Annotated in this window: 49 protein-coding genes and 1 pseudogene; 30 read left to right on the top strand and 20 right to left on the bottom strand. The window is 61.9% G+C overall.

Translation table 11 applies throughout. The annotated features are described in order from the left end of the window. Positions 1-212 precede the first annotated feature (212 nt). Positions 213-650: a YkgJ family cysteine cluster protein gene (locus EIY71_RS24500; RefSeq protein ID WP_007961740.1), complete on the bottom strand. Its 438-nt coding sequence runs from the start codon at positions 648-650 to the stop codon at positions 213-215. 258 nt (positions 651-908) lie between these two features. Between EIY71_RS24500 and EIY71_RS24505 the strand changes: the two genes are divergently transcribed. From EIY71_RS24505 to EIY71_RS24525, 5 genes are all read left to right on the top strand, one after another. Continuing rightward, entirely contained in the window at positions 909-3,359 is a 2,451-nt protein-coding gene (locus EIY71_RS24505; RefSeq protein ID WP_085746386.1) for a glycogen/starch/alpha-glucan phosphorylase, read from the top strand. Positions 3,360-3,461: 102 nt separating this feature from the next. Then, positions 3,462-7,052, top strand: coding sequence for a DUF2339 domain-containing protein (locus tag EIY71_RS24510; protein WP_134023460.1), 3,591 nt, complete (start codon positions 3,462-3,464; stop codon positions 7,050-7,052). Continuing rightward, a complete protein-coding gene (locus EIY71_RS24515; protein WP_134023462.1) occupies positions 7,049-8,413 on the top strand; it encodes a DUF3999 domain-containing protein in 1,365 nt (454 codons plus the stop codon). Before EIY71_RS24510 ends, EIY71_RS24515 begins: the two co-directional genes overlap by 4 nt. 194 nt (positions 8,414-8,607) lie before the next feature. Then, a complete protein-coding gene (locus EIY71_RS24520) occupies positions 8,608-9,618 on the top strand; it encodes a class 1 fructose-bisphosphatase (protein ID WP_064585553.1) in 1,011 nt (336 codons plus the stop codon). A 3-nt stretch (positions 9,619-9,621) separates the two neighbouring features. Further along, positions 9,622-10,224, top strand: coding sequence for a DUF924 family protein (locus tag EIY71_RS24525; RefSeq protein ID WP_085746389.1), 603 nt, complete (start codon positions 9,622-9,624; stop codon positions 10,222-10,224). A gap of 216 nt (positions 10,225-10,440) precedes the next feature. Here the strand turns inward: EIY71_RS24525 and EIY71_RS24530 are convergent, their stop codons facing one another. Beyond that, the gene (locus tag EIY71_RS24530) at positions 10,441-12,333 is read right to left on the bottom strand and encodes a methyl-accepting chemotaxis protein (protein ID WP_203546252.1); all 1,893 of its coding nucleotides are present in this window, start codon (positions 12,331-12,333) and stop codon (positions 10,441-10,443) included. A 282-nt stretch (positions 12,334-12,615) separates the two neighbouring features. Between EIY71_RS24530 and EIY71_RS24535 the strand changes: the two genes are divergently transcribed. Then, entirely contained in the window at positions 12,616-12,870 is a 255-nt protein-coding gene (locus EIY71_RS24535) for a hypothetical protein (protein WP_007952486.1), read from the top strand. A gap of 31 nt (positions 12,871-12,901) precedes the next feature. Continuing rightward, complete coding sequence (locus EIY71_RS24540; protein ID WP_085746391.1) at positions 12,902-13,471, top strand: lipocalin family protein; 570 nt, start codon at positions 12,902-12,904, stop codon at positions 13,469-13,471. Between the two features lie 174 nt (positions 13,472-13,645). On the opposite strand, the gene EIY71_RS24545 is transcribed toward EIY71_RS24540, so the two are convergent. Further along, on the bottom strand, positions 13,646-15,010 hold the full coding sequence (locus tag EIY71_RS24545) for a formimidoylglutamate deiminase (protein WP_085746392.1): 1,365 nt from the start codon (positions 15,008-15,010) through the stop codon (positions 13,646-13,648). A gap of 146 nt (positions 15,011-15,156) precedes the next feature. On the opposite strand from EIY71_RS24545, the gene hutC reads away from it, so the two are divergent. From hutC to EIY71_RS24645, 20 genes are all read left to right on the top strand, one after another. Further along, the gene (hutC, locus tag EIY71_RS24550) at positions 15,157-15,867 is read left to right on the top strand and encodes a histidine utilization repressor (protein ID WP_170844914.1); all 711 of its coding nucleotides are present in this window, start codon (positions 15,157-15,159) and stop codon (positions 15,865-15,867) included. Next, positions 15,864-16,433: a HutD family protein gene (locus EIY71_RS24555; protein ID WP_085746393.1), complete on the top strand. Its 570-nt coding sequence runs from the start codon at positions 15,864-15,866 to the stop codon at positions 16,431-16,433. The genes hutC and EIY71_RS24555 overlap by 4 nt, the downstream gene beginning before the upstream one ends. A 420-nt stretch (positions 16,434-16,853) precedes the next feature. After that, the gene (gene hutU / locus EIY71_RS24560) at positions 16,854-18,536 is read left to right on the top strand and encodes a urocanate hydratase (RefSeq protein ID WP_039764719.1); all 1,683 of its coding nucleotides are present in this window, start codon (positions 16,854-16,856) and stop codon (positions 18,534-18,536) included. A 77-nt stretch (positions 18,537-18,613) separates the two neighbouring features. Beyond that, positions 18,614-20,086: a cytosine permease gene (locus EIY71_RS24565; RefSeq protein WP_134023464.1), complete on the top strand. Its 1,473-nt coding sequence runs from the start codon at positions 18,614-18,616 to the stop codon at positions 20,084-20,086. A 70-nt stretch (positions 20,087-20,156) separates the two neighbouring features. Beyond that, the gene (locus EIY71_RS24570; protein ID WP_085746394.1) at positions 20,157-21,125 is read left to right on the top strand and encodes an ABC transporter substrate-binding protein; all 969 of its coding nucleotides are present in this window, start codon (positions 20,157-20,159) and stop codon (positions 21,123-21,125) included. Positions 21,126-21,209: 84 nt separating this feature from the next. Next, on the top strand, positions 21,210-22,061 hold the full coding sequence (locus EIY71_RS24575; RefSeq protein ID WP_007952475.1) for a proline/glycine betaine ABC transporter permease: 852 nt from the start codon (positions 21,210-21,212) through the stop codon (positions 22,059-22,061). Next, positions 22,058-22,888, top strand: a complete 831-nt coding sequence (locus EIY71_RS24580) for a glycine betaine/L-proline ABC transporter ATP-binding protein (RefSeq protein ID WP_052266509.1) — start codon at positions 22,058-22,060, stop codon at positions 22,886-22,888. Before EIY71_RS24575 ends, EIY71_RS24580 begins: the two co-directional genes overlap by 4 nt. Positions 22,889-23,033: 145 nt before the next feature. Continuing rightward, the gene (hutH, locus tag EIY71_RS24585; RefSeq protein WP_085746395.1) at positions 23,034-24,557 is read left to right on the top strand and encodes a histidine ammonia-lyase; all 1,524 of its coding nucleotides are present in this window, start codon (positions 23,034-23,036) and stop codon (positions 24,555-24,557) included. Between the two features lie 117 nt (positions 24,558-24,674). Further along, positions 24,675-26,207 (top strand): histidine ammonia-lyase, encoded by a 1,533-nt coding sequence (hutH, locus tag EIY71_RS24590; RefSeq protein WP_085746396.1) that lies wholly within the window; start codon positions 24,675-24,677, stop codon positions 26,205-26,207. A 248-nt stretch (positions 26,208-26,455) separates the two neighbouring features. Further along, a complete protein-coding gene (gene hutI, locus EIY71_RS24595) occupies positions 26,456-27,661 on the top strand; it encodes an imidazolonepropionase (RefSeq protein ID WP_134023466.1) in 1,206 nt (401 codons plus the stop codon). 10 nt (positions 27,662-27,671) lie between these two features. Continuing rightward, positions 27,672-28,472 carry an N-formylglutamate deformylase gene (gene hutG / locus EIY71_RS24600; RefSeq protein ID WP_134023468.1) on the top strand — a complete coding sequence of 267 codons (801 nt, stop codon included), beginning with the start codon at positions 27,672-27,674 and terminating at the stop codon, positions 28,470-28,472. Between the two features lie 292 nt (positions 28,473-28,764). Continuing rightward, positions 28,765-29,712 carry a choline ABC transporter substrate-binding protein gene (locus EIY71_RS24605; RefSeq protein WP_085746399.1) on the top strand — a complete coding sequence of 316 codons (948 nt, stop codon included), beginning with the start codon at positions 28,765-28,767 and terminating at the stop codon, positions 29,710-29,712. Further along, positions 29,712-30,629, top strand: a complete 918-nt coding sequence (locus EIY71_RS24610) for an alpha/beta hydrolase (protein WP_134023470.1) — start codon at positions 29,712-29,714, stop codon at positions 30,627-30,629. The genes EIY71_RS24605 and EIY71_RS24610 overlap by 1 nt, the downstream gene beginning before the upstream one ends. 104 nt (positions 30,630-30,733) lie before the next feature. Beyond that, entirely contained in the window at positions 30,734-31,705 is a 972-nt protein-coding gene (gene pip / locus EIY71_RS24615; RefSeq protein WP_007952436.1) for a prolyl aminopeptidase, read from the top strand. After that, positions 31,702-32,139, top strand: a complete 438-nt coding sequence (gene dtd, locus EIY71_RS24620; RefSeq protein WP_085746401.1) for a D-aminoacyl-tRNA deacylase — start codon at positions 31,702-31,704, stop codon at positions 32,137-32,139. Before pip ends, dtd begins: the two co-directional genes overlap by 4 nt. Positions 32,140-32,460: 321 nt before the next feature. After that, positions 32,461-34,275 (top strand): glucan biosynthesis protein G, encoded by a 1,815-nt coding sequence (locus tag EIY71_RS24625; protein ID WP_129972281.1) that lies wholly within the window; start codon positions 32,461-32,463, stop codon positions 34,273-34,275. Next, entirely contained in the window at positions 34,268-36,838 is a 2,571-nt protein-coding gene (gene mdoH, locus EIY71_RS24630; RefSeq protein WP_102687887.1) for a glucans biosynthesis glucosyltransferase MdoH, read from the top strand. The genes EIY71_RS24625 and mdoH overlap by 8 nt, the downstream gene beginning before the upstream one ends. A gap of 364 nt (positions 36,839-37,202) precedes the next feature. Next, a complete protein-coding gene (locus tag EIY71_RS24635; RefSeq protein WP_039772466.1) occupies positions 37,203-38,000 on the top strand; it encodes a transporter substrate-binding domain-containing protein in 798 nt (265 codons plus the stop codon). Between the two features lie 141 nt (positions 38,001-38,141). Further along, the gene (locus EIY71_RS24640; RefSeq protein ID WP_007952431.1) at positions 38,142-39,101 is read left to right on the top strand and encodes an amino acid ABC transporter permease; all 960 of its coding nucleotides are present in this window, start codon (positions 38,142-38,144) and stop codon (positions 39,099-39,101) included. Then, positions 39,094-39,828 carry an amino acid ABC transporter ATP-binding protein gene (locus EIY71_RS24645; protein ID WP_085608399.1) on the top strand — a complete coding sequence of 245 codons (735 nt, stop codon included), beginning with the start codon at positions 39,094-39,096 and terminating at the stop codon, positions 39,826-39,828. Before EIY71_RS24640 ends, EIY71_RS24645 begins: the two co-directional genes overlap by 8 nt. A gap of 183 nt (positions 39,829-40,011) precedes the next feature. Here the strand turns inward: EIY71_RS24645 and EIY71_RS28980 are convergent, their stop codons facing one another. The 11 genes and pseudogenes from EIY71_RS28980 to ubiE form a co-directional block, all read right to left on the bottom strand. Beyond that, positions 40,012-40,884: a methyl-accepting chemotaxis protein gene (locus EIY71_RS28980; protein WP_371850981.1), complete on the bottom strand. Its 873-nt coding sequence runs from the start codon at positions 40,882-40,884 to the stop codon at positions 40,012-40,014. Further along, positions 40,867-41,928, bottom strand: a pseudogene (locus EIY71_RS28985) (methyl-accepting chemotaxis protein); the annotation flags it as partial. The pseudogene EIY71_RS28985 and the gene EIY71_RS28980, both read right to left, overlap by 18 nt. Before the next feature lie 106 nt (positions 41,929-42,034). Then, the gene (locus EIY71_RS24655; protein WP_134023474.1) at positions 42,035-42,742 is read right to left on the bottom strand and encodes a 16S rRNA (uracil(1498)-N(3))-methyltransferase; all 708 of its coding nucleotides are present in this window, start codon (positions 42,740-42,742) and stop codon (positions 42,035-42,037) included. Next, positions 42,739-43,527, bottom strand: coding sequence for a twin-arginine translocase subunit TatC (gene tatC, locus EIY71_RS24660; protein ID WP_007952425.1), 789 nt, complete (start codon positions 43,525-43,527; stop codon positions 42,739-42,741). The genes EIY71_RS24655 and tatC overlap by 4 nt, the downstream gene beginning before the upstream one ends. Then, a complete protein-coding gene (gene tatB / locus EIY71_RS24665; protein WP_102687890.1) occupies positions 43,524-43,970 on the bottom strand; it encodes a Sec-independent protein translocase protein TatB in 447 nt (148 codons plus the stop codon). The genes tatC and tatB overlap by 4 nt, the downstream gene beginning before the upstream one ends. A gap of 10 nt (positions 43,971-43,980) precedes the next feature. Further along, positions 43,981-44,259 carry a twin-arginine translocase TatA/TatE family subunit gene (locus EIY71_RS24670; RefSeq protein WP_007952423.1) on the bottom strand — a complete coding sequence of 93 codons (279 nt, stop codon included), beginning with the start codon at positions 44,257-44,259 and terminating at the stop codon, positions 43,981-43,983. Positions 44,260-44,284: 25 nt separating this feature from the next. After that, positions 44,285-44,617 (bottom strand): phosphoribosyl-ATP diphosphatase, encoded by a 333-nt coding sequence (locus EIY71_RS24675; RefSeq protein WP_007952422.1) that lies wholly within the window; start codon positions 44,615-44,617, stop codon positions 44,285-44,287. Further along, on the bottom strand, positions 44,610-45,011 hold the full coding sequence (hisI, locus tag EIY71_RS24680) for a phosphoribosyl-AMP cyclohydrolase (RefSeq protein ID WP_007909357.1): 402 nt from the start codon (positions 45,009-45,011) through the stop codon (positions 44,610-44,612). The genes EIY71_RS24675 and hisI overlap by 8 nt, the downstream gene beginning before the upstream one ends. A gap of 80 nt (positions 45,012-45,091) precedes the next feature. After that, positions 45,092-46,696, bottom strand: a complete 1,605-nt coding sequence (gene ubiB, locus EIY71_RS24685) for a ubiquinone biosynthesis regulatory protein kinase UbiB (protein ID WP_134023476.1) — start codon at positions 46,694-46,696, stop codon at positions 45,092-45,094. Further along, a complete protein-coding gene (locus tag EIY71_RS24690; protein WP_007952419.1) occupies positions 46,693-47,316 on the bottom strand; it encodes an SCP2 domain-containing protein in 624 nt (207 codons plus the stop codon). Before EIY71_RS24690 ends, ubiB begins: the two co-directional genes overlap by 4 nt. After that, positions 47,316-48,086, bottom strand: coding sequence for a bifunctional demethylmenaquinone methyltransferase/2-methoxy-6-polyprenyl-1,4-benzoquinol methylase UbiE (gene ubiE / locus EIY71_RS24695; RefSeq protein WP_007952418.1), 771 nt, complete (start codon positions 48,084-48,086; stop codon positions 47,316-47,318). Before ubiE ends, EIY71_RS24690 begins: the two co-directional genes overlap by 1 nt. A gap of 165 nt (positions 48,087-48,251) precedes the next feature. Between ubiE and EIY71_RS24700 the strand changes: the two genes are divergently transcribed. The 3 genes from EIY71_RS24700 to EIY71_RS24710 all read left to right on the top strand — a co-directional run bounded on the left by EIY71_RS24700 (position 48,252) and on the right by EIY71_RS24710 (position 50,000). Then, positions 48,252-48,527, top strand: a complete 276-nt coding sequence (locus tag EIY71_RS24700) for a polyhydroxyalkanoic acid system family protein (RefSeq protein WP_007952417.1) — start codon at positions 48,252-48,254, stop codon at positions 48,525-48,527. 161 nt (positions 48,528-48,688) lie between these two features. Further along, the gene (locus EIY71_RS24705; RefSeq protein ID WP_039772451.1) at positions 48,689-49,111 is read left to right on the top strand and encodes a phasin family protein; all 423 of its coding nucleotides are present in this window, start codon (positions 48,689-48,691) and stop codon (positions 49,109-49,111) included. 10 nt (positions 49,112-49,121) lie between these two features. After that, positions 49,122-50,000: a phasin family protein gene (locus EIY71_RS24710; RefSeq protein WP_102718296.1), complete on the top strand. Its 879-nt coding sequence runs from the start codon at positions 49,122-49,124 to the stop codon at positions 49,998-50,000. 274 nt (positions 50,001-50,274) lie between these two features. On the opposite strand, the gene EIY71_RS24715 is transcribed toward EIY71_RS24710, so the two are convergent. The 6 genes from EIY71_RS24715 to hslU form a co-directional block, all read right to left on the bottom strand. Further along, positions 50,275-50,895, bottom strand: coding sequence for a TetR/AcrR family transcriptional regulator (locus EIY71_RS24715; RefSeq protein ID WP_007952414.1), 621 nt, complete (start codon positions 50,893-50,895; stop codon positions 50,275-50,277). A gap of 28 nt (positions 50,896-50,923) precedes the next feature. Then, positions 50,924-52,606 carry a class II poly(R)-hydroxyalkanoic acid synthase gene (gene phaC / locus EIY71_RS24720; RefSeq protein WP_085746408.1) on the bottom strand — a complete coding sequence of 561 codons (1,683 nt, stop codon included), beginning with the start codon at positions 52,604-52,606 and terminating at the stop codon, positions 50,924-50,926. A 151-nt stretch (positions 52,607-52,757) separates the two neighbouring features. Then, positions 52,758-53,612 (bottom strand): poly(3-hydroxyalkanoate) depolymerase, encoded by an 855-nt coding sequence (gene phaZ, locus EIY71_RS24725; RefSeq protein WP_007952412.1) that lies wholly within the window; start codon positions 53,610-53,612, stop codon positions 52,758-52,760. A gap of 155 nt (positions 53,613-53,767) precedes the next feature. After that, the gene (gene phaC, locus EIY71_RS24730; protein ID WP_039772445.1) at positions 53,768-55,447 is read right to left on the bottom strand and encodes a class II poly(R)-hydroxyalkanoic acid synthase; all 1,680 of its coding nucleotides are present in this window, start codon (positions 55,445-55,447) and stop codon (positions 53,768-53,770) included. 258 nt (positions 55,448-55,705) lie between these two features. Further along, entirely contained in the window at positions 55,706-56,077 is a 372-nt protein-coding gene (locus EIY71_RS24735; protein ID WP_102718297.1) for a gamma-butyrobetaine hydroxylase-like domain-containing protein, read from the bottom strand. A gap of 77 nt (positions 56,078-56,154) precedes the next feature. Further along, the gene (gene hslU / locus EIY71_RS24740) at positions 56,155-57,492 is read right to left on the bottom strand and encodes an ATP-dependent protease ATPase subunit HslU (protein ID WP_007952406.1); all 1,338 of its coding nucleotides are present in this window, start codon (positions 57,490-57,492) and stop codon (positions 56,155-56,157) included. Between the last annotated feature and the right edge of the window lie 41 nt (positions 57,493-57,533).

The following is a 57,533-nucleotide window of genomic DNA, read 5'->3' on the forward strand; positions in this document are numbered from 1 at the left end:
AGCCCAGGCTTGAGAAAACGCCCCCGGTCGAGAGACCGGGGGCGTTTTTGTTTGTCCGGGATTTATGCGGTGTTTGTGCGGGCCCCATCGCTGGCAAGCCAGCTCCCACAGGGTTTTGGGGGGAACACAAGTTACTTGATCACCAGTAACCTTTGTGGGAGCTGGCTTGCCAGCGAAGGCGGCCGATCAGCCGCCGAACATCTCAGGGCAGATCAGAACTTCTCGATCGACCGCGAATTCTGCACCCGTTCCACTTCCTTCGGCTTGTACGCGCAATAGCCAGGGCGCGGGCCGATCTTCGGGTGGTTGCGGCAGGTGTCCGGGCGCTTGTCATAAATGGTGCACAGGCGGCTCTTACGATCCAGGTAGTAGCAATCGTTGTTGCTCATGCGCTGCAGGGTGAAGATCCCCGACTTCTGATTGAAGCGCTCGACCAGACCTTCCTTTTGCAGACGCTTGGCGATGTTCTTCGGCGGGTCGCCCAGTTCGAACTCGTCGACCACACCGATGCGCACCAGATCCTTGATCTTGACCTCGACCGGCAGCGTGCAGCAGCTGGAAACGCACGAGCCGCACATCGGGGCCGAATATTTGGCCCAGGTATCGAGACGGTCGATCTCGGCTGCGGCGATCAGGTTGGGCTTCATCATCGGTCTTTACCAGGCGTGTGCGTCAGGGCGCGCGATCATACCGGGACTGGTGGATTTTTGAACAACCTTTCGCCAGATTTTTTCTTCATGCGCGCACATCGTCCGACAATTCGGCACGGCCCCTGCATTCATTGAGGCATTCGCCAGAGTATTGCCGGTCGATCTCACACTCTCGGTAAAAACTGCCGAACCAGAGCCCTTACCGTCGGTCAGACCGTCTAGGCTCTGACAACTCCCCGCTCGCTCGAGGTCCTATCGATGACTCAAGAACCACTAGTTCGCGAAGCAGAGGTGGCCGCATTCCGCGACGCCGTCCTGACCAAACTCACCTACGCGGTGGGCAAAGACCCGGATCACGCCTTCGACCATGACTGGTTCGAAGCCATCGCCCTGGCGGCGCGCGATCACATGGTCGAGCACTGGATGGACCATACCCGGCAGATCTACCGCAAAGGCCAGAAGCGGGTGTATTACCTCTCGCTGGAATTCCTCATCGGCCGTTTGCTCTACGACAGCCTGAGCAACCTCGGTTTGCTGGACGTCGCCCGTGAAGCCTTGACCGAGCTGGGCGTCGATCTGGAGCGCATCCGCATCCTGGAGCCGGATGCGGCGCTGGGCAACGGTGGCCTCGGACGATTGGCGGCGTGCTTCATGGAAAGCATGTCGACCCTCGGTATCGCTGGCCACGGCTACGGCATTCGTTATGAGCACGGGTTGTTCCGTCAGGCGATTGTCGACGGTTGGCAACAGGAACAGACCGAGCACTGGCTGGATTTCGGCAACCCCTGGGAGTTCGAGCGGCCAGAGGTGGTCTATCCGATCGGCTTTGGCGGCAGCGTCGAGACCGTCACCGACGCCAGCGGCAAGTCCCGGCAAGTCTGGCACCCGGCGGAAACCGTCCGGGCGATTGCCTACGACACCCCGGTGGTCGGCTGGCGCGGGGCGAGCGTCAACACCTTGCGCCTGTGGCGGGCGCGGGCGATGGAGGACCTGCATCTGGAGCGCTTCAACGCCGGTGACCACCTGGGCGCCGTCGCCGAAGTGGCCCGGGCCGAGAGTATCTCCCGCGTGCTCTACCCGGCGGACAGCACCGAAGCCGGGCAGGAACTGCGCCTGCGTCAGGAATACTTCTTCGTCGCCGCGTCGCTTCAGGATTTGCTGCGCCGTCATCGCAACATGCACACCTCGGTGCTGACCCTCGGCGATCACGCGGCAATCCAGCTCAACGACACCCACCCCTCGATCGCTGTCGCCGAACTGATGCGCCAACTGGTCGATGTCTACGACGTGGCCTGGGACGCGGCGTGGCAAGTCACCGTCGATACGCTGTCGTACACCAACCACACGCTGCTGCCCGAAGCGCTGGAAACCTGGCCGGTGGGGCTGATGGAACGCATGCTGCCGCGGCACATGCAGATCATTTATCTGATCAACGCCCAGCACATCGATTCGCTGCGGGCCAAGGGCATCCACGATTTCGACGTGCTGCGCGCGGTGTCGCTGATCGAGGAAGACAACGGCCGCCGGGTGCGCATGGGCAATCTCGCGTTTCTCGGTTCCCACAGCGTCAACGGCGTGTCCGGGCTGCACACGCAGCTGATGCGCAAAACCGTGTTCGCCGAACTGCACAAGCTGTATCCGGAGCGAATCAACAACAAAACCAACGGCATCACCTTCCGCCGCTGGCTGTACCAAGCCAACCCGGAATTGACGTCGATGCTGGTCGATTCCCTCGGCGCGGATGTTCTGGATAACCCCGAACAGCGACTGCTCGATCTTGAACCGTTCGCCGAGAAACCCGCCTTCCGTAAAGCCTTCGCCGAGCAACGGTTGCACAGCAAAAAAGCCCTCGCCTATCTGATCCATGAACGGCTGGGGATCGCGGTCAACCCGGCGGCGATGTTCGACGTGCAGGTCAAACGGATCCACGAATACAAACGCCAACTGCTCAACCTGATGCACACCGTCGCGCTGTATCAGGCGATCCGCGCCGAGCCGGAAATCGACTGGGTGCCGAGGGTGAAAATCTTCGCCGGCAAAGCCGCGGCGAGTTATCACCAGGCCAAGCTGATCATCAAGCTGACCAACGACATCGCCCGGGTGGTGAACAACGATCCGACCGTGCGCGGTCTGCTCAAAGTGGTGTTCCTGCCCAACTACAACGTCAGCCTGGCGGAGAGCATCATTCCAGCAGCGGACCTGTCGGAGCAGATCTCCACCGCCGGTTTCGAGGCCTCGGGCACCAGCAACATGAAGTTCGGCCTGAACGGTGCGCTGACCATCGGCACCCTCGACGGTGCCAACGTGGAAATGTGCGAAAACATCGGCGCCGAGCACATGTTCATCTTCGGTCTCAGCGCCCAGCAGGTCGAGGCGCGCAAGCAGAACCACGAGTTCAGCGCGGTGCCGGACATTGCCGCGTCCCATCGCCTCAACGATGTGTTGCAGGCGATCCGCAGCGGGGTGTTCTCGCCGGACGACACGTCGCGCTACACCGGGCTGATCGATTCGCTGGTGGATTACGACCGGTTCTTCGTTTGCGCCGATTTCGACTCCTACTGGGAGGCGCAGATGCGTGTCGATGCGCATTGGCACGACGCCAACAACTGGTGGCGTTCGGCGGTGCTGAACACCTCGCGTATGGGCTGGTTCTCGTCCGACCGGACAATCCGCGAGTACGCCACGGATATCTGGAAGGCACTCGAGTAACTTTTAGCGACAAATGTGCGCCCGGCCCCACGATTGTTGGGCCGGGCCGATATACTGAGCCTTGGTTCCGCCCCGCCACGGGGCTGCTCAGGGATATCGACCATGCAATGGATGTTCATGTTGATCGGGCTGCTGCTCGGCTGGCTGCTCGACGAGTCGTTCAGCGATGCGCTGTTGGGCGCGTTGCTGGGGCTCGCCATCGGGCAGGCGATGCGCATTGCCCGGCTCGGTTCGCAGGCTGCCGAGCAACAGCGTCAGCTGGATCACGCGAAGATTGCGTTGCAGGGCGTCGAACAGCGACTGTTTCTGCTGGAGGGCGCTCCGGCGCATTCGCCAGCGCCGCCGAGTGTCGCGCCGGCCAGCGAAACGATCGTTGAACCCGTCACGGTATTTGAACAACCCGCTGCCGCAGAACCCGAGCTGGTCTGGGAACTGCCACCCGAACTCGAACCTGTCGCCGTCGCCGCCAGCGAACCCGGTCAGCCGTTGCCGGTCGATGTCTGGCGCCCGGAGCCCGTCACCCGCGAACCGCAACCGCCCGCCGAACCTCGTGGCCCGAACCTTATCGAACGCGGCATCAGCGCTGCGCGCAACTGGCTGTTCGGTGGCAACACCGTGCTGCGGGTCGGTGTGGTGCTGTTGTTCTTCGGTCTGGCGTTCCTGCTGCGCTACGCCACCGAAGGCATGGTGGTGCCGATCGAATTGCGTTACGCCGGGGTCGCAGCGGCAGCGCTGGGCTTGCTGGCGCTGGGCTGGTGGTTGCGCCATCGCAACAACAGCTACGCTTTGATGCTGCAAGGCACCGGGATCGCGGTGTTGTACCTGACGGTGTTTGCGGCGATGCGTCTGCACCCGCTGCTCGATCCGTCTGCTGCGCTGGGCTTGCTGGTGGCGGTGACGGTGTTTTCGGCCATTCTGGCCATCACCCAGGATTCCCTGGCCCTGGCCTGCGTCGCCGCACTGGGCGGTTTCGCCGCGCCGATCCTGACCTCCACCGGCGCCGGCAACCACGTCGCGCTATTCAGTTATTTCGCGCTGCTCAACGCCGGCATCCTGGCCATCGCCTGGTTCAAGGCCTGGCGCCTGCTCAACCTGATCGGCTTCGTTGGCACCTTCGGCATCGGTTTCGCCTGGGGCCTGCGTTCGTACATGCCGGAACTGCTGTGGAGCACCGAACCGTTCCTGATTCTGTTCTTCCTGATGTACCTGGCCATCGGCCTGCTGTTCGCCCGGCGCAAGTTGCTGGACATGCCGGACGCCCCGGCGGATGACGATCGCCAGGCGCTGCTGCATTGGTCGGCGCGCAAGGGCGATTACGTCGACGGCACGATGCTGTTCGGTCCGCCGCTGGTGGGTTTCGGCTTGCAATTCGCGCTGGTTCAGCATCTTGAGTTTGCGGCGGCGTTCAGCGCACTGGCGCTGGGCATGATCTACATGGCCCTGGCCAAAGTGCTGATGGGCGGCCGGGCGATGTTGCTGGGTGAGACTTGCCTGGCGCTCGGGGTGATTTTCGCCAGCCTGGCGATTCCGCTGGGGCTGGATGCGCGCTGGACCTCCGCCGCCTGGGCGGTGGAGGGGGCGGGGATTTTCTGGCTGGGCTTGCGTCAGCAACGGCCGTTGGCCCGGGCTTTCGCATTGCTGCTGCAACTGGGTTCGGCGCTGGCGTTTCTCAGTCAGTTGCGGGTTGGCGAAAGCAGCCTGCTCGACGCTGCGCCGTTGGGCGCATTGATGCTCGGCGCGGCGTTGCTGTTCAGCTTCTATCAATTGCGCAAGGCGTCGCCGGAGCAAACCTCGCTGTGGGAGCGTCAGGGCTTGCCGGTGCTGGCGTGCCTGGGGCTGACCTTCCTGTATCTGCTGGCGCCGCTGTTCTTCTTCATTCAGGGCACGGCGATCAGTTGGGCATTGGCCGGGCTGGCGACCTTGTTCGTCGGCTTGCGCCTGCAATCGCGCACGTTCTTGTTCACCGCGTTTGCCGTGCAGTTGCTTGGCGGGGCGTTATTCCTGTTGCGCCTGCAAGGGGCGGGCGAGGATTCGGCGGCCGTGTTCAGCGCCGGCTGGAGCGGTTTGCTCAGCGCCTCGTTGATCGGTCTGGCGTTGATCGCCGGCATGCTGCTGGCGGCGCGCGACGAGATGGTGCGCAGCGATGTTCGTCTGCTGCGCGGGTTGTCGGTGGTGCTGCTGGCAGGTCTGGTGCTGATCAATCTGGCGGTGTTATTCGTGCTGCCGTGGCAGACCGCGAGCGCGGTGTGGGCGGCCAGTGGCTTGCTGATCATCTGGCTCAGTCTGTACCTCAAGCAGCGCGTGAGTTTTGTCTTCGGTCTGCTGTTGCAACTGATCGGTGGCGCAGCGTTTTTGCTGGCCGGCCCCGAGTTGCTCGGGCCGCTGTCCAGCGAGGGGCTGCGACCGCTGGCCCATGGCGGATTCTGGACGCCACTGGTGCTGGGCCTGGCGGCGATGATCGGAGCGTGGCGCCTGCAACTGGGCAATCACGCCTCGGCGTTCGATGTGCTGAGCCTGCATCGCCTGTCTGAAGTGTTGCTGGTGTGGGGCGCCGGTTGGTGGGCGCTGGCGTGGTTCAGCGAAGTGATGCGGTTTGCGCCGCTGAATCTGCAAGCGACGCTGTTGCTGGTGGTCGCCGCGCTGAGCGTCGCGTTGTGGACGTTGTTGGTCTTGCGTCTGAAATGGCCGTCGCTCGGGTTGCTCTGCACCGTGCTGATTCCGGCAGCCGGGCTGGTGTTGCTCGGCGCGTGGCACTCGCGTTATCACCCGGCGGCGGATTTCGGCTGGCTGGCCTGGGCGGCGGTGTTCGTCGTGCATTTCATCAGCCTGCGACGCCTGGCGCCGATGCTGCCAGCGCGGGCATTGAGCACGGCGCATGTGCTCGGTTGCTGGCTGCTGATCGGCGTGCTGGCGCTGGAGTTGCGCTACGGCCTGCTGCTGTTGTCCGAGCAGTACAACGCCTGGCGCTGGCTGGGCTGGGCGATTCTGCCGAGTGTGTATCTGTTGCTGATGGCTGCGCCGCGTCAGTGGCCGTGGCCGGTGGCAGCGTTCCCTCGCGAATATCGCCTGTACGCGGCGGCGCCGTTGGCGGTGCTGATGCTGGTCTGGTTCTGGCTGGCCAATGGCGTCAGCGATGGCAATGCCGAGCCGCTGCCTTATGTGCCGCTGCTTAACCCGCTGGAGTTGGGTCTGCTGTTTGCACTGTTCGGTGTCTACGTCTGGTCGCGCAGCGCCGTTGCCGAGCTGTCGATCCGCCAGGATTACGCGGCATACGCGACGCAACTGATTGCCGGCGTTTCGCTGTTCGCGTTCTGCACTGCGCTGGTCACCCGCGCCGCGCACCATTGGGCGGGGATTCCGTTCGAGCTCGATCTGCTGCTCGAATCGATGCTGGTGCAGGCCGGTCTGTCCATCGTCTGGACGCTGATGGCGCTCGGGCTGATGATCGGCGGGCACCTGCGTCATCGCCGCGAAGTGTGGCTGATCGGCGCGGCGCTGATTGCGCTGGTGGTGGCCAAACTGATTTTTGTCGAATTGAGCAACCGTGGCGGACTGGCCCGGATCGTCTCGTTCATCGGCGTCGGCGTGTTGCTGCTGGTGGTGGGCTACTTTGCTCCACTGCCGCCCAAACGCGTCGACGCTGCAACGGCGGCGGACAAACCGGCCCCGGAAACCGAAGGAGTGTCGTCTTGAGTCGCAAGCTTAATCTCGGGTGGCTGTTGCTGGGCGTGGCCATGACGGCCGGCGCCCAGGAAAAACCGGCGGACTTCGCCGCGCAGGTGCCGTTGGCGGTCAGTGGTTCCGGCCCTTGGTATCGCCTCGAACTGCCGCTGAGCGTGCAGTTGCAGGCGCGCCAGACTGATCTCAGCGACCTGCGAGTGTTCAACGCCGCCGGAGAACCGCAGGCCTATGCGCTGGCCCGGGAATCAGCCCAGACCCGCGACGACGGTCAGTTGCATGAGGTGAAGTGGTTCCCGCTGTACAACTCGGCGGATGCCACCGAGCGTGCGCCAAGCGTACGCGTGCAATCCACCACCACCGGTACGCTGGTGGAAGTGCAGCCGTCCAGCCAACTGGAAGCGGGCGAGGAAGTGCTGCGTGGCTGGCTGCTCGACGCCAGTGCTATCAAAGCGCCGTTGCAGCAACTGATCCTCGACTGGACCAGCGAGCGCGACGGCTTCCAGCGTTTCAGCATCGAGGCCAGCGATGATTTGCAGCACTGGCAGGCCTGGGGCGAAGGCCAGGTCGCGCGCCTGACCTTTGCCGACGAACGGGTCGAGCAACATGAAGTGGCGCTGCCGGGGCAATCGGCGCGGTATCTGCGTCTGTTGTGGGATTCGCCGGCCTCGGCGCCGGTCCTGACGTCGGCACAACTGAAAAGCAGCGACCCGCGCAATCTTCCGCTGCCGCTGGTCTGGTCCCCGGCGCTGGCAGGCAGCAGCGGCAAGCCCGGTGAATACACTTGGCAGCTGCCGATGGGGCTGAACATCGAGCGGGTGCAGGTCGAACTGAAACAGGCCAACAGCCTGGCGCCGGTGACGTTGTCGGGGCGTCGCGACAGCAGTCTGCCGTGGCAAGCGCTGAGCAGCGGCTTGCTCTATCGCCTGACCCAGAACGGCCAGGACGTGGTGCAGAACGAATTGCAGCTGTACGGGCAGACCGTGCAGCAGTTGAAACTGACGGTCGACGAACGGGGCGGCGGTCTAGGCGAGCAGGCGCCGAGCGTGAAATACGCGGTGCGCGCCACTCAGGTTATCTTCCTCGCCCGGGGTGACGGGCCGTACAGCCTGGCGCTGGGCAATCCGACCGTGAAGACGGCGAACCTGCCGCTGACCACGCTGATCCCCGATTTCAAACCGGAGAAACTGGCCACATTGGGCAAGGCCACGGTGCAGGGCGACGCGCTGGCGACCCAGACTTCGACGGCCACCACCTCGGCCACGGCGGACACCAACTGGAAGAAGTTCGGCCTGTGGGCGGTGTTGCTGCTCAGTGTGCTGTTTCTTGCAGCAATGGCCTTCAGTCTGCTGCGCAAGCCGCCGGCCAAATCGTGAATATGACGGGTGTGGCCTCTACACCCGTCGGGTTTCCAACTACGCTGAATCCGGTGCCTGAACTCTCTCGGTTCGATCACGTCTGATAGCAGGAATTGCACCCGACGCACGTTACCGGCGTCATTGCTCGCTACGGTTTCAGACTCCCTGTAAACTGCGCGGGTTTTTAGCCCCCCATTCCACCGGAGCCGTCCATGTCCCGCGTTACCCTGAGTCGCTATTTGATTGAGCAGACCCGCAGCAACAACACTCCTGCCGATCTGCGTTTCCTGATCGAAGTGGTGGCGCGTGCCTGTAAAGAGATCAGCCACGCCGTGTCCAAAGGCGCCCTGGGCGGTGTTCTGGGCAGCATGGGCACGGAAAACGTGCAAGGCGAAGTGCAGAAGAAGCTCGACGTGCTGTCGAACGAAATCCTGCTCGAAGCCAACGAGTGGGGCGGTCACCTGGCCGGCATGGCGTCCGAAGAAATGGACAATGCCTACCAGATCCCGGGCAAATACCCGAAAGGCGCCTACCTGCTGGTATTCGATCCGCTGGACGGTTCGTCGAACATCGACATCAATGCCCCGGTCGGCACCATCTTCTCCGTGCTGCGTTGCCCGAACGAATACCTGAGCCAGAACGAGCCTCTGAATGAGAAGGCCTTTCTGCAGCCAGGCACTCAGCAAGTTGCCGCCGGTTACGCCATTTACGGCCCGCAGACCATGCTGGTGCTGACCCTGGGCGACGGCGTCAAAGGCTTCACGCTGGACCGCGAAATGGGCAGCTTCGTGCTGACCCACGAAGACATCACCATTCCTGAAACCACCCAGGAATTCGCCATCAACATGTCCAACCAGCGTCACTGGGAAGCCCCGGTACAACGCTACGTTTCGGAACTGCTGGCCGGTGAAGAAGGCCCGCTGAAAAAGAACTACAACATGCGCTGGGTCGCGGCGATGGTTGCCGACGTGCACCGCATCCTGACCCGTGGCGGTCTGTTCATGTACCCGCGCGACAGCCGCGAGCCGTCCAAGCCAGGCAAACTGCGCCTGATGTACGAAGCCAACCCGATGTCGTTCCTGGTGGAACAGGCGGGCGGCGCTTCCACCGACGGTCACCAGCGCATCCTCGACATCAAGCCTGAAGGCCTGCACCAGCGCGTAGCGGTGTTCCTCGGCTCGAAAGAAGAAGTCGCCCGCGCTACGGCCTACCACAAGGAATAAACCATGAACGCGCCCTGGCAGCCGTTGCTCGATTGGTGGTTCGGTCATGCTGAATCAGCTACTGAGGTTTCGGCGCAACAGGGCAAGTTGTGGTTCGGCAAGAAAGACAGCCAGGACCTCGAAGCGCGTGAGCGTTTCGGGGTCTTTGTCGATCAGGCTCTCGCTGGCGAATTGACCGAGTGGACGCAACGTCCCGAAGGTTGGCTGGCGCTGGTGCTGTTGCTCGACCAACTCCCGCGAATGATCTTTCGCGATACGCCCAAGGCTTTTTCCGGTGATCTACGGGCCCAGAAACTGGTCGCTCAGGGGATTGCAGCAGACTTCGATCGGCAGTTGAAACCGATCCAGCGACTCTTCATCTACCTCGTCTTCGAACATTGCGAAAACCTCGCAGTGCAGAATGAAGCCGTCTCGCGATTCATTGATCTGGTGGCTGAGCAGCCGGAGGCGGAGCGCGGGGTGTTTGCCGACAACCTTGATTATGCCGAGCGGCATCAGAAGGTGATTGCGCGGTTTGGACGGTTTCCGCATCGCAATGCGGTGTTGGGGCGGGAGTCTACGGTTGAGGAACTGAAGTTTTTGAAAGAGCCGGGTTCGCGGTTTTAGGGCGATTTTCGGCAACCTGAAAAACCGGCCCTCACCCTAACCCTCTCCCGGAGGGAGAGGGGACTGACCGAGTTGGATGTTCGAGTTACGCTGACTTGAAATACCGAGTTGAACTCAGGTCTGGAAAGCGACAGAGATCGGCTCCCTTTCCCCTCGCCCCCTTGGGGGAGAGGGATGGGCGGGCGGCGTTCCGATGAGGGGGTAAGCTCTTGATCTTCAGATTCTGAAGCTACCCACCAACTGCTTCAGCCGAGCAGCCTGCTGCTCCAGATCCGCACAAGCCCGCAACGTCGCCTGCAAGTTCTCCACGCCTTCCTGGTTCAGCGTGTTGATCTCGTTGATATCGACGTTGATCGACTCGACCACCGCCGTCTGCTCTTCCGTCGCCGTCGCCACCGACTGGTTCATGCCGTCGATCTCGCCGATGCGCTGGGTCACGCTGCCCAGACGTTCGCCGGCCTGGTTGGCGATGCCGACGCTGCTTTCGCTCTCGCGCTGACTCTCGGTCATGATGCCGACCGCCTGACGTGCGCCGACTTGCAGTTCTTCGATCATCTTCTGCACTTGCTGCGCCGAATCCTGGGTGCGGTGCGCCAGGTTGCGGACTTCGTCGGCGACCACGGCGAAACCACGACCGGCCTCGCCGGCACGGGCCGCTTCGATGGCGGCGTTGAGGGCCAGCAGGTTGGTCTGCTGGGAGATGCTGGTGATCACTTCCAGAATCTGCCCGATGTTCACGGTGTTGCTGTTCAGGGTTTCGATGTTGCCGCAGGAGTCGCTGATCTTCGCCGACAGTTGCTGCATCGCGTGGATGGTTTTATCCACCACCTGCTGGCCGTCTTCGGCCAGGCTGCGCGCGTCGCTTGAGTGTTGCGAGGCGAGGGCAGCGTTCTGGGCGATTTCCTGGGCGGCGGCGCCGAGCTGGTTGATCGCGGCGGCCACGCTGTTGGTGCGCGAGGCCTGCTGGTCGGAGTTGAACATCGACGAGTTGGACGCCGCGACCACGCGCAGGGCGACTTCGTTGACCTGGCCGGTGGCCGAGGAGACTTCGCGGATCGAGGTGTGGATGCGCTCGACGAAACGGTTGAACGACAGCCCCAGCGCACCAAATTCATCGTGGCCGTGGATGGTCAAGCGTTTGGTCAGGTCACCTTCGCCTTCGGCGATGTCGTGCATGGCGCGGCCCATGGTCAGCAGCGGCTGCATCAGCACGCGGATCAGCATGCCGAGCAGCGCGATGATGATCACTACCGCAATGACCATGGCGATCAGCGCCGAGGTGCGAAATTCGCTGAGCATCGAGAACGCGGTGTCCTTGTCCAGCACCAGCGCCACGTACCAGTCGGCCGACGGCACGCCGTTGACGCGGGTGAAGGAGATCAGTTGGGTCTTGCCGTCGAACTCGACTTCTTTCAGACCCGGGCTGACTTTCGGCGCGCCGTTGGGGTAGGCCTCGGCCAGGGTCTTGAGCACCAGCTTGCTGTCCGGGTGGATCAGGATTTTGCCGTCGGCACCGACGATGAACGCGTGGCCATGGCCGCCGAAGTTCAGCGAGTTGATGATCGCACTGACGCTCGACAGGTCAATGTCGGCGCCGGCCACACCGATCATCTGGCCCTGGCGCTGCACCGGGGTGGCGACGGTGATCACCAGTTTGCCCGACGAGGCGGCGATGTACGGTTCGGTGACGATGGTCTGTTGCGCAGCGTTAGCCGCCTTGTACCAGCCACGGGCGCGCGGATCGTAATCCGGCGCGCGGTTGCCGGCCGGGACCGAGAACATCACGCCGTCGGCGCCGCCGAAGTAGCTGAGCTGGAAATTGCCGGTGTAGGCGGGCAGGTCGATGATGCGTTTCAGGCTGGCCGGGGCGTTGCCGTCGGCGACAACCTGTTGCGCCATCGATTGCAGCAACTGGATGCGGCTTTCCAGCCAGGTCTGGATGTTGCTGGTGGTCAGGCTGCCCAGTTCCTGCATCGACGCTTCGGTGCTGCTTTGCAGGGCTTCGCGCTGGCGATAGTCGTTGAACAAAATGAAACAGGCGAACGCAACGGCCACCACGAGGGCGGCAGCCAACAAGATCTTGTGGCTGAATTTCATGTTTCTGGTCATTAAGTGAGCTACCGCGAAGGGGCTGGTCAAGAAAGGGCGGCAATTTGCCACACTCTGGGGCTTTGCGCTGCTCTTATTTCGACCGCCGCGCGCCAAAGATTAGGCGCTTTTTGCTAAAAGCGACGAAATGCTCGATAGCCTTACAAACTGTCTGATTTACCGGCGAAAGACGGACGAGCGGGCTAACAAATAGCCATCCTCCCAGGGAACCAGACAGGGGTTTTCTCTTCTAAGCTTCTGGTTGGCGCCATGCCATCCCCCTTCCGTTCCAGGAGTTACACCATGTCGCTGCGATCTATCGCCCTTCTGTCGTTTTGCGTGCTGTTGGCCGCATGCAGCAAGGTCAATCAGGAAAACTATTCGAAGCTCTCGGCCGGCATGGCCAAGGCCGAAGTGGAGACGCTGCTTGGCAAGCCCACCGATTGCTCGGGCGCGCTCGGCATGTCCAGTTGCACCTGGGGCGACAAGAACAGCTTTATCAGCGTGCAGTATGCCGGTGACAAAGTGCTGATGTTTTCCGGCCAAGGCCTGAAGTAAACCGGGGCTACGCGCCCACGGGAGAAAAACAATGAAGCGGTTATTGCTTGTCCTTTTGGCCGGCCTGGTATTGGCCGGCTGCGCCACGTCCGGTGAAGATCCGCTGGCGCCGAAGACGGTCAACAGTGTCAATCTCAAGCGTTACCAGGGCACCTGGTACGAACTGGCGCGTCTGCCGATGTATTTCCAGCGCAATTGCGCGCAATCCGAAGCCCGTTACTCCCTCAAGCCCGACGGTAATATCGCGGTGTACAACCGCTGCCTGACGGCGGACTGGACGTGGGAAGAAGTCAAAGGCACGGCTTATCCACAGGTGCCGGGCAAGACCGACAAGCTGTGGGTCGAATTTGATACCTGGTTCTCGCGTCTGATTCCGGGTGTGGCGAAGGGTCAATACTGGGTGCTGTACGTCAGCGATGACTACAAGACCGCCCTCGTGGGCGACCCGAGTCGTCGCTACCTGTGGCTGTTGTCCCGCACGCCGACCGTCAACGGTGTGGTGCGTGAGGAACTGCTGAGCAAGGCGCGTCAGCAGGGTTACGACACCACGCGTCTGATCTGGCGCACGTCGGATCAGCAGATGGCCAAGACGTCCAACTGACTTCTCCTGTTCTGATCGTTCCCACGCTCCGCGTGGGAATGCCTCAATGGACGCTCTGCGTCCGCTTTTGGGACGCGGAGCGTCCCGGGCTGCATTCCCACGCAGAGCGTGGGAACGATCAGTAACAGAGGTGAAAAAAAACCTGTGGAGGACAATCCCACAGGTTTTTTTGTGTCAGCCCAAAAGGTCTCGCAGGACCTGGGTAAAGGCGCGATTGCTGTCCTCCTCCCCGGCATGTCGCCCCTCGCGCACGACCCACTGACCGTTGACCAGCACGTCGCGCACCTGACGATCGCCACCGGCAAACAGCCAGCGATTGAGAATCCCGTCACCGCTGGCCGTGGCCAGATAGGGATCGCTGCCATCGAGCACAATCCAGTCGGCACGTTTGCCAACTTCCAGCGCACCGATTGGCTGGCCCAGCGCCTGAGCGCCACCGTCCAGTGCCGCGTCATACAGCGTACGGCCGACCATCGGCTGATCCGCGCCATACAAGCGATTGCGCCGTTGATCGCGCAGACGCTGGCCGTATTCCAGCCAACGCAATTCCTCTACCACGCTCAACGACACATGGCTGTCGGAGCCGATGCCCATGCGCCCGCCCTGAGCCAGGAAATCCACCGCCGGGAAAATCCCGTCGCCGAGGTTGGCCTCGGTGGTCAGGCACAGGCCGGCGATGGCGCGACTTTTGGCCATCAGCGTGACTTCTTCCGGATTGGCGTGGGTCGCGTGCACCAGGCACCAGCGCTGATCGACTTCGGTGTTTTCGTACAGCCATTGCAGCGGACGACGACCGCTCCAGCTCAGGCAGTCATCGACTTCCTTCTGCTGCTCGGCGATGTGGATGTGCACCGGGCATTGCTCGTCGCTGGCCGCCAGCACTTCGCTGATCTGCTGAGGCGTGACTGCGCGCAACGAGTGGAAACACAGGCCCAGCGACTGCGCCTTCTCCTGTGCCAGCAGTGGTTGCAGACGTGATTGCAGTTTCAGGTAATTTTCGGTGCTGTTGATGAAACGGCGCTGGCCTTCGTTCGGCGTCTGGCCGCCGAAACCGCTGTGGCTGTAGAGCACGGGCAGCAATGTCAGACCGATACCGGCGGAGCTGGCCGCCTGGCTGATGCGTAACGCCAGTTCGGCCGGGTCGGCGTAAGGCTGGCCGTTGTGATCGTGGTGGACGTAATGGAATTCGGCGACCGAGGTGTAACCGGCCTTGAGCATTTCGATGTACAGCTGACGGGCAATCACACCGAGCTGGTCGGGGCTGATTTTTCCGACGAGCCGGTACATCAGATCGCGCCAGGTCCAGAAACTGTCGTTGGGATTGCCGGCCACTTCCGCCAGTCCCGCCATCGCTCGCTGAAACGCGTGGGAGTGCAGATTCGGCATCCCCGGCAGCAGCGGACCGCTCAACCGCTCGGCGCCGTCTGCAGTGGAATCGGCCTGGATTCGGGTCAACACGCCATCGGCGCTGACCTCGAGACGTACATTGTTGGCCCATCCGTTAGGCAGCAGCGCGCGTTCGGCAAAGAAGGCGGACATGGTTCAGCACCCCATCGTGTGTTATTTGTATATACATATACAGACGTTTGCCTGCCCGGTAAACTCCGGCAAGCTAGCAACTTTCATCCAATGAACAGGGATCCACCGTGCCGACTCCGCCTCCAGTCTCCCCGTTGGCCGCGAACATGGGCGACAGTCCGGCGCCCTTGTACGCCCGCGTCAAACAGATGATCACCCAGCAGATCGACAGCGGTAACTGGCCGCCGCATTACCGCGTGCCGTCGGAAAGCGAGCTGGTCAGCCAGTTGGGTTTCAGCCGCATGACCATCAACCGCGCGCTGCGGGAAATGACCGCCGACGGTCTGCTGGTGCGCATGCAAGGCGTCGGCACTTTTGTCGCCGAACCGAAGAGCCAGTCGGCGCTGTTCGAAGTGCACAACATCGCGGACGAAATCGCCTCCCGTGGCCATCGCCACACCTGTCAGGTCATCACACTGGAAGAAGAGGCCGCCGGTTCCGAACGTGCGCTGGCGCTGGACATGCGCGAAGGGCAGAAGGTCTTTCACTCGCTGATCGTGCATTACGAAAACGACATTCCGGTGCAGATCGAAGACCGTTTCGTCAACGCGTTGGTCGCCCCGGAATACCTCAAGCAGGACTTCACCCTGCAAACGCCTTACGCCTATCTGAACCAGGTCGCGCCGCTGACCGAAGGCGAGCACGTGGTCGAAGCGATCCTTGCCGAAGCGTCCGAATGCAAATTGCTGCAGATCGAAAAAGGCGAGCCGTGCCTGCTGATCCGCCGTCGTACGTGGTCGGGTCGTCAGCCGGTGACGGCGGCGCGCCTGATCCACCCCGGTTCTCGTCATCGTCTGGAAGGTCGGTTTCATAAATGAAAGAGTTGAAGGTATTACGCGCCGAAGGCTACCCGCGCATGCCGTGGAAAAACGGCGGCGGCAGCACCGAGGAAATCACCCGTGACGCCGGCGCCGGTCTCGACGGTTTTGGCTGGCGTCTGTCGATTGCCGACATCGCCGAATCCGGCGGCTTTTCGACCTTCGCCGGTTACCAGCGAGTGATCACGGTATTGCAGGGCGACGGCATGACCCTGTGTGTCGATGGCGACGATACCCGGCCGTTGTTACCCCTCGACCCGTTTGCCTTCAGCGGCGAGAGCCAGGTGTCCTGCACCTTGCTCGGTGGCGCAATCCGCGACTTCAACCTGATCTACTCACCCCAGCGTTACAGCGCACGCCTGCAATGGCTGGACGGCGAACAGCGGTTTTTCAGTTCGGCGAGCACCGTGCTGGTCTTCAGCGTCAGTGAACTGCTGGAGGTCACGGTCGGTGACAGCGCCTCGCAACTCGGCCGCCATGACTGCCTGCAACTGGACGGTAACACCGGGCTGACCGAGATTGCCGTCAATGCCGGCTGCTGCGTGATCGAACTGTCCTCACGCTGATTCCTTCACACGCTCTGTGTGGGAACGATCAAAAACCGCTGCTTTGAACGCAGCGGTTTTTTTTCGTCCCGACGTTCCCGAAATGCGCACCAACTTGTTACCGAACGCCCCAGTGTGGCGCAAAACCACGCTTTCGTAACAACCTCTCGCTACCCTCAATCCACCCCGCGAAAAATTTCATGAATGCCAGAGCCCTTGATTCAGGCGCTTTCCAGCCCTGTCCGGGATTTTTGTTGAACGACCCTCCAACAAGTTGGCCGCTTGATTGCATATGCTTGTATGTACAAGTAAAGACGTATGCGTATGAGTCGATCGAGACTCTCCGCAGCGTCCACTGATTCGCTTGTCGCGCACTGATGCGCACAGGCTGCTTGCCCACTGCCAGGGTTGGTTTGAATTGATCGCTGAGGAGTCTTTTTCGTGACTGACAACAAAACCACTAAGTTTCGTGACGTCGAAATCCGTGCCGCCCGCGGCAACAAGCTGACCGCCAAGAGCTGGCTGACCGAAGCGCCGCTGCGCATGCTGATGAACAACCTCGACCCGGAAGTCGCCGAGAATCCGAAAGAGCTGGTGGTCTACGGTGGCATCGGTCGCGCTGCGCGTAACTGGGAGTGCTACGACAAGATCGTCGAGAGCCTGACCAACCTCAACGAAGACGAAACCCTGCTGGTGCAATCGGGCAAGCCGGTCGGCGTGTTCAAGACCCACAGCAACGCCCCGCGCGTACTGATCGCCAACTCCAACCTGGTGCCACACTGGGCGACCTGGGAACACTTCAACGAACTCGACGCCAAAGGCTTGGCCATGTACGGCCAGATGACCGCCGGCAGCTGGATCTACATCGGCAGCCAGGGCATCGTCCAGGGCACCTACGAAACCTTCGTTGAAGCCGGTCGCCAGCACTATAACGACAACCTCACCGGCAAATGGGTACTGACCGCCGGCCTCGGCGGCATGGGCGGCGCCCAGCCACTGGCCGCGACCCTCGCCGGTGCCTGCTCGCTGAACATCGAATGCCAGCAGATCAGCATCGATTTCCGCCTCAAGACCCGCTACGTCGACGAGCAGGCCAAAGACCTCGACGACGCGCTGGCCCGCATCGCCAAATACACCTCCGAAGGCAAGGCGGTTTCCATCGCCCTGTGCGGCAACGCCGCTGAAATCCTTCCGGAACTGGTCAAGCGCGGCGTGCGCCCGGACATGGTCACCGATCAGACCAGCGCCCACGACCCGCTCAACGGTTACCTGCCGGCCGGCTGGACCTGGGACGAATACCGCGCCCGCGCCAAGACCGAGCCAGCCGCTGTGGTCAAGGCCGCCAAGCAATCGATGGCCGTTCACGTCAAAGCCATGCTCGACTTCCAGAAAATGGGCGTGCCGACCTTCGACTACGGCAACAACATCCGTCAGATGGCTCAGGAAGAGGGCGTCGAAAACGCATTCGATTTCCCGGGCTTCGTACCGGCCTACATCCGTCCGCTGTTCTGCCGTGGCATCGGCCCGTTCCGCTGGGCTGCGCTGTCCGGTGACCCGCAGGACATCTACAAGACCGACGCGAAAGTCAAAGAACTGATCCCGGACGACGCCCACCTGCACAACTGGCTGGACATGGCCCGCGAGCGCATCAGCTTCCAGGGTCTGCCGGCGCGTATCTGCTGGGTCGGCCTGGGCCTGCGCGCCAAGCTCGGTCTGGCGTTCAACGAAATGGTCCGCAGCGGCGAGCTGTCGGCACCGATCGTGATCGGTCGCGACCACCTCGACTCCGGCTCGGTCTCCAGCCCGAACCGCGAAACCGAATCGATGCAGGACGGCTCCGATGCAGTCTCCGACTGGCCGCTGCTCAACGCGCTGCTTAACACCGCGAGCGGTGCGACCTGGGTTTCCCTGCACCACGGCGGCGGCGTCGGCATGGGCTTCTCCCAGCACTCGGGCATGGTGATTGTCTGCGACGGTACTGACGAAGCGGCCGAGCGTATCGCTCGCGTGCTGCACAACGACCCGGGCACCGGCGTCATGCGTCACGCCGATGCCGGTTACCAGATCGCCATCGACTGCGCCAAGGAACAAGGGCTGAACCTGCCGATGATCACCGGCAAGTGAACATCTGCGGGAGCGGGCACCCTCGCTCCCGCAGGGCCACAACAACAATAACCAGAACAATCCACAGAGGTTGAATCATGGCGGGCAACACCGATCGTGCAGGCAGTAAACCGTTGATCGAAAGGCGTTCGATCGACTACATCCCGGAAGCGGAAAGACACGGTCGTCTGTTCAGTCAGTTCACCCTGTGGATGGGTGCCAACCTGCAAATCACCGCGATTGTCACCGGGGCCCTGGCCGTGGTGCTGGGCGGCGATGTGTTCTGGTCGTTGATCGGTCTGCTGATCGGTCAACTGCTGGGCGGCGGGGTGATGGCGCTGCATGCGGCGCAAGGGCCGAAGCTTGGCCTGCCGCAGATGATTTCCAGCCGGGTGCAGTTCGGCGTCTACGGCGCGGCGATTCCGATCGTGCTGGTGTGCCTGATGTACCTCGGCTTCACCGCCACCGGGACTGTGTTGTCCGGTCAGGCGCTGGGCCAGTTGTTCGGGGTCAGCGACACCGTCGGCATCCTGCTTTTCGCCAGCGTCATCGTGGTGGTCACGGTGCTCGGCTATCGGGTGATTCACTGGATCGGCCGCATCGCCAGTGCCATTGGCGTGATTGCTTTCGTTTACCTGTTCAGCCGTCTGATGAGTCAGGTGGACGTCGGCGCACTTCTGGAAATCCGTCACTTCAGCTGGAGCAGTTTCCTGCTGGCGGTGTCGCTCGCGGCCTCCTGGCAGATCGCTTTCGGCCCGTACGTGGCGGACTACTCGCGCTACCTGCCGAGCAAGGTGTCGTCGGTGAAAACCTTCTTCGCCGCCGGTGCCGGTTCGGTGATCGGTGCGCAGGTGGCGATGATCCTCGGTGTGTTCGCGGCCGCTTCGGCCAACGGGCAATTCGCCGGTCATGAAGTCGCTTACATCGTCGGTCTGGGCGGGACCGGTGCCACCGCCGCGCTGCTGTATTTCAGCATCGCGTTCGGCAAGGTCACCATCTCCACCCTGAACTCCTACGGCAGCTTCATGTGCATCGCGACCATCATCAGCGGCTTCCGTGGCAACTTGCAGGTTTCGCGGATGCAGCGTCTGGTGTTCGTGCTGGTGATCGTCGGCGCGGCGACCCTGATCGCGTTGCTCGGCCAGCATTCGTTCCTCGGTGCGTTCAAGTCCTTCATCCTGTTCCTGCTGGCGTTTTTCACGCCGTGGAGCGCGATCAACCTGGTGGACTACTACTGCATCACCCGCGAGCGCTATGACGTACCGGCGCTGGCGGATCCGAACGGTCGCTACGGCCGCTGGAACATCCTCGGTATCAGCGTTTACGTGTTCGGGGTGCTGGTGCAACTGCCGTTCATTTCCACCAAGTTCTATACCGGTCCATTGGTAGCGGCCCTGGGGGATGTGGATATTTCCTGGATCATCGGTCTCGTGCTGCCTGCAGCGCTGTACTACGTCTGCGCGAAAAAATGGCACGGCACCGTACCCGATCGACTGATTCTGCCCGTCGAGCAGGACAGCGTTGTACAACCTAAAACAAGCGGGGCCGGTCGCGCTGCGGCGCAGGCCTGATTTGGACGTGGACAGGGCTGGATGCCTCTTGACTGCCGTAAGCCAATTCATGATTAGGAGCGTCACAACAATGAAATCGAACAAGACCCTGCTGACCACATTGCTTTCCATGGGCCTGCTGGCCAGCGCCGGCGCGACCCAGGCCGCCGGCTGGTGCGAGTCCGGCAAACCGGTGAAATTCGCCGGCCTGAACTGGGAAAGCGGCATGCTGCTGACCGACGTTCTGCAGGTGGTGCTGGAGAAAGGTTACGACTGCAAGACCGACAGCCTGCCGGGCAACTCCATCACCATGGAAAACGCCCTGAGCAGCAACGACATCCAGATCTTCGCCGAAGAATGGGTTGGCCGCAGCGAGGTCTGGAACAAGGCCGAGAAGGCCGGCAAGGTCGTCGGTGTCGGCGCCCCGGTGGTGGGGGCGATCGAAGGCTGGTACGTGCCGCGTTACGTGATCGAAGGCGACGCCAAACGCAAACTCGAAGCCAAGGCGCCGGACCTGAAAAACATCGCCGACCTGGGCAAATACGCCGCCATCTTCAAAGACGCCGAAGAGCCTTCCAAGGGCCGCTTCTACAACTGCCCGGCCGGCTGGACCTGCGAGCTGGACAACAGCGAAATGCTGAAAAGCTACGGCCTGGAAAACAGCTACACCAACTTCCGCCCGGGCACCGGTCCGGCGCTGGATGCGGCGGTGCTGTCGAGCTACAAGCGTGGCGAGCCGATCCTGTTCTACTACTGGTCGCCAACCCCGCTGATGGGCCAGATCGACGCAGTCAAACTGGAAGAAAAAGCGGGCGTCGACAAGACCGTGACCATCAAGGTCGGTCTGTCCAAGACCTTCCACGAGCAAGCGCCGGAACTGGTGGCCGTGCTGGAAAAGGTCAACCTGCCGATCGACCTGCTGAACCAGAACCTGGGCCGCATGGCGAAGGAACGTATCGAGTCGCCAAAACTGGCGAAAATCTTCCTCAAGGAACATCCTGAAGTCTGGCATGCGTGGGTGAGTGAAGACGCTGCCAAGAAAATCGACGCGGCGCTGTAGGTCGAATTCCTCCCGGCCAACCGAGAGGCTGGCCGGGGTGTTCGCCGCAATCGCTTGATTGAGTTTCCTGATTGAGAGCCGCTTATGTTTCCCGAAAGCTTTACCTTTTCCATCGCCGACTGGGTCAACGGTTGGGTCGATGCGCTGGTCACCAATTACGGCGACGTGTTCCGCCATATCTCCGACACCCTGCTGTGGGCCATCGTCAATCTTGAAGGCCTGCTGCGCGCCGCGCCGTGGTGGTTGATGCTGGCCATCGTCGGCGTCGTGGCCTGGCATGCGACGCGCAAAGTCGTGACCACCGCCGTGATCGTCGGTCTGTTGTTCCTGGTCGGCGCCGTCGGCCTGTGGGACAAGTTGATGCAGACCCTCGCGCTGATGATGGTGGCGACGGTCATTTCGGTGCTGATCGGCGTACCGCTGGGGATTCTCTCGGCGCGCAGCAATCGCCTGCGTTCGGTGCTGATGCCGCTGCTCGACATCATGCAGACCATGCCCAGCTTCGTGTACCTGATTCCGGTGCTGATGCTGTTCGGCCTGGGCAAGGTGCCGGCGATTTTCGCCACCGTGATCTACGCCGCGCCGCCGCTGATCCGCCTGACCGATCTGGGCATCCGCCAGGTCGATGGTGAAGTGATGGAAGCGATCAACGCATTCGGCGCCAACCGCTGGCAGCAACTGTTCGGCGTGCAACTGCCGCTGGCCCTGCCGAGCATCATGGCCGGGATCAACCAGACCACCATGATGGCCCTGTCGATGGTGGTGATCGCCTCGATGATCGGCGCCCGTGGCCTGGGTGAAGATGTGCTGGTGGGCATTCAGACCCTCAACGTCGGACGTGGCCTGGAAGCCGGTCTGGCGATCGTGATTCTCGCAGTGGTCATCGACCGCATTACCCAGGCGTATGGTCGGCCACGGCATGAGGTGAGCAAATGAGCAACGCAACCGTGAGCAAGATCGAAGTCAAAAACGTCTTCAAGATTTTCGGCAACCGCGCCAAGGACGCCCTGGCGATGGTCGGCCAGGGCAAGACCAAGGATCAGGTGCTGAACGAAACCGGTTGCGTGGTCGGGGTCAACGACTTGTCCCTGAGCATCGGTACCGGCGAGATCTTCGTGATCATGGGCCTGTCCGGCTCCGGAAAATCGACGCTGGTGCGCCACTTCAACCGCCTGATCGACCCGACCAGCGGCGCGATCCTGGTGGACGGCGTGGACATCCTGCAATACGACATGGAAGCCCTGCGCGAATTTCGCCGGCACAAGATCAGCATGGTGTTCCAGAGCTTCGGCCTGCTGCCGCACAAGACCGTCCTCGACAACGTCGCCTACGGCCTGAAAGTGCGCGGCGAGAGCAAGCAGCTGTGCGCCGAACGTGCGTTGCACTGGATCAACACCGTGGGCCTCAAGGGCTACGAAAACAAATACCCGCACCAGCTCTCCGGCGGCATGCGCCAGCGTGTGGGTCTGGCCCGGGCATTGGCGGCGGATACCGACATCATCCTGATGGACGAAGCCTTCAGTGCGCTGGATCCGCTGATCCGCGCCGAGATGCAGGACCAGTTGCTGGAGCTGCAAAAGACCCTGCACAAGACCATCGTCTTCATCACCCACGACCTCGACGAGGCCGTGCGCATCGGCAACCGCATCGCGATCCTCAAGGACGGCCGCCTGATCCAGGTCGGCACGCCGAAAGAGATCCTGCATTCGCCGGCGGACGAGTATGTCGACCGTTTCGTGCAGCGGCGGGCGGCGGTGGTCTGATCTGAGTTTTGCAGTGCACAGACTGGCCTCATCGCGGGCAAGCCCGCTCCCACAGGGATTGTGTGAGCAGCGGAGATTCTGTGGGAGCTGGCTTGCCAGCGATGAGGCCGGTGAAGCTGCATCAAAATTATGGTTGAGGTAAGTGATGTCCCAGGCTGAAAAAGTCGTTATCGCCGACGCTACGATGCGTTGGCAGGATGTGGTCGCAGTCGCCCGTCACGGAGCGCAGCTCGAGCTGTCGGCGCAGACCTGGGCGCGCATTGAAAACGCGCAGGGCATCGTCCAGCGTATCGTTGCCAGCGGCGAGCGCGCCTATGGTGTGAACACCGGTCTCGGTGCGCTGTGCAACGTTTCGCTGAAAGACGAGCAGCTCAGTCAGCTGTCGCGCAACACCTTGCTCAGCCATGCCTGCGGCGTCGGTCCGGTACTGGCCGACGAGCAGACCCGCGCAATCATGTGCGCTGCGATCCGCAACTACAGCCACGGCAAATCCGGCATTCATCGCCGGGTGGTCGAAGCGCTGCTGGCGCTGCTCAATCGCGGCATCACCCCGCAAGTGCCGTCGCAGGGTTCGGTGGGTTACCTGACCCACATGGCGCACATCGGCATCGCGCTGCTGGGCGTGGGCAATGTCAGTTATCGCGGGCAAGTGGTTTCCGCGCAGCAGGCGCTGGCCGAAGAGGGCCTGCAACCGGTGCAGCTCGGGGCGAAGGACGGTCTGTGTCTGGTCAACGGCACGCCGTGCATGACCGGCCTCGGTTGCCTGGCGATTGCCGACGCCACGCGTCTGCTGCAATGGGCCGACGTGATCGGCGCCATGAGCTTTGAAGCACAACGCGGCCAGATCGCCGCTTTCGATGCCGAGATCATCGCGCTCAAGCCGCATCCGGGCATGCAGCAGGTCGGCGTCAACCTGCGCGCCTTGCTCGATGGCAGTGAAGTGATTGAGTCGAGCAAAGGCATTCGCACTCAGGATGCCTTGAGCATCCGCTCGATCCCGCAGGTGCACGGTGCTGCGCGCGATCAACTGGAACACGCGATCAAACAGATCGAAACCGAGCTCAACGGCTGCACCGACAACCCGTTGCTGCTGGGCACGCCGGATGACTTCCGGGTGATGTCCCAGGCCAACCCGCACGGACAATCGGTGGCGCTGGCGGCGGATCTGCTGGCGATTGCGATGGCTGAAATCGGCTCGATTGCCGAGCGGCGTCTGGATCGCCTGATCAACCCGCACGTCAGCGGTCTGCCGGCGTTTCTGGTGGCCAATCCGGGGGTGAACTCCGGGATGATGATCGTGCAATACGTCGCCGCGTCGCTGTGCGCGGAAAACCGCCAGTTGGCGCAACCGGCGGTGCTCGACAACTACGTCACCTCGGGCCTGCAGGAAGACCATCTGAGCATGGGCACCAACGCCGCGCTGAAGCTGCATCGCGCGCTGGAAAACTGCACGCAGATCCTCGCCATCGAGTACCTGCTGGCGGCCCAGGCGTTTGAATTCCTCAAGGAACAGCGCTTCGGCGCGGGCACCGATACCGCCTGGCGACTGCTGCGCGAAAAAGTCCCGGCCTACGATCAGGACCGCTGGCTGGCGCCGGACATCGCCGCTGCTGCAGGCGTTCTGAAAGACCCGGATCTGCTGCACAACGCATTACCCAATCTGCACTGACAACTACCCATACCAGCGTGCCAAGGCGCGGATCGTCCAAAAGACGAGAGGCGACGGATAACGGAATGCTCCGGAGCGACTGGTAGTTAATAACAATGCCTCAAAAGGAGCATTTAAATGACTGCGCTGAACCTGATCCCCGGCCAACTGAGCCTGGCCCAACTGCGTGACGTTTATCAGAACCCGGTCAAGCTGACCCTCGACAACAGCGCCAGCGCGCAGATCGAAGCCAGCGTGGCCTGCGTCGAGCAGATCCTCGCGGAAAACCGCACCGCCTACGGCATCAATACCGGTTTCGGCCTGCTGGCCTCGACCCGCATCGCCAGCGAAGACCTGGAAAACCTCCAGCGCTCGCTGGTGCTGTCCCACGCCGCGGGTGTCGGCCAGCCGATCAGCGATGAGCTGGTGCGCCTGATCATGGTGCTCAAGGTCAACAGCCTCAGCCGTGGTTTCTCCGGGATCCGTCGGGTGGTGATCGATGCGCTGATCGCCCTGATCAACGCCGAGGTTTACCCACACATTCCGCTGAAAGGTTCGGTCGGTGCCTCCGGCGACCTCGCGCCATTGGCGCACATGTCGTTGGTGCTGCTGGGTGAGGGCAAGGCGCGTTACAAGGGCGAGTGGATGGAAGCGACCGAAGCGCTGAAAGTCGCCGGTCTGACCCCGCTGACCCTGGCGGCGAAAGAGGGTCTGGCGCTGCTCAACGGCACTCAGGTGTCCACCGCATTCGCGTTGCGTGGTCTGTTCGAAGGTGAAGACCTGTTCGCTGGCGCACTGGCGCTGGGCGGTCTGACGGTGGAAGCGGTGCTCGGCTCGCGTTCGCCGTTCGATGCTCGCATCCACGCCGCCCGTGGCCAGAAAGGCCAGATCGACGCCGCTGCCGCTTACCGCGATCTGCTGGGCGAACGCAGCGAAGTCTCCGACTCGCACCAGAACTGTGAAAAGGTGCAGGACCCGTACTCGCTGCGTTGCCAGCCGCAAGTCATGGGTGCGTGCCTGACCCAGTTCCGCCAGGCCGCCGAAGTGCTGGCTGTCGAAGCCAACGCCGTATCCGACAACCCGCTGGTGTTCGCGGCCGAAGGCGACGTGATTTCCGGCGGCAACTTCCACGCCGAGCCGGTAGCCATGGCCGCTGACAACATGGCCCTGGCCATTGCCGAAATCGGTTCCCTGAGCGAGCGTCGTATCTCGCTGATGATGGACAAGCACATGTCGCAACTGCCGCCGTTCCTGGTGGCCAATGGCGGCGTGAACTCTGGCTTCATGATCGCCCAGGTGACCGCTGCGGCCCTGGCCAGCGAGAACAAGGCGCTGTCCCATCCGCATTCGGTGGACAGCCTGCCGACTTCCGCCAACCAGGAAGACCACGTGTCGATGGCCCCGGCCGCTGGCAAGCGCCTGTGGGAAATGGCCGAGAACACCCGTGGGATTCTCGCGGTGGAATGGCTGGCGGCCGTGCAGGGCCTGGACCTGCGCAACGGCCTGAAAACTTCGGCCAAACTGGAACTGGCCCGAGGGATTCTGCGTCGCGAAGTGCCGTTCTACGAGAAGGACCGCTTCTTCGCGCCGGATATCAACGCGGCGACCGAACTGTTGGCTTCGCGGGTCCTGACTGAACTGGTTCCGGCGAAGTTGCTGCCTAGTTTGTAAGCGTTTTTTCAGGGGGATTTTTGTCGTCCGGGAAACCGATCCCCCTCACCCCAGCCCTCTCCCCCAAGGGGGAGAGGGGGAAAGGGAGCAGATCTTCATCGTTTTCAGAACCTGAGTTCGACTCAAGAATTTCAGGTCGATGTACCTCGAAAGAGCAACCCGGTCAGTCCCCTCTCCCTCCGGGAGAGGGCTAGGGTGAGGGGGCTTTTGAAGGCTGCCCACCAAACAGAATCCAACGGAGGCCTACAGTGAAAACCCTCTGGCAACACTGCCACGTCGCAACCATGGCGCAAGGCGTCTACTCGATCATCGAGGATGCGGCCATCGTGACGTCCGGTGCACTCATCGAGTGGATCGGCCCGCGCAGCCAATTGCCGTCAGGCGAATACCCGGCGGTCAATGACCTGCAAGGCGCGTGGGTCACCCCCGGCCTGATCGACTGCCACACCCACACCGTGTTCGGTGGCAACCGCAGCGGCGAATTCGAGAAGCGTCTGCAAGGCGTCAGCTATGCCGAGATCGCAGCCGCCGGCGGTGGCATCGCCAGCACCGTGCGCGCCACCCGCGAAGCCTCGGAAGACGAGCTGTTCGCCAGCGCCGCCAAACGTCTGAAAAGCCTGATGCGCGACGGCGTGACCACGGTCGAAATGAAATCCGGCTACGGCCTCGATCTGGCCAGCGAGCGCAAGATCCTGCGGGTCATCCGTCGCCTCGCCGCCGAGCTGCCGATCAGCGTGCGCAGCACTTGTCTGGCTGCTCACGCATTGCCGCCGGAATATAAAGATCGCACCGACGCTTACATCGATCACATCTGCGCCGAAATGCTTCCGGCATTGGCCGCCGAAGGCCTGGTGGATGCGGTGGATGCGTTCTGCGAATACCTGGCGTTCTCCCCGGAGCAGGTCGAGCGGGTGTTCATCGCCGCGCAAGAACTCGGTCTGCCGGTGAAGCTGCACGCCGAACAATTGTCGTCGCTGCATGGCTCCAGCCTGGCCGCGCGCTATCACGCATTGTCCGCCGATCACCTGGAGTTCATGGACGAAGCCGACGCCATCGCCATGGCCGAATCCGACACCGTCGCAGTGCTGTTGCCGGGCGCGTTCTACTTCCTGCGCGAAACCCAGTTGCCGCCGATGGAAGCCCTGCGCAAACACAAAGTGAAAATCGCCATCGCCAGCGACCTCAACCCCGGCACCTCGCCGGCGCTGTCGTTGCGCCTGATGCTGAACATGGCCTGCACTTGTTTCCGCATGACCCCGGAAGAAGCCCTGGCCGGCGCCACGATTCACGCGGCGCAAGCCCTGGGCATGGCCGACACCCACGGTTCGCTGGAAGTCGGCAAGGTCGCGGATTTTGTCGCCTGGCAGATCGACCGCCCGGCGGATCTGGCGTACTGGCTGGGTGGTGAACTGGATAAACGCGTCGTCCGTCACGGCGTTGAATCAAGTCTGTAGGAGAGCGGTTGTGGATAAGGTTCTGAACTTCAAACAAGGTCGCGTGCCGCTGCTGATCAGCATGCCCCACGCCGGTGTGCGCCTGACTCCGGCGGTCGAGGCCGGGTTGATCCCGGACGCGAAAAGCCTGCCGGACACCGACTGGCACATTCCGCAGCTCTACGACTTCGCCGCCGAACTGGGCGCCAGCACCCTGGCGGCCGAGTACTCGCGGTTCGTCATCGACCTCAACCGGCCGTCCGACGACAAACCGCTGTACGCCGGCGCCACCACCGGTCTGTTCCCGGCGACGCTGTTCGATGGCATTCCGTTGTTCAAGGAAGGCAAAGAGCCGTCGAAAGAAGAGCGTGCGACGTACCTGGAGCAGATCTGGACGCCGTACCACCGCACCTTGCAGGAAGAGCTGGCGCGGCTGAAGGCCGAGTTCGGTTACGCTTTGCTGTTCGATGCACACTCGATCCGTTCGATCATCCCGCACCTGTTCGACGGCAAGCTGCCGGATTTCAACCTTGGCACCTTCAATGGCGCCAGTTGCGATCCACAACTGGCCACACAACTGGAAGCGATCTGCGCCCGCCACGACGCTTACAGCCATGTGCTGAACGGACGCTTCAAGGGCGGCCACATCACCCGTCACTACGGCAACCCGGCCGAGAACATCCACGCCGTGCAACTGGAGCTGGGCCAGTGCACCTACATGGAAGAGTTCGAGCCGTTCCGCTACCGCGCCGATCTGGCGGAGCCGACGCGGGTAGTGTTGAAGGAATTGCTGCAAGGGCTGCTCGCCTGGGGCAAAACCCACTACAACTGAGTCAGCTGTGATCGTTCCCACGTCGAGGCGTCGAACCGTCCGCGTGGGAATGCAGCCCGTGACGCTCCGCGTCACTGCACGCGGAGCGTCCCTTGAGGCATTCCCACGCAGAGCGTGGGAACGATCTGCGGTGAGTGAGCAATCTGGGGGGGCGTCCTCAAACAGTCGCCACCGTGCAAATCCCGGTCGCCACAGGTCGCTTTTCCGTCTCGCCTGCTGCGTAATGTTTCGGCCACGGTGCAAGAAGACACCGATCCGAACAATAACCCGCTGCCGCACGAGACGATCCCTCATGAAAAAACTGTTCACTCGTTGTGCGTTAATCCTCACCGGCAGTGCGCTGCTCAGCGCCGGCGCCCTGGCTTCCGACGATGCATCCTGCAAAACCGTGCGCATGGGCGTGGTCAACTGGACCGACGTGATCGCCACCAGCGGCATGGCCGACGTGCTGCTCAACGGCCTCGGCTACGAAAGCAAACAGACCAGCGCCGTGCAGCAAATCATCTTCGCCGGCATCCGCGACAAGCGTCTGGACATCTTCCTCGGCTACTGGAAACCGGCGATGGACAAGAACATCGCGCCGTTCCTCGCCGCCAATCAGGTCAAAGTCATGGACAAACCAAGCCTGGCCGACGCCCAGGCGACGCTGGCGGTTCCGGATTACGTGGCGGCGGCGGGGCTGAAGACCTTTGGCGACATCGCGAAATTCAAGGATCAACTCGGCGCCAAAATCTACGGCATCGAGCCCGGCAGCGGCGCCAACACCACGATCAAGACCATGATCGAAACCAACCACTTCGGCCTGAAGGATTTCAAGATCATTGAATCCGGTGAGGCCGGCATGCTCGCCGCCGTGCAACGAGCGGTAAACCGCAAGGAATTCGTGGTATTCGTCGGCTGGACCCCGCACCCGATGAACATCAACATGAAAATCACCTACCTGACCGGCAGCGAAGACGTCTACGGCCCGAACGAAGGCGCCGCCACCGTTTCCACCGTCACCGCGCCGGACTACGCCGAGCGCTGCCCGAACGTCCATCGACTGCTGGAAAACCTGACCTTCACCGCCGCCCAGGAAAGCCAGTTGATGGTGCCGATCATGGAGCGCAAGACCCCTCAGGAAGTGGCGAAGACCTGGCTGCGTGAGCATCCCGAAGATCTGCAACGCTGGCTGGCGGGTGTCAGCAGTTTTGACGGCAAGGACGGCGTGGCCACGGTTCAGGCCAGCCTGAAAAACTGATGGGCACTTATCCACTCTCGCCGTCGATGGCGGCGTTCGTCGCCAGAACCGAAAGCTTCGCCAGCGATGACAGCAGCCTCGGCGGATTGCGCAAATCCTATGACGCCATGTGCCGCGCGTTCACGCCCGAACGGCCGGCGGGTCTGGAGGTGGTGGATTTCCAGTTGAGCGGGGTGGCGGTGCGTTCGTATCGCCCGCCTGTCCGGCCATCGGCCAGTGGCTGGCCGTGCGTGTTGTATCTGCACGGCGGCGGTTGGGTGGTCGGCGGGCTGGATTCCCATGACTTCATCTGCTGCGAGCTGGCGATGGCGCTCGGGGCAATGGTGGTGGCGGTGGATTACCGGCTGGCGCCGGAGCATCCGTTCCCGGCCGGTTTCGAGGATTGCCTGAGCGTCTGGCGCGCGTTGCGCAGCGGACCGTTCTGGTTCGATCCCGGACGGATGCTGGTGGCGGGCGACAGCGCCGGCGGCAATCTGGCGGCGGCGCTGTGCCTGGCGCTGCGCGATGCCGGCGAGCCGCTGCCGGGCGCGCAGGTCTTGATCTATCCGGGGATGGGAGGCGACGCACAGTTAGCGTCACGCAGCGAATGCGCCGATGCGCCGTTGCTCGCCAGCAGCGATGTCGATTGCTATCACGCCTTGTATCTGCGCGGCACCGCGAAGCCGAACGCCTATGCGATGCCGTTGCTGGCCGGGGACTTCAGCGGTTTGCCCCCGGCCTGGATTGCCGTGGCGCAGTTCGATCCATTGCGTGACGACGGCGTGTGCTACGCCGAACGGCTGAACGCGGCGGGAGTCGACGCGGTGCTGTACTACGGCGAAGGGCTGGTTCACGGCTGCCTGCGGGCGCGGCATCAGGTCGCCGAGGTCGATCGTCTCTTTGAGAACCTGCTGGGGTTCATGGCTGACAAATTGTGACAGCGCACGGGCATGCTCATTGACGTAAATCGGGTTTATGATGCCGGACGGCAGAATAATAGAAGTCCCCCCAGGGATGACCTCGACCCCTTACGGAGCGCGCAATGCAGACTTTGTTTCCGCAGATCAAACCTCACGCACGGCACGATCTGGCCGTCGATGACACCCACACGCTGTACGTCGACGAAAGCGGTTCACCGGAAGGTTTGCCGGTGGTGTTCATCCACGGAGGTCCCGGCGCCGGGTGCGACGCCCAGAGTCGCCGCTATTTTGATCCGAACCTGTATCGCATTGTCACCTTCGACCAGCGCGGTTGCGGTCGCTCCACGCCCCACGCCAGTCTGGAAAACAACACCACCTGGGATCTGGTCGAAGACCTCGAGCGTATTCGTAAACACCTGGGCATCGACAAATGGGTGCTGTTCGGCGGCTCCTGGGGTTCGACCCTGGCGCTGGCCTACGCGCAGACCCACCCGGAACGCGTGCATGGGCTGATCCTGCGCGGGATCTTTCTGTGCCGTCCGCAGGAAATCGAATGGTTCTACCAGGCCGGCGCCAGCCGTCTGTTCCCCGATTACTGGCAGGACTACCTCGCTCCAATTCCGCTGGACGAGCGCGACGACCTGCTCAGCGCGTTCCACAAACGCCTGACCGGCAACGACCAGATCGCCCAGATGCACGCGGCCAAGGCCTGGTCGACCTGGGAAGGGCGCACCGCGACCCTGCGTCCGAATCCGCTGGTGGTCGACCGCTTCTCCGAGCCGCAGCGCGCCTTGTCGATTGCGCGGATCGAATGCCACTACTTCACCAACAACGCGTTCCTTGAGCCAAACCAGCTGATCCGCGACATGGGCAAGATCGCCCATCTGCCGGGCGTGATCATCCACGGCCGCTACGACGTGATCTGCCCGCTCGACAACGCCTGGGAACTGCATCAGGCCTGGCCGAACAGCGAGCTGCAGGTGATCCGCGATGCCGGCCACGCCGCGTCCGAACCGGGCATCACCGATGCACTGGTGCGCGCCGCCAGCAAAATGGCCCGTCGTCTGCTCGACCTGCCGCCCGAAGAAGCATGAAGGGACTGTTGCAGCGCGTGAATGGCGCGCGGGTCGAAGTGGCGGGCGAGGTGGTCGGCAGTGTCGATCAGGGTTTATTGGTGCTGGTGGCGGTCGAACCCGACGACACGCCGGCCAGCGCCGACAAACTTCTGCATAAGCTGCTTAACTATCGAGTGTTCAGTGACGCCGAGGGCAAGATGAATCTGTCCCTGGCGGATGTGGGCGGCGGGTTGCTGCTGGTCTCTCAGTTCACCCTCGCTGCCGACACCAAAAGCGGGTTGCGCCCGAGTTTTTCGACCGCCGCCCCTCCGGCGCTGGGCGAAGAATTATTCGACTATCTATTAAGCAGAGCGAAACAGATGCATGGCACAGTGGCATCAGGTAGATTCGGCGCGGATATGCAGGTGCACCTGGTCAATGATGGCCCGGTAACCTTCCTGTTACAGACATGAAAGCGCTTGAAACATCTTTTTAAGGGCTTTTCGACTGAAAACAGGGAATTTTCGCGATAAATACTTTGTTACCCCTGATGCGTTGTCACGCGGGCTACTAGATAATCGCGCGCTACGGGGATCAGCGTTCGTTGGTCCATTTTGACTTAGGTAGAGACTTGTCCGGATCCGATTGGGGAATCATTTTGACCCAGCGGAGTCGGAACAATGCTCGCCAACTTGGCAAGGGTGCCCTGAAAGGTCGGTTTTTTTGTACCGAATCCCTCACAGGCACTTCATCTGGCCGTTGGTTTATTGATCTGTTTTCGGCGAGGGTTGCTCGTGATTGTTAGTCCCTGTAATGCAGCAAAATTGTCTGCCAAACGCTTGCGCAGCGCTCTGGTAGCGGGCTCGGCAGTACTCTGCCTGCTCAGCGCCGGCCAGCTTTGGGCATTCAATCTTGACGATGTGTCGGCCAAGGCCAAAGAGCTGGCCGGGCAGAAGTTCGAAGCCCCGCGCAGCAACCTGCCAAACGAATTCCGTGAAATGAAATTCGCGGACTATCAAAAGATTCGTTTCCGCACCGAAAAAGCCGAATGGGCCGACCAGAAGACCCCGTTCAAGCTGTCCTTCTATCATCAGGGCATGCACTTCGATACGCCGGTGAAAATCAACGAAATCACCGCGAACACCGTCGAAGAGATCAAATACGATCCTAGCCGTTTCGATTTCGGCGACCTGCAGTTCGATCCTAAGGCCACCGAACAACTGGGCTACGCCGGTTTCCGTGTCCTGTACCCGATCAACAAGGCTGACAAGCAAGACGAAATCATGACCATGCTGGGCGCGAGCTACTTCCGCGTTGTCGGCAAGGGTCACACCTACGGTCTGTCGGCCCGTGGTCTGGCGATCGATACCGCTTTGCCGTCCGGCGAAGAATTCCCGCGTTTTCGCGAGTTCTGGATTCAGCAGCCGAAGCCGGGCGACAAGCACCTGGTGATCTTCGCCCTGCTGGATTCGCCACGTGCGACCGGCGCCTACCGTCTGATCCTGCGTCCGGGCAGCGACACCATCGTCGACGTCAAGGGCCAGATGTACCTGCGTGACAAGGTCGGCAAGCTCGGCATCGCGCCGCTGACCAGCATGTTCCTGTTCGGCGCCAACCAGCCGTCGAAAGTGCTCAACTACCGTCGTGAACTGCACGACTCCAGCGGTCTGTCGATCCATGCCGGCAACGGCGAGTGGATCTGGCGCCCACTGAACAACCCGAAACATTTGGCTGTCAGCCAGTTCAGCGTCGAAAACCCGCGTGGTTTCGGTCTGCTGCAACGTGGCCGTGACTTCAGCCACTACGAAGACCTCGACGACCGCTACGACAAGCGCCCAAGCGCCTGGATCGAGCCGAAGGGCGACTGGGGCAAAGGCACCGTCGATCTGGTCGAGATCCCGACCGCCGACGAAACCAACGACAACATCGTTGCGTTCTGGAGCCCGGAAAAACTGCCGGAGCCAGGCCAGCCGCTGGACTTCGCCTACCGCATGCACTGGACCATCGACGAAGCCGCGCTGCACGCGCCGGACAGCGCCTGGGTCAACCAGACCCTGCGTTCGACCGGTGACGTCAAGCAATCGAACCTGATCCGTCAGCCGGATGGCAGCGTTGCCTACCTGGTCGACTTCGAGGGCCCGTCCCTGGCCGCCCTGGCCCCGGATGCAGACGTTCGCAGCCAGGTCAGCGTCGGCGACAACGCCGAACTGGTCGAGAACAGCGTGCGCTACAACCCGGAAACCAAGGGCTGGCGCCTGACCCTGCGGATGAAGATCAAGGACCCGAGCAAGTCCACCGAGATGCGCGCAGCTCTGGTGCAGCCAGTGGTCACCGCTGATCTGGCCAAGTCTTCGGTACCGACGTCCAATTCGTCGGTAGCCAAGGCCGACAAGGTTGCCGCCAAGCAACAAGAGAAAGCCGACAAGGAAGCCAAGGCCGCCGAGGCCAAACAGGCCGACGCCAAGCCGGTTGCAGATGCCAAGGACAAGGCCAACAAAGACGCCAAGCAGCCAGCCGCTGCGGACGCGGCCCCAGCCACACCGGAATCGGCACCGACTGAAGAAGTCCTGACCGAGACCTGGAGCTATCAGTTGCCTGCCGATGAGTAACTCTCAAGTACAGCCAGAGACTCTGTCCGAGTACCTGGCGCATCTGCCGATGACCGACGAGCAGCGCGCGGAACTCGCGGGCTGCCAGTCCTTCAGCGAATTGCATGAACGCCTGTCGTCCAAGACCTTTGACGCGCCGACCGAAGCCGCCCAGGCTTCGGTGGGCAAGCGCCTGACCCTGAGCACCGCCGAAGAGCTGGAAGACGCGGAAATGCTGGTGCTCGACGCCAGCGGCCGGGTCAGCATGAAGGCCACGCCGCCGATCCGTCGGACCAAGGTCGTGCCGGAGCCGTGGCGCACCAACATTCTGGTGCGTGGCTGGCGCCGCCTGACCGGCCGGACCAACCCGCCGCAACCGCCGAAGGACGCCAATGTGCTGCCGGCGGCGCGGTGGCGCACGGTCGGTTCGATCCGTCGCTACATTCTGCTGGTGCTGATGCTGGGGCAGACCATCGTCGCCGGCTGGTACATGAAAGGCATCATGCCGTACCAGGGCTGGTCGTTCGTCGATCTGGAAGAAGTCCTGCATCAACCGCTGCTGCAAACCGCCACGCAAGTGCTGCCATATGCGCTGCAGACCAGCATCCTGATCATGTTCGGGATTCTGTTCTGCTGGGTGTCGGCCGGTTTCTGGACCGCGCTGATGGGCTTCCTCGAATTGCTTACCGGCCACGATAAATACCGGATCTCCGGTAAAAGTGCCGGCAACGAGCCGATTCCGAAAGACGCGCGCACCGCACTGGTGATGCCGATCTGCAACGAAGACGTGCCTCGGGTGTTCGCCGGTCTGCGCGCGACCTTCGAGTCGGTCGCCGCTACCGGCGACCTGGACCGTTTCGACTTCTTCGTCCTCAGCGACAGTAACGACACCGACATCTGCGTTGCCGAGCAGCAGGCCTGGCTGGACGTCTGCCGTGAAGCGAAGGGCTTCGGCAAGATCTTCTATCGCCGCCGTCGCCGTCGCGTCAAACGCAAGAGCGGTAACCTCGACGACTTCTGCCGTCGCTGGGGCGGTGACTACAAGTACATGGTCGTACTCGACGCCGACTCGGTCATGAGCGGCGAGTGCCTGACCAGTCTGGTGCGCCTGATGGAGGCCACTCCGGACGCCGGCATCATCCAGACCGCGCCGCGCGCTTCGGGCATGGACACGCTGTATGCACGCATGCAGCAATTCGCCACCCGTGTATACGGTCCGCTGTTCACCGCCGGCCTGCACTTCTGGCAGCTGGGTGAATCCCACTACTGGGGTCACAACGCGATCATCCGCATGAAGCCGTTCATCGACCACTGCGCCCTGGCGCCGTTGCCGGGCAAGGGTGCGTTCTCCGGTGCGATCCTCTCTCACGACTTCGTTGAAGCGGCGCTGATGCGCCGTGCCGGCTGGGGCGTGTGGATTGCCTACGATCTGCCGGGCAGCTACGAAGAACTGCCGCCGAACCTGCTCGATGAACTCAAGCGTGACCGTCGCTGGTGCCACGGCAACCTGATGAACTTCCGTCTGTTCCTGGTAAAAGGCATGCACCCGGTGCACCGCGCGGTGTTTCTGACTGGCGTGATGTCTTACCTGTCGGCGCCGCTGTGGTTCTTCTTCCTGGTGTTGTCGACCGCGCTGCTGGCGGTGAACACGCTGATGGAGCCGCAGTACTTCCTCGAACCGCGTCAGCTCTATCCGCTGTGGCCACAATGGCACCCGGACAAGGCGATCGCGCTGTTCTCGACGACCATCGTGCTGCTGTTCCTGCCGAAGCTGTTGAGCATCATCCTGATCTGGGCCAAGGGCGCGAAAGAGTTCGGCGGCAAGTTCAAGGTGACCCTGTCGATGCTGCTGGAGATGCTGTTCTCCATGCTGCTGGCGCCGGTGCGGATGATTTTCCACACCCGTTTCGTTCTGGCCGCGTTCCTCGGCTGGGCCGCGACCTGGAACTCGCCGCAGCGTGACGACGATTCCACGCCATGGAGCGAAGCGGTCAAGCGTCACGGTCCGCAGACCCTGCTGGGCTTCTTCTGGGCGCTGCTGGTGATCTGGCTGAACCCGAGCTTCCTGTGGTGGCTGGTGCCGATCGTCGGTTCGCTGATGCTGTCGATTCCGGTGTCGGTGATTTCCAGCCGCGTCGGTCTGGGCCTCAAATCCCGTGACGAAAGCCTGTTCCTCATCCCCGAGGAATACAATCCGCCACAGGAGCTGCTGGCCACCGATCAGTACACCCACGAAAACCGCTGGCACGCGCTGAACGACGGCTTCGTCCGCGCCGTGGTCGATCCACAGCAGAACGCCCTGGCGTGCTCGCTGGCGACCTCGCGTCACGGTCAGGCCGAGCCGATCGAATGGCTGCGCCAGGAACGTGTGCGTCACGCGATCAAGGTCGGCCCGGCCGGGCTGAACAACCATGATCGTCTGCAACTGCTGAGCGATCCGGTGGCCCTGGCCCGTCTGCACGAGCAGGTGTGGGCCGAAGGCCATGCCGAGTGGCTGGACGCCTGGCGGGCTTCGGTGAAAGCCGATCCCCACGCGCCGCTGCTGCCGCTCAAGCCGGTGAGCTTGCAGGCGCAACCGGCCTGATGAAGAAACCCCGCGAAAGCGGGGTTTTTTATGTCCAGAAAAAGAGCCCCCCTCACCCTAACCCTAACCCTCTCCCGGAGGGAGAGGGGACTGACCGAGTTGAATGCTCGAGTTACGCCGACGTGAGATACCGAGTTGAACTCCGGTCTGGAAGACAACGAAGATCGGCTCCCTTTCCCCCTCTCCCCTCTGGGGAGAGGGCTGGGGTGAGGGGTGGTTCTTGAATGTTAAACAAATCGTCCATTAAACCTTGTGCAAAAAATCGAGTGCGTTAGCATCCGTCCCCGAATTGGCGCACCCGGACAATCTTGTCCATTTCTGTCGGTTTTCGCGCCGCAAACGCAATGGTTTTGGGGACTTGAAGATGAAGAAGTATCTGTCGATGCTGCTGGTCGGCGTCACGGCACTGGTTGCAGTCAATGCGGCGCAGGCCGGCGCCATCGACGACGCGGTCAAGCGTGGCTCGTTGAAAGTCGGCATGGATCCGACCTACATGCCGTTCGAAATGACCAACAAGCGCGGCGAAATCATCGGTTTCGAAGTCGACATCCTCAAAGCCATGACCAAGGCGATGGGCGTCAAGCTGGAGCTGGTCTCCACCGGCTACGACGGGATCATCCCGGCGCTGATGACCGACAAGTTCGACATGATCGGCAGCGGCATGACCCTGACCCAGGAGCGCAACCTGCGCCTGAACTTCAGCGAACCGTTCATCGTGGTCGGCCAGACCCTGCTGATCCGTAAAGAGCTGGAAGGCACCATCAAGTCCTACAAAGACCTGAACACCGCCGACTACCGCATCACTTCCAAGCTCGGCACCACCGGCGAGATGGTCGCCAAGAAGCTGATCTCCAAGGCCAAGTACCACGGTTACGACAACGAGCAGGAAGCCGTGCTCGACGTGGTCAACGGCAAGGCTGACGCCTTCATCTACGACGCCCCGTACAATGTGGTCGCGGTGAACAAGGTCGGCGCCGGCAAGCTGGTGTTCCTCGACAAGCCGTTCACCTACGAGCCACTGGCCTTCGGTCTGAAGAAGGGTGACTACGACAGCATCAACTTCATCAACAACTTCCTGCACCAGATCCACGAAGACGGCACCTACGATCGCATCCATGACAAGTGGTTCAAGAGCACCGAGTGGCTCAAGGACATGGAATAAGGCCCGCCCGCTGATCGTTCCCACGCTTTGCGTGGGAACGCCGCCCGGGACGCTCCGCGTCCCTTAGCAAGCGTGACGCAGAGCGTCACAGGATGCATTCCCACGCAGAGCGTGGGAACGAGCGAATCAGAGAAACATTCAATGAAACAGAAAAAAGCCCAATGGCCCTGGCACGTCCTGACTGTGCTGGTGCTGGTCGGCCTGGCTGGCGCGTTGTATTACGCCACGTCGCTGATGTCCTACGAATGGCGCTGGAACCGTGTGCCGCAGTACTTCGCCTATCAGGCCGAGGAAACCCAGCGCGCGACCGACATTTCCACCGTCAGCGAACTGGTGCGCAAGGGCGGCAGCGCGCAGGTCACCCTGCGCAACGATGCCGGTGACGAGCAGCACCTGACCGTCGACGAAAACAGCCTGCAATTCGCTCAGGGCGACGATGTGGCCGAAGGCGACGTCGTGGGTGTGACGCGGCATTGGGCGGCGGGTCCGCTGTTGTGGGGCCTGTGGACCACGCTTTGGCTGTCGGTGGTGTCCGGCGTGCTGGGCCTGCTGATCGGTCTGGCGACCGGGCTGTGCCGGCTGTCGAGCAACCCGACCCTGCGCGACCTGTCGACGATCTATGTCGAACTGGTGCGCGGCACGCCGCTGCTGGTGCAGATCTTCATTTTCTATTTCTTCATCGGCACGGTGATGAACCTGTCCCGGGAGTTCGCCGGGATCGCCGCGCTGTCGCTGTTCACCGGCGCCTACGTGGCGGAAATCATCCGTTCCGGCGTGCAGTCGATTGCCCGTGGCCAGAACGAAGCAGCGCGTTCGCTGGGGCTGAGCGCTGGCCAGTCGATGCGTCATGTGGTGTTGCCGCAAGCGTTCAAACGCGTGCTGCCGCCGCTGGCCGGGCAGTTCATCAGTCTGGTCAAAGACACCTCGCTGGTGTCGGTGATCGCCATCACCGAGTTGCTGAAAAGCGGCCGTGAAGTCATCACCACGTCGTTCTCGCCGTTCGAGATCCTGTTCTGCGTCGCCGGCCTGTACCTGTTGATCAACCTGCCGCTGTCGAAAATCGCCAGCCGGCTTGAGCGGAGGCTCGCGCAAAGTGATTGAAGTCCGCGATCTGGTAAAAGTCTTCGACACCCGTGGGCAGGTGGTGCGCGCGGTGGATAACGTCAGCACTTCCGTGGCCAAGGGCGAAGTGCTGGTGGTGATCGGCCCGTCCGGTTCAGGCAAGTCGACGTTCCTGCGTTGCCTCAACGGTCTGGAAGAATTCGATTCCGGCTCGGTGAGCATCGACGGCCTGCAACTGGCCGACCCGAAAACCGACGTCAACGCCTACCGCCGCGAAGTCGGCATGGTGTTCCAGCATTTCAATCTGTTCCCGCACATGACCGTGCTGGAGAACCTGTGCCTGGCGCAGAAAGTCGTGCGCAAGCGTGGCCAGAAGGAAAGCGAAGCCAAGGCCCTCGCGCTGCTGGAGAAGGTCGGCATCGCCCAGAAGGCCCGCGAATATCCGTCGCGCCTGTCCGGCGGTCAGCAGCAGCGCGTGGCGATTGCCCGGGCGCTGGCGATGGATCCCAAGGTCATGCTGTTCGACGAGCCGACCTCGGCCCTCGACCCGGAAATGGTCGGCGAAGTGCTGGACGTGATGAAGAACCTGGCCGTGGAAGGCATGACCATGGTCTGCGTGACCCACGAAATGGGCTTCGCCCGGGAAGTGGCGGATCGGGTGCTGTTCTTCGATCACGGCAAACTGCTGGAAGACGCCTCGCCGTCAGAGTTCTTCGATGCACCGAAGGATCCGCGAGCTCAGGCGTTCCTGCGGCAAGTCCTCTAAACGCAGGACAAAAAAAACGCAGCCATTGGCTGCGTTTTTTTATCACTGATCGTTCCCACGTCGAGGCGTCGAACCGTCTGCGTGGGAATGCCGCCCAGGACGCTCTGCGTCCCTTGGCAAGCGTGACGCGGAGCGTCACAGGATGCATTCCCACGCGGAGCGTGGGAACGATCGGGCGTCCACTTACACCTTGAACCGGCCCACCAGTGTTTGCAGGTGAGTGCCCAAACGCGCCAGCTCGACGCTGGAGGCCGCCGTCTCTTCACTGGCCGCCGAGGTCTGGTCCGAGACATCCCGCACGTTCAGCACGCTGCGGTTGATCTCTTCGGCCACGGCGCTCTGCTGCTCGGCCGCCGCGGCGATCTGCTGGTTCATCGCCTGAATCGCCGAGACGGTGCGGGTGATGCTTTCCAGCGAACCACCGGCGCGACGCGTCAGCTCGACGCTGCTGTCGGTCAGGGTGCGGCTGTTGTCCATGATCGTCGCGACTTGCTGGGTGCCGTTCTGCAGACCCACGATCAGCTCTTCGATCTCTTCCGTGGACTTCTGAGTGCGCTGGGCGAGGCTGCGGACTTCGTCGGCAACCACCGCAAAACCACGTCCGGCTTCACCGGCACGGGCGGCTTCGATGGCGGCGTTGAGGGCCAGCAGGTTGGTTTGTTGGGCCACGGACTTGATCACGTCGAGCACGCTGCCGATCTTGTCGCTTTCGCGCTTGAGCTCGCCCATGGCCTCGGTGGAGTGGCCGACTTCGGCAGCCAGACGTTCGATCTGGGCAATGGCCTCGCCAACCACCTTGTCGCCTTCGCGGGCCTGCTGGTCAGCAGCGACCGCTGCTTCCGAAGCTTCCTCGGCGTTGCGCGCGACTTCCTGCACGGTGGCGGCCATTTCGTTCATGGCGGTGGCGACCTGGTCGGTCTCGATTTTCTGATTGTTGACCCCGGCGCTGGTCTGCTCGGTCACGGCGGACAATTCTTCGGCAGCGCTGGCGATCTGGGTCACGCCGTCGCTGATGCCACCGATCAATTCGCGCAGGCCTTGAGTCATGCTCTGCATCGAGCGTTGCAGTTGGCCAAGTTCGTCACGGCGCAGGGATGCCAGGTTGTGGGTCAGGTCACCGGCGGCCACACGCTCGGCAACTTTCAGGGTCTGCTCCAGCGGGATGATGATCTGGCGGGTGATCGCCCAGGCGGCGAGCAGACCGAAGGCCACGGCCAGCAGAGTGGCGATCAGCAGCTGGTTCTTGGCGCTGGCAGCATCGGTGTTGCGGACGATGGTCTGGGACACCGTGAGCTTCTTGCTGACGTCGAGCAGGATATCGCCTTGGGCCGACATGCGAGCCAGCGCCTTGGCGTTATTCACCTGGGAGTCGCGGAACTGGCTGACGGCAGCGCGGTAAGCCTTCAGCGATTCGGTGGCTTGCTGCAGGTTGGCGATGTGTTGCTCGGGCAGTTTGCTCGGCAGGCTTTCCAGATTGTTCAGGGCGGCGGCGATGGCATCCAGCGCCGGCTGTTCGGCCTCGGCCTTGCCGCTGTAGGTGTAGCCGCGCACCTGATAGCGCGCCTGTTGCAGCAGTTTGCTCAGCTCGATCACGCTGTTGAACTGCGCGACGCTGTCGCCTTGCAGCAGGGATTTCTCGACTTCGCTGACCTTGGCCACGGCGTTGTCGGCGCTGGCGCCGAGTTTGCTGCGGGCGTCTTCACGCTGCGCGGTGGCCTGGGTCATGTCGCCGAAGGCGCGTTTGTACTCGGCGACCGCTGCCAGTTGCTGATCGATCATGGCCACGTCGGACGGTTGCTCGATCATGCCGCGGGCGCTTTGCAGGCCGCTGTCGAGTTTGCCGAGCAGGTCGTTGACCGCGCCGGGGCCCTGTTCGCCACGGCGGGCTTCGTAGTCCAGACGCGCCAGGCGCAGGTCTTTGGTCAGCTCGTTGAGGCCGGAGATGAAGCCGAGCTTGTCGCCCCGGCTGATGATTCCGCTCATGCCGGTCCAGCCGGTGAAGGTGATCAACAGGGTCAGCAGCAGCACCAGGCCGAAACCGATTCCAAGCTTACGTTTGACGCTGACGTTTCCAAGACTCTCGGCTAACCAACGGTACATGCGACGACTCCCTCGGACCACTAATTGGACTTATGGGGAGGGTATCGGCCGGATGATGGCAATCTGTAACGCCTTTTGTCCGGCGAAGTGCTTAGAACAGAAGCGCTCAGAACAACCGGGCCAGCAGCGCGGTGACGGCAGTTTCGACCCGCAGGATTCGCTCGCCAAGCTGCACCGGTTGCAGGCCGGCCTTGGTCAGCAGATCGATTTCGTAGGGAATCCAGCCACCCTCGGGGCCGATGGCCAGGGTTACCGGTTCGTTCAGGGCGCGGGGGCAGGGCGGGAAATTGCCCGGATGACCGACCAGGCCGAGGGTGCCGTCGGTGACGGCTGGCAGGCGGTCTTCGACGAACGGCTTGAAGCGCTTCTCGATGATGATTTCCGGCAGCACGGTATCGCGTGCCTGTTCGAGGCCGAGGATCAGTTGTTCGCGAATCGCTTCCGGCTCGAGGAACGGCGTCTGCCAGAAGCTTTTCTCGACCCGGTAGCTGTTGACCAGAATCACCTTCGACACGCCCATGGTCGCCACGGTCTGGAACACCCGGCGCAGCATCTTCGGGCGGGGCAGGGCGAGCACCAGGGTCAGCGGCAGTTTGGCCGGCGGCGGTTGATCGAGGGTGACTCGCAGCTCGGCTTCGCCCGCGTCCAGACGCAGCAGCTCGGCCGAGCCCATCTGCCCGTTGATACGCCCGACCCGCAGGCTGTCGCCGACTTCCGAGCGGTGGACTTCCTGCATGTGGGTCAGGCGCCGATCACGCAGCACGACGCGGTCGGCCGCGATGAAGTCGGCCTCTTCGAGCAGCAGCAGGTTCATGGCTGAGTCGCTGGCGGCTGGTCGTTGTGGTCGTCGGCGGTTTCTTCCGGGCGCTCGCGTTTGCTGACCAGACTGCCGAACAGGATGCCCACTTCGAACAGCATCCACATCGGCACGGCCAGCAGGGTCTGGGAGAAGATGTCCGGCGGTGTCAGGATCATGCCGACCACGAAGCAGCCGATGATCACATACGGACGAATCTTCTTCAGGTATTTGACGTCGACCACGCCGATCCACACCAGCAGCACCACGGCCACCGGGATTTCGAACGCCACGCCGAAAGCGAAGAACAGCGTCATGACGAAATCGAGGTAACTGGTGATGTCGGTCATCATTTCCACGCCGGCCGGGGTGGCCGAGGCGAAGAACTTGAAGATCAGCGGGAACACGAAGAAGTAGGCGAACGCCATGCCGGTGTAGAACAGCAGGATGCTGGAGATCAGCAACGGCACTGCGACGCGCTTCTCGTGCTTGTACAGGCCCGGCGCGATGAAGCCCCAGATCTGATGCAGGATCACCGGGATCGCCAGGAACAGCGAGACCATCATCGTCAGTTTCAGCGGCGTCAGGAACGGCGACGACACGTCGGTGGCGATCATCGTCGCGCCGGCTGGCAGGTATTCGCGTAGCGGCGTCGAGACGAAGGTGTAGATCTGCTGGGTGAAGGCAAACAGCCCGGCGAAGATGATGAAGATCGCCGCCACGCAACGCAGCAGGCGGGTGCGCAACTCGGTGAGGTGCGAAACCAGCGGCATGTGCTGGTCGTTTTCGGGGAGATCGCTCATGGGGCTCGCGGCGGCAGAGTGGTGTCGTGAGGCGCTGGTGTGGTCGGCGCGGCGGTTGGGGCTACGTGTTCAACCGAGGCTGGCGCGACGACAGGCGCTGGTTCGGTTGGCGCTACAGCAGGTGCCGCTGGCGTTGGAGCGGCAGGGCTGTGAATCGTCTGCTCACCCACGTGCTCGACCGGCGTCGGCTCCTGCTGAACCGGCGTGAAAATCTTCCGCGCCTCCTGTTCCAGCGACAGGATGTGCTCATTGTGCAGTTGCCGACGAATTTCGTCGGCACCGATTTCACGCTCAACTTCCTGTTTGATCGCGTTGAAGCTGCGCTTCAGCCGTCCGACCCACAGGCCGGCGGTGCGTGCAGCGCCCGGCAGACGCTCGGGACCCAGCACCAGCAGGGCAACGAGGCCGACGAGCAGCAGTTCAGAGAAGCTGATACCAAACATTAGTCAGTGCTCACACGTCTTTGCGGATCGGCTCTTCGACTTTCTGCGCCTGCACGTCGATGGTGTGCGGCGGGTTGGCCTGAGCGGTGGCTTGCGGCTGGACCGGCGGTACCGGTTGCGCAGGCGTGACGGTCGGATCGGCCGGTTTCTCGTCGTCGTTCATGGCTTTACGGAAGCCCTTGATCGACTCGCCGACGTCGGTGCCGAGGTTTTTCAGTTTCTTGGTACCGAACACCAGTACCACGACCACCAGGATGACGATCCAGTGTTTCCAGTCAAAAATGCCCATGTTGCTGTTCCTCTCTAATAGTTGTTCAGGCGGACGGGCGCGAGGCTTTCTCGACGTGTCCGGACAGGCCGAAACGGCGATCCAGTTCATCCAGCACCGCCTGCGGATGCTGCCCCAGCTGGGCAAGCATGACCATGCTGTGGAACCACAGGTCGGCGGTCTCGTAGATCACGTCGCTGCAGTCGCCGCTGACGGCGGCGTCCTTGGCGGCAATGATCGTTTCAACCGACTCTTCGCCGACCTTCTCCAGAATCTTGTTCAGACCCTTGTGGTACAGACTGGCGACATACGAGCTGTCGGCGGCTGCGCCTTTGCGCTCTTCCAGCACCTGAGCAAGGCGGGTCAGAGTGTCACTCATGTTTGTGTCCTGCGGAATAGATGGCGTGCGGGTCTTTCAGGACCGGGTCGACCGTTTTCCAGTCGCCGTTTTCGAAGACGCGGTAGAAGCAGCTTTGACGGCCGGTATGGCAAGCGATGTCGCCGATCTGTTCGACCATCAGGATGATGACGTCGGCGTCGCAGTCCAGACGCATTTCATGCAGCGTCTGTACGTGGCCGGACTCTTCGCCCTTGCGCCACAGCTTGCCACGGGAACGTGACCAATAGATGGCACGGTTTTCCGCCGCGGTCAGCTCCAGGGCTTCGCGGTTCATCCAGGCCATCATCAATACGCGTCCGGTCTTGTGATCCTGGGCAATCGCCGGCACCAGGCCATCGGCGTCCCACTTGATCTCGTCCAGCCAGTTTTTCATCTTCGACTCCGACAGCGAACCCACACTTCAATAGTCGGGCTCAGGCGTTGAAACAGTGTGCCAGCCGATCACGGAACTGGCTATCGGCGAACGACCAGATACAAGCCGACGGCCACCATGATCCCGGCGGGCCAATGCCCCAGTTCGTGCATCGGGCCACCGGCGGCGAGGATCGTACCGCCCGCCAGATGGGCGCTGCCGAGCAGGCGCAGGAACCAGTCGTCCTTGCGTTTTTTCCACGGTGGCGGCGGGTCGTTGGCGTGGGGCTGGGACATGCGTTCGAGCAGATCGCGGGCCATGTTGGCCAGGTGCGGCAGTTGTTCGAACTGGCTCTGGACGTTGCCGATCAAGGTTTTCGGGCTGACGCGCTCGCGCATCCAGCGTTCGAGGAACGGCTGCGCGGTGTTCCACAGATCCAGATCCGGATACAGCTGACGGCCCAGGCCTTCGATGTTCAGCAGGGTCTTTTGCAGCAATACGAGTTGCGGCTGCACCTCCATGTTGAAGCGGCGCGCGGTCTGGAACAGGCGCATCAGCACCTGGCCAAATGAAATATCTTTTAATGGTTTTTCGAAGATCGGCTCGCACACGGTACGGATCGCCGCTTCGAATTCGTTGAGCTTGGTTTCCGCCGGCACCCAGCCCGAATCGATGTGCAATTGCGCCACGCGGCGGTAGTCGCGCTTGAAGAAGGCGAACAGGTTGCGTGCCAGATAGTCCTGGTCTTCCGGGGTCAGGCTGCCGACGATGCCGCAGTCGATCGCGATGTACTGCGGGCTCCACGGGTTGACGGTGCTGACGAAGATGTTGCCCGGGTGCATGTCGGCGTGGAAGAAACTGTCGCGGAATACCTGGGTGAAGAAAATCTCCACGCCGCGTTCGGCAAGCATCTTCATGTCGGTGCGCTGGTCGGCGAGGGTCGCCAGATCGGTCACCTGAATCCCGTAGATGCGCTCCATCACCAGCACTTTCGGCCGGCACCAGTCCCAATAGACTTGCGGCACGTAGAGCAGCGGCGAGCCTTCGAAGTTGCGCTTCAACTGGCTGGCGTTGGCTGCCTCGCGCAACAGGTCGAGTTCGTCGTAGATGGTTTTTTCATAGTCGCTGACCACGTCCACCGGGTGCAGCAGACGAGCGTCGGCGGAGACCTTTTCGGCGGCGCGGGCGAGGATGAACAGCCACGCCAGATCCTGGGCAATGATCGGTTTCAGGCCCGGGCGGATCACCTTGACCACTACTTCTTCGCCGGTCTTCAGTTGCGCGGCGTGTACCTGTGCCACCGAAGCCGAGGCCAGCGGTTCGACGTCGAAGCGGCTGAACACTTCGCTGATCTTCTTGCCCAGTTGTTCTTCGATCAGTTTGACCGACAGCTGCGAATCGAACGGCGGCACGCGGTCCTGCAACCGCATCAGCTCATCGGCGATGTCTTCCGGCAGCAGGTCGCGGCGAGTCGAAAGGATCTGCCCGAACTTGATGAAGATCGGCCCCAGGTCCTGCAACGCCAGGCGTAGGCGTGCGCCACGGCTCAGGTCCAGCGGCTTGCGCGGGAACCAGCGCCAAGGCAGGACATAGCGCAGCGCCAGCAGGAACCACGGCAAAGGCAGGTCGAACAGCAGGTCATCGAGGCGGTAGCGGATCACGACGCGCTGGATGCGCAACAGACGGCGGACGGCGAGCAGCTTCATGCGTTATCGCTTGGGTCGAGGGATCGGGAAAGGCGCTCGAAGCGCGCCTCGAGACGTTCCAGATCGAGTTTGATCCGGTCCAGTTCGCTGAAGCGGGCTTCGGCTTCGCGCTGACCGACGAGGGTACGCGATTCTTCGGCCAGGTATTCGGCGAGGTTCTGGTTGAGGCTGGCAAATCCTTGTTGATACCAGCGGGCGCGGCTGCGCAGGTGACCGCCGACCAGTTGCGTGGCGACCGGGCCCAGCCAGCGCGAGAGTTCGTACTCCCAGTCCAGCTCCAGATCCTGCAGCACGCCCGCCAGCTCCAGCAGCACGCCGCTGTCACCGTCGAGTTCGACTTCCGGCGCGTGCAGCACCGCCGTCTTGTCCTTGCTCAGGGCCAGTTTCACCAGGCTCGAGGCCGGGGCGCGCAGGGTGCAGTCGACGCCGGTTTCCCAGTGGGATGCCAGCATCAGGCCTTCGTCGCTCGGCAGGATGAACAGTTGCAGCGCCGGGCTGCGGCAATCCACGGCAATCACTTTGCCGGTCAGGTGCGCCAGTCGCGGCAGCGCCGTGCTGTCGAGACGCAGCACGCGGTTCAGGCCGAGTTCGACGCTGGCGAGCAGCCCGGTCAGCAGCATCAGGGTTTGATGCCGCGGTGCAGGGCGACGATGCCTGCGGTCATGTTGTGATAGGTCACACGGTCGAAACCGGCGTCGACCATCATCGACTTCAGGGTTTCCTGATTCGGGTGCATGCGGATCGATTCGGCCAGGTAGCGATAGCTTTCCGAGTCGTTGGTGATCAGCTTGCCCATCAGCGGCATGAAGGCGAACGAGTAGGCGTCGTATGCCTTGGACATCAGCGCGTTGGTCGGCTTGGAGAATTCCAGCACCAGCAGGCGACCGCCCGGCTTGAGTACGCGCAGCATCGAACGCAGGGCGTCTTCCTTGTGCGTCACGTTGCGCAGGCCGAAGGCGATGGTCACGCAGTCGAAATGGTTGTCCGGGAACGGCAGCTTTTCAGCGTCGGCCTGAACGAACTCGACGTTGCCCGAAACACCGACATCCAGCAGGCGGTCACGACCGACCTTGAGCATGGATTCGTTGATGTCCGCGAGAACCACCTGACCGGTCGGGCCGACCAGGTGCGAGAATTTCTTGGTCAGGTCGCCCGTACCGCCGGCGATGTCCAGCACGCGGTTACCGGCGCGCACGCCCGACAGTTCGATCGCGAAACGCTTCCACAGACGGTGCATGCCGCCCGACAGAAGGTCGTTCATCAGGTCGTACTTGGCGGCCACGGAGTGGAACACCTCAGCGACTTTTTCCGCTTTCTGGCTTTCCGGAACGTTTTTGAAGCCGAAGTGAGTGGTGGGTTCGGCATCGCTGCCTTTGCGCTGATCAGTCATATCGCTGTCACCAAAAGAGAATGCGCGACATTCTAATCCCCAAGCCATGCTTTGTCTTGGAATGGCTAAAGGTAAGATGGGCAACCTTCGGGACGATTTGCCGCAGTGGCGGTCAAGATTCGTTGCAGGCATTCATAGCCCCATTCAAAAAGCAGGAGTCATTCAATGGCCCATATCAGTGTTGAGCGTGCCCACAGCCTGGGCAAGGAAGCGGCCCGCGAGAAAGCCGACAAACTGGCGCAAAAACTCTCCGATCAATATGGCCTGGAGCCGCAGTGGTCGGGCGATGTCCTGAACCTCAAGCGTTCGGGCGTGAAGGGCGCGGTGCATGTGGCCGAGGATTCGATCCGGGTCGACGTGGAACTGGGCCTGATGATGTCGGCCATGAGCGGCATGATCAAAGCCGAGATCGAAAAGGCGCTGGATAAAGCGCTGGTCTGATCAGGACAAAACGGGGAGCTTCGGGCTCCCCGTTTTTTTCTCGTGCACCTGCCTTTTATGTCAGTTGTTAGGGTGCCGTTTCTAATTTTTCTCCCTACTTTGTGCCTGAGCCCGACACTCGTCAGGGCAGTTCCTCAAACCTTCTGCGCGTGAGGTGCACCATGGCCAAAGTCATTTTGAAGAAAAAAATCGACGCTTCGACTTCCGCTCTGAGCGACGTCAAGTCCTATGCCCGCAAGATCTGGCTGGCAGGCCTGGGTGCCTACACCAAGGTCGGTCAGGAGGGCAGCGAGTACTTTCAGGAGTTGATCAAGGCTGGTCAAACTGTTGAAAAGAAAGGCAAAAAAGCCGTCACCGAAAAACTCGAAGCGGCCAACGCCGAGATCGATGAAGCCAAGAGCGAAGTCAGCTCTTTCAAAGGCCGGGTCGAAGTTCAGCTCGACAAGGTCGAGAAGGCGTTCGACACACGTGTGGCCAGTGCCTTGAATCGTATCGGCATTCCGTCTAAACATGACGTTGAGACACTCTCTGCTAAGCTCGATGAGCTGACGGCATTGCTCGAACGCGTCGCGCGTAAATCTTAAGGAGAACGGGATGGCTGGTAAAAAGAACACCGATAAAGAAGGCAGCTCGTGGATCGGAAAAGTCGAAGACTATTCCCGCAAGATCTGGCTGGCTGGTTTAGGCGTGTACTCGAAGATCGACACTGACGGCAGCAAGCTCTTCGATACATTGGTCAAAGACGGCGAGAAAGCCGAGAAGCTCACCAAGGCTGCAGTTGGCAAGAAAGTCGATGCTGCCAAGGATTCTGCAAGCTCGGCAAAATCGCGCATCAGCGGCGTGAAAGATCGCGCACTGGGCACCTGGGATCAGCTGGAAGGGGCTTTCGACAAGCGCCTGAACAGTGCGATTTCGCGCCTGGGCGTACCGAGCCGCAACGAGGTGAAGGATCTGCACAAGAAGGTCGATACCCTGACCAAGCAGATCGAAAAACTCACCGGCCTGAAAGCTCAGCCTGTCGCGGCGAAAACCGCAGCAGCCAAGCCTGCGGCCAAAACCGCTGCCAAGCCACTGGCTAAAGCCGCCGCCAAACCGGCCGCAAAACCAGCAGCCAAAACTGCTGCCGCCAAGCCTGCAGCGAAAGCCGCGGCCAAACCGGTTGCTGCCAAGGCCGCCGCCAAGCCGGCTGCAAAATCAGCCGCTAAACCTGCGGCCAAGCCAGCAGCCAAACCAGCAGCGAAAACCGCAGCAGCCAAACCCGCCGCCAAGCCTGCCGCCAAACCGGCTGCGGCGAAAAAGCCTGCAGTGAAAAAACCGGCCGCGCCGAAAGCCGCTGCACCGAAAGCTGCAGCACCAAAACCGGTGACCACACCGCAAGCACTGGCAAGCACGTCGAACTCCGCCTCGGCTCCAACCCCGGCGCCTGCTCCGACTGCTGCATCGACGCCGTCGACGCCAACCAGTCAGTCCTGATTTTTCAGGGCTCAAGAAAACGCCCGGCCTGTGAAGGTCGGGCGTTTTTTATATCTGATCCAAGAGCCCCTCACCCCAGCCCTCTCCCGGAGGGAGAGGGGGCCGATTGGGGGATGCTTCAGTCTTACGTCGGCCTGAAAGTGAAGCATTGAATCCATAATCGATAAGGTCTTTCAGGTCGATGTCTAGCGTAAGACAACTCCGTAGGTTCCCTCTCCCTACGGGCGGTCCGACGTTTCGGGAGGGCTAGGGTGAGGGCAGCGATCTACCTGACTCACTCGTGATCTTCGAGGTACTGCAAAGCCATCCTCTCCGTCGCCACCTTCACCGGCGGCAACAGATGCGGCGCCACCAGCATCATGATCTGGTACACCACCAGCCGCACTTCCCCTTCGCGATCGAGAATCCGCTGATAGTCCAGCGAGAACAGCAGCGTCATGGTGATCTGCTCCACCAGTTGCCCCAGCGCCTGGGTGTCGCTGACCAACTGCCCCGACGCCTTCAACCGCGCCAGCAATGACGCCAGCGTGCGCTTGAGCACGTTGAGGAACTGGCGAATGCCCTTGGCCAGTTTCGGCAGGCGCCCGGCCAGGTTCGACAGGTCCTGGAACAGAAAACGGTACTGCGCCAGCCGTTCGACGATCAGGTGCAGGAACAGCCAGTAATCCTCCGGCGCCAGTTCGACATCGGCGGGAGGGTCGAGCAGCGGGGCGAGGTCGTTCTGGAAGCGCTCGAACAGTCCGAGAATCAGCGGTTCCTTGCCGTGGAAGTGGTAGTAGAGGTTGCCGGGGCTGATCCCCATTTCATTGGCAACCTCCATGGTGGAGACGTTCGGCTCGCCCTTTTCATTGAACAACTGCAGGGCACATTCGAGGATCCGTTCGCTTGTTTTCATCCAGTCTTCTTAAAAGGGCTTGAGTCAGTCAGCGCACACGCACATAGGTGCCGGGTGCCGCTTCCATCGGTGGATAATTGGCGTTGCCGAGGGTCATCTGGGTTTCGCGCAGCGTGCCGGAGCGCTGCTGCACCCACTCCAGCCATTGCGGCCACCAGCTGCCGTCGACTTTCTTGGCGTCGTAGTACCAGGCGCGCGGATCACCGCTGAGCTTTCCGTTCTCGACGTAATGGGCTTTCGGGTTGCCCGGCGGGTTGAGGATGCTCTGCACGTGGCCGCTGTTGGACAGCACGAAGCGCCGCTCACCGCCCAGCAACAGCGTCGAGCGATACACCGCGTCCCACGGCGTGATGTGGTCGTTCATGCCGGCCACGCTGAAACTGTCGACCGTGACCTTCTGCAGGTCGATCGGCGTGCCGCACACTTCCAGGCCCCCCGGATGGGTCAACGGGTTGTGCTTGAAGAAGTCCAGAATGTCGCCGTGAAACGCGGCGGGCAGGCGGGTGCTGTCGTTGTTCCAGTAGAGAATGTCGAACGCCGGCGGCTCCTTGCCCAGCAGATAGTTGTTAACGAAATAACTCCAGATCAAATCGTTGGGGCGCATCCAGGCGAACACCTTGGCCATGTCGCGGCCGTCCAGCACGCCTTTCTGATAGGAACGCCGCTTGGCCGCTTCGAGCGTCTGCTCATCGGCGAACAGGGTGGCCGGGGTGTTCATCTCACTGTCGAGCAGGCTCACCAGATAGGTGGCGCTGGAGACTCGCCGCAGCTGCCGCTTGGCCTGCAGATGCCCTTGCAGCGCCGCGATGGTCAGCCCGCCGGCGCAGGCGCCCATCAGGTTGACCTCACGGGCGCCGGTGATCGCCCGGCAGATGTTCATCGCTTCTTCCACGGCTTCGACGTAGGTCGACAGGCCCCATTCGCGATGGCGCACATCCGGGTTGCGCCAGCTGATCATGAAGGTCTGCAAGCCGTTCTTCAGGGCGAACTGGACGAAGCTGTTGCTCGGGCTGAGGTCGAAAATGTAGTACTTGTTGATTTGCGGCGGCACCACCAGCAGCGGTTTCGAATACTGCTTTTCGCTCATCGGCCGGTACTGGATCAGCTCGAGCATTTCGTTGCGAAACACCACTGACCCTGTGGTGGTGGCGACGGTCTTGCCGACTTCGAATGCCTGTTTGGTCACCTGGCGCGGCAGGCCGTCGTTGTGCAACAGGTCGTCGATCAGATGGCTGAGACCGCGCACCAGACTGTGGCCGCCAGAGTTGAACAGTTCCTTGACCGCCAGCGGATTGAGCAGCGTGTTGGAAGGCGCCACGGCGTCGTTGAGCAGGGTGAAGGCGAAGTGTGCGCGGGCGCGGTCGTCGTCGCTCATGCTGCTCTCGTCGATCCAGCTCTTGACCTGTTTCTGCCAGGCCAGATAAGCCTGAAGGCTGCGCCGATAGAACGGGTTCAGGCTCCACGCCGGATCGGCGAAGCGGCTGTCCTGCGGATTGGTCGGGTGGAGGGTTTCGCCGAGCAGCACGCGTCCGAGCGCGCCTCCCAGCTTCAAGGCGTGTTTTGCACTGTGGATCGGATTGCGCAGCCCGTGGGCCGCAACGTTGCGCAAGGTCGAAATCAGGTCCCGGCCGCGCAGACCGGTCATGGCACTCTGTGCATTGATGAACACGGCGGGGCTGGGCACGACGCCCGTCGCTGGTTTGTCACGCATGACTCAACACTCCTTCGTCTTCAGGCCAAAAACAAACACACCGAACCAGAACACCATAGACGCTGTTGCGGGTTGCTGCCTGCGTGGCCTCCTGCCACGCACCTGTCCAGACGCGTTGCAAAACGCTGTCCAGAAATCCGTCCCGGGACGGTTATCCGCCCAGCGGTGTCGGGTGCGGATGCATCACCGCACGCTGACGTTCCTCCTGGAGGAATTTCATGATGATCGGCGCCACCGCCTCGGCCCGGGTAATCAGGAACAGGTGCCCGTCGTCGATGATGTGCAACTGCGCGTTGGGGATTCGCCAGGCGAGCATGCGCATGTTGATCAGCGGGATCAGCGGGTCGTCATCGCCGGCCAGCACCAGCGTCGGCTGGTGGATCTTGTGCAGCCAGTGAATGCTGGTCCAGCCCAGGCCCGCGAACAGTTGCCAGTAGTAACCGAGCTTGCCCGCCGAACGCACCTTGGCCGCATGGCTGGCGGCGAGTGTCGGGTCGCGGCGGAACGAGCCGCCGTAGATCATCGGGGCGATGCGGATCACATGGGACGGCTGGATGTAGCGCCGCGGGCTGGCCATCATCCACAGCACTTTCGGCTTGCCCGGCACCATCACCGCACCGGCGGCGGTCGCCGCCAGCACCAGCTTCTTGCAGCGCTCGGGATAGTCGTAGGCAAACTGCTGCGCCAGCGCGCCACCCCAGGACACGCCGATCACGTTGACCTGTCCGTAGTCGAGGTAATCGAGCATCCGTGCGGTGAGTTTCGCCAGTCCCGGAAAGCGATACGGTCGGCTCGGCGTCGAGGAACCGCCGACACCGGGCACGTCGAAGGCGATCACTTCCAGGTCCGGATCCAGCGCCGCGACAAAAGGAAACACCAGCTCCAGGTTGGCGCCGATGCCGTTGAATATCAGCAAGGGCGTCAAGTGAGGCTTGCCGGGGCGGACCGCCGTACGGATAGTCTGGCCATCCAGCTCGACAGTTCGAAAGATGAACGGGTGCGGCATGCTTCAAGGCCCTGTGGGTCGATCTCTATGTCAGCCTCAATCCCCTGTGGGAGCGAGCCTGCTCGCGATAGCGGTGTATCAGTCAGCACATTGTTCCGGCTGTCGACGCCATCGCGAGCAGGCTCGCTCCCACAGTGTGGGGCGAGGTGTGTCGGTTACCGCTCGTGAACGTAAGTGCCCGGTGAAGCTTCGCCTGCCGGATACGCTTTGTTGCCCAGCTTGGTCGGCGCCTTTTTCAGCTCGCCCGAGCGCGCGGCCTGCCATGCCTGCCAGTACAACCACCAGGAGTCGGCGTGTTTGGTCGAGTTTTCCTGCCAGTCATCGGCATTCGCGGTCATTTCATCGCTGGTCATGTAGCGCGATTTCGGGTTGCCCGGCGGGTTCAGAATGCTCTGGATATGCCCGCTGCTCGACAGCACGAATTCGACCTTGCCACCAAACAGCTGCGCCGACTTGTAGCAGGACTTCCACGGGGTGATGTGGTCGTTGGTGCCGGCCAGCGAGAAGATGTCGGCGGTTACCTGCTTGAGGTCGATCGGCGTGCCGCACACTTCCAGTGCATTGGGGCGGATCAGTGGGTTGTTTTTGAACATCTCGATCAGGTCGCCGTGGAACGCCGCCGGCAGTCGAGTCGTATCGTTGTTCCAGAACAGGATGTCGAACACCGGCGGCTCGTTGCCGAGCAGGTAGTTGTTGACCCAGTAGTTCCAGATCAGATCGTTGGGGCGCATCCAGGCGAAGACCTTGGCCATGTCTTTGCCTTCGAGCACGCCGGCCTGATACGAATGGCGCTTGGCGGTCTCCAGGGTCTGCTCGTCGACGAAGAGCGCGACGTCGCTGTCCAGCGTTGTATCGAGCACGCTGACCAGCAGGGTCAGGGCGTTGACCTTGTTCTCGCCGATCGCCGCGTAGTGGCCGAGCAGGGCGGTGCAGGTGATGCCGCCGGAGCAGGCACCGAGCATGTTGACGTCCTTGCTGCCGGTGATCGCGGTGACCACGTCGACCGCTTCCTTCAGGGCTTCGATGTAGGTCGAGAGGCCCCACTCACGCTGTTCCTTGGTCGGGTTGCGCCAGCTGACGATGAAGGTCTGCACATTGTTGCGCAGGCAGAAACGCGCCAGGCTCTTGTCCGGGCTCAGGTCGAATACATAGAACTTGTTGATCTGCGGCGGCACTACCAGCAGCGGGCGTTCGTGCACCTGCTCGGTGATCGGCTTGTACTGGATCAGCTCCAGCACGTCGTTGCGAAACACCACTGCGCCTTCGGTCACGCCCAGGCTCTTGCCGACCTCGAACGCGCCCATGTTGACCTGGCTCGGCATGCCGCCGTTGTGCACCAGATCCTTGGCCAGATGCGAAAGGCCGTCGAGCAGGCTCTTGCCGCCGGTCTCGAAGAAGCGTTTGACCGCTGCCGGATTGGCTGCCGTGTTGGTCGGGGCCATGGCCTCGGTCATCAGGTTGATCACGAAGTGGCCACGCGCGATGTCCTTGGGCGAGAGGCTGCTGTCGTCGATCCAGGCATGGAGTTCCTTGCGCCATGCCAGGTAGGTTTGCAGATAACGTTTGTACAGCGGGTTCTGACTCCACGCCGGATCGACGAAGCGACGGTCATCGCCCGCCGGTTGCAGGTCGGATTTGCCGAACAGCACGTTCTTCAGTTCGAGGCCGAACTGGGTGACGTGTTTGACACTATGGATCGGTTGTTTGATGGCCTGGGTCAGCACCATTCGAGCAGAGGCCAGCAGATCCTTTCCGCGAAGCCCAACGACAGGATTCAGCCCCAGGGTGTTTTCCGAGGCCTGGTACTTCAAATCATCGTTATTCTTGTTACTCATCTACGACGCTCCATTGTCCTGAGACGAGTACCCGGTTTTCTGCTGTGCAGTTCCACAGCCAATGCCAGGTACTACTGCTCGGGTGACCGTTGATTCTGCATAGCTGCTTTACAGTCGTAGAGCACTGCAGGGAACTTGCCAGTTCCATTGGTTACCCGAGATTGATTTTTTTCGCAAGCAGCCGATCCCGGGCCGCTTTAGCGGAGCATTCAAACAGATGAATCTAGAAAATGCCCTCTAAACAGTCCAGGGCGCGGACTAGAGCATCAGCTTGACGACGGACTGGTCCGGGTCGCGGGTTTTGCCGGCGGCTTTGAGCTCGGCCAGATAATCCGCCCAGAGTGCGTCATAACGTCGCCCCAGCTCGTACAGATAATCCCAGGTGAACAGACCGCTGTCGTGACCGTCGTCGAAGGTCAGTTTCAGTGCGTATTGACCGGCCGGTTCTACCTTGGTCAGGCCGACGTTCAGCTTGCCGAATTGCAGGATCGGTTTGCCGTGGCCCTGAACCTCGGCGGAGGGGGAATGCACGCGCAGGAATTCGGCGGGCAGGGTGTATTCCTCGCCGGACGCGTATTTGAGCGACAGGGTTTTCGAGGCTTTGTGCAGTTTGATGTCGGTGGGAAGCATAGAAAAAAGCCTTTAGCTGCAAGCTACAAGCGGCAAGCTTAACTCAGCTTGCCGCTTGTAGCTCGGAGCTGGCAGCTCTACAGAATATAACGGGACAGGTCTTCGTTCTGCGCCAATTCGCCCAGGTGGCTGTTGACGTATTCGGCATCGATCTGGATCGCCTTGTCGTCGTGGGCGCTGGCCAGATCGCCGGCGCTGAACGATACCTCTTCCAGCAGACGCTCGAGCAGCGTGTGCAGGCGACGGGCACCGATGTTCTCGGTCTTCTCGTTGACCTGCCAGGCGATTTCCGCCAGACGCTTGATGCCTTCCGGCTGGAACTGGATGTTCAGGCCTTCGGTTTTCAGCAGCGCGCAGTATTGCTCGGTGAGCGAGGCGTGCGGTTCGCTGAGGATGCGTTCGAAGTCCTGCGGGCTCAGGGCCTTGAGTTCGACGCGGATCGGCAGACGGCCTTGCAGCTCCGGAACCAGATCGCTCGGCTTGCTCAGGTGGAACGCACCGGAGGCGATGAACAGGATGTGGTCGGTCTTGACCATGCCCAGCTTGGTGTTGACGGTGCAGCCTTCGATCAGCGGCAGCAGGTCACGTTGCACGCCCTCGCGGGACACATCGGCGCCGCCGACATTGCCGCGCTTGGCGACCTTGTCGATCTCGTCGATGAACACGATGCCGTGCTGCTCGACCGCTTCCAGGGCCTTGGCCTTCAACTCTTCTTCGTTGACCAGACGACCGGCTTCTTCATCGCGTACCAGCTTCAGCGCTTCCTTGACCTTGAGCTTGCGGGCCTTCTTCTTGCCCTTGCCCATGTTGGCGAACAGGTTCTGCAACTGGTTGGTCATTTCTTCCATGCCAGGAGGCGTGGCGATCTCGATGCCGGCCATTTCGGCGACTTCGATCTCGATTTCCTTGTCATCCAGCTGGCCTTCGCGCAGGCGCTTGCGGAACAGTTGGCGAGTGTTGGAATCCTGGGTCGGCGCTTCTTCGTTGCTGAAGCCCATGCGTGCCGGCGGCAGCAGGGCGTCGAGAATACGGTCCTCGGCGGCGTCTTCGGCACGGTGGCGAACGCGGGTCATTTCCTGCTCGCGCAGCATCTTGATCGCGGCGTCGGCCAGATCACGGATGATCGATTCGACGTCACGGCCGACATAGCCGACTTCGGTGAACTTGGTCGCTTCGACCTTGATGAACGGCGCGTTGGCCAGCTTGGCCAGGCGACGGGCGATTTCGGTTTTACCGACACCGGTCGGGCCGATCATCAGGATGTTCTTCGGGGTCACTTCAACGCGCAGCTCTTCAGGCAGCTGCATGCGGCGCCAGCGGTTGCGCAGGGCAATCGCGACGGCGCGCTTGGCATCGTCCTGGCCGATGATGTGGCGGTTGAGTTCGTGGACGATTTCGCGGGGAGTCATGGACATAATAATTGACGGTCCTCAAGCAGAAACAAGCCGTGGCACAG

This window comes from Pseudomonas sp. CH235 (assembly GCF_004368175.1).
In the GTDB taxonomy this organism is placed as follows: domain Bacteria; phylum Pseudomonadota; class Gammaproteobacteria; order Pseudomonadales; family Pseudomonadaceae; genus Aquipseudomonas; species Aquipseudomonas paraglycinae.

Excerpts from the sequence above, each read along its gene's own strand:
- EIY71_RS24500 (WP_007961740.1), bottom strand. The coding sequence starts at position 650 with ATGATGAAGCCCAACCTGATCGCCGCAGCCGAGATCGACCGTCTCGAT.
- EIY71_RS24505 (WP_085746386.1), top strand. The coding sequence starts at position 909 with ATGACTCAAGAACCACTAGTTCGCGAAGCAGAGGTGGCCGCATTCCGC.
- EIY71_RS24510 (WP_134023460.1), top strand. The coding sequence starts at position 3,462 with ATGCAATGGATGTTCATGTTGATCGGGCTGCTGCTCGGCTGGCTGCTC.
- EIY71_RS24520 (WP_064585553.1), top strand. The coding sequence starts at position 8,608 with ATGTCCCGCGTTACCCTGAGTCGCTATTTGATTGAGCAGACCCGCAGC.
- EIY71_RS24525 (WP_085746389.1), top strand. The coding sequence starts at position 9,622 with ATGAACGCGCCCTGGCAGCCGTTGCTCGATTGGTGGTTCGGTCATGCT.
- EIY71_RS24530 (WP_203546252.1), bottom strand. The coding sequence starts at position 12,333 with ATGACCAGAAACATGAAATTCAGCCACAAGATCTTGTTGGCTGCCGCC.
- EIY71_RS24535 (WP_007952486.1), top strand. The coding sequence starts at position 12,616 with ATGTCGCTGCGATCTATCGCCCTTCTGTCGTTTTGCGTGCTGTTGGCC.
- EIY71_RS24540 (WP_085746391.1), top strand. The coding sequence starts at position 12,902 with ATGAAGCGGTTATTGCTTGTCCTTTTGGCCGGCCTGGTATTGGCCGGC.
- EIY71_RS24545 (WP_085746392.1), bottom strand. The coding sequence starts at position 15,010 with ATGTCCGCCTTCTTTGCCGAACGCGCGCTGCTGCCTAACGGATGGGCC.
- hutC (WP_170844914.1), top strand. The coding sequence starts at position 15,157 with ATGGGCGACAGTCCGGCGCCCTTGTACGCCCGCGTCAAACAGATGATC.
- EIY71_RS24555 (WP_085746393.1), top strand. The coding sequence starts at position 15,864 with ATGAAAGAGTTGAAGGTATTACGCGCCGAAGGCTACCCGCGCATGCCG.
- EIY71_RS24565 (WP_134023464.1), top strand. The coding sequence starts at position 18,614 with ATGGCGGGCAACACCGATCGTGCAGGCAGTAAACCGTTGATCGAAAGG.
- EIY71_RS24570 (WP_085746394.1), top strand. The coding sequence starts at position 20,157 with ATGAAATCGAACAAGACCCTGCTGACCACATTGCTTTCCATGGGCCTG.
- EIY71_RS24575 (WP_007952475.1), top strand. The coding sequence starts at position 21,210 with ATGTTTCCCGAAAGCTTTACCTTTTCCATCGCCGACTGGGTCAACGGT.
- EIY71_RS24580 (WP_052266509.1), top strand. The coding sequence starts at position 22,058 with ATGAGCAACGCAACCGTGAGCAAGATCGAAGTCAAAAACGTCTTCAAG.
- hutH (WP_085746395.1), top strand. The coding sequence starts at position 23,034 with ATGTCCCAGGCTGAAAAAGTCGTTATCGCCGACGCTACGATGCGTTGG.
- hutH (WP_085746396.1), top strand. The coding sequence starts at position 24,675 with ATGACTGCGCTGAACCTGATCCCCGGCCAACTGAGCCTGGCCCAACTG.
- EIY71_RS24605 (WP_085746399.1), top strand. The coding sequence starts at position 28,765 with ATGAAAAAACTGTTCACTCGTTGTGCGTTAATCCTCACCGGCAGTGCG.
- EIY71_RS24610 (WP_134023470.1), top strand. The coding sequence starts at position 29,712 with ATGGGCACTTATCCACTCTCGCCGTCGATGGCGGCGTTCGTCGCCAGA.
- pip (WP_007952436.1), top strand. The coding sequence starts at position 30,734 with ATGCAGACTTTGTTTCCGCAGATCAAACCTCACGCACGGCACGATCTG.
- dtd (WP_085746401.1), top strand. The coding sequence starts at position 31,702 with ATGAAGGGACTGTTGCAGCGCGTGAATGGCGCGCGGGTCGAAGTGGCG.
- mdoH (WP_102687887.1), top strand. The coding sequence starts at position 34,268 with ATGAGTAACTCTCAAGTACAGCCAGAGACTCTGTCCGAGTACCTGGCG.
- EIY71_RS24635 (WP_039772466.1), top strand. The coding sequence starts at position 37,203 with ATGAAGAAGTATCTGTCGATGCTGCTGGTCGGCGTCACGGCACTGGTT.
- EIY71_RS24640 (WP_007952431.1), top strand. The coding sequence starts at position 38,142 with ATGAAACAGAAAAAAGCCCAATGGCCCTGGCACGTCCTGACTGTGCTG.
- EIY71_RS28980 (WP_371850981.1), bottom strand. The coding sequence starts at position 40,884 with ATGCAGAGCATGACTCAAGGCCTGCGCGAATTGATCGGTGGCATCAGC.
- EIY71_RS24655 (WP_134023474.1), bottom strand. The coding sequence starts at position 42,742 with ATGAACCTGCTGCTGCTCGAAGAGGCCGACTTCATCGCGGCCGACCGC.
- tatC (WP_007952425.1), bottom strand. The coding sequence starts at position 43,527 with ATGAGCGATCTCCCCGAAAACGACCAGCACATGCCGCTGGTTTCGCAC.
- tatB (WP_102687890.1), bottom strand. The coding sequence starts at position 43,970 with ATGTTTGGTATCAGCTTCTCTGAACTGCTGCTCGTCGGCCTCGTTGCC.
- EIY71_RS24670 (WP_007952423.1), bottom strand. The coding sequence starts at position 44,259 with ATGGGCATTTTTGACTGGAAACACTGGATCGTCATCCTGGTGGTCGTG.
- EIY71_RS24675 (WP_007952422.1), bottom strand. The coding sequence starts at position 44,617 with ATGAGTGACACTCTGACCCGCCTTGCTCAGGTGCTGGAAGAGCGCAAA.
- hisI (WP_007909357.1), bottom strand. The coding sequence starts at position 45,011 with ATGAAAAACTGGCTGGACGAGATCAAGTGGGACGCCGATGGCCTGGTG.
- ubiB (WP_134023476.1), bottom strand. The coding sequence starts at position 46,696 with ATGAAGCTGCTCGCCGTCCGCCGTCTGTTGCGCATCCAGCGCGTCGTG.
- EIY71_RS24690 (WP_007952419.1), bottom strand. The coding sequence starts at position 47,316 with ATGCTGCTGACCGGGCTGCTCGCCAGCGTCGAACTCGGCCTGAACCGC.
- ubiE (WP_007952418.1), bottom strand. The coding sequence starts at position 48,086 with ATGACTGATCAGCGCAAAGGCAGCGATGCCGAACCCACCACTCACTTC.
- EIY71_RS24700 (WP_007952417.1), top strand. The coding sequence starts at position 48,252 with ATGGCCCATATCAGTGTTGAGCGTGCCCACAGCCTGGGCAAGGAAGCG.
- EIY71_RS24705 (WP_039772451.1), top strand. The coding sequence starts at position 48,689 with ATGGCCAAAGTCATTTTGAAGAAAAAAATCGACGCTTCGACTTCCGCT.
- EIY71_RS24710 (WP_102718296.1), top strand. The coding sequence starts at position 49,122 with ATGGCTGGTAAAAAGAACACCGATAAAGAAGGCAGCTCGTGGATCGGA.
- EIY71_RS24715 (WP_007952414.1), bottom strand. The coding sequence starts at position 50,895 with ATGAAAACAAGCGAACGGATCCTCGAATGTGCCCTGCAGTTGTTCAAT.
- phaC (WP_085746408.1), bottom strand. The coding sequence starts at position 52,606 with ATGCGTGACAAACCAGCGACGGGCGTCGTGCCCAGCCCCGCCGTGTTC.
- phaZ (WP_007952412.1), bottom strand. The coding sequence starts at position 53,612 with ATGCCGCACCCGTTCATCTTTCGAACTGTCGAGCTGGATGGCCAGACT.
- phaC (WP_039772445.1), bottom strand. The coding sequence starts at position 55,447 with ATGAGTAACAAGAATAACGATGATTTGAAGTACCAGGCCTCGGAAAAC.
- EIY71_RS24735 (WP_102718297.1), bottom strand. The coding sequence starts at position 56,077 with ATGCTTCCCACCGACATCAAACTGCACAAAGCCTCGAAAACCCTGTCG.
- hslU (WP_007952406.1), bottom strand. The coding sequence starts at position 57,492 with ATGTCCATGACTCCCCGCGAAATCGTCCACGAACTCAACCGCCACATC.